General features: G+C 72.0%; 45 protein-coding genes (1 of these 45 only partly in view). 28 read left to right on the top strand and 17 right to left on the bottom strand.

Annotated features, from left to right (window positions below; all coding sequences use genetic code 11):
* From ACWF41_RS03715 to ACWF41_RS03700, 4 genes are all read right to left on the bottom strand, one after another.
* Positions 1-557: the beginning of an MDR family MFS transporter gene (locus ACWF41_RS03715; protein WP_380318878.1), read on the bottom strand. 1,000 nt of this gene lie to the left of the window's left edge; 557 of the gene's 1,557 nt are visible here — the first part of the coding sequence; its start codon is at positions 555-557; its stop codon lies off the left edge, out of view.
* Between the two features lie 345 nt (positions 558-902).
* Positions 903-2,246 carry an MFS transporter gene (locus ACWF41_RS03710; RefSeq protein ID WP_380318875.1) on the bottom strand — a complete coding sequence of 448 codons (1,344 nt, stop codon included), beginning with the start codon at positions 2,244-2,246 and terminating at the stop codon, positions 903-905.
* Between the two features lie 99 nt (positions 2,247-2,345).
* A complete protein-coding gene (locus tag ACWF41_RS03705) occupies positions 2,346-3,437 on the bottom strand; it encodes an inositol-3-phosphate synthase (RefSeq protein ID WP_380318872.1) in 1,092 nt (363 codons plus the stop codon).
* A complete protein-coding gene (locus tag ACWF41_RS03700) occupies positions 3,434-4,105 on the bottom strand; it encodes a PadR family transcriptional regulator (RefSeq protein WP_380318869.1) in 672 nt (223 codons plus the stop codon). The genes ACWF41_RS03705 and ACWF41_RS03700 overlap by 4 nt, the downstream gene beginning before the upstream one ends.
* Before the next feature lie 312 nt (positions 4,106-4,417).
* Between ACWF41_RS03700 and ACWF41_RS03695 the strand changes: the two genes are divergently transcribed.
* The 5 genes from ACWF41_RS03695 (at position 4,418) to rplI (ending at position 8,878) form a co-directional block, all read left to right on the top strand.
* Positions 4,418-6,970: a transglycosylase domain-containing protein gene (locus ACWF41_RS03695; RefSeq protein ID WP_380318866.1), complete on the top strand. Its 2,553-nt coding sequence runs from the start codon at positions 4,418-4,420 to the stop codon at positions 6,968-6,970.
* Between the two features lie 157 nt (positions 6,971-7,127).
* Entirely contained in the window at positions 7,128-7,418 is a 291-nt protein-coding gene (gene rpsF, locus ACWF41_RS03690; protein WP_380318863.1) for a 30S ribosomal protein S6, read from the top strand.
* A 114-nt stretch (positions 7,419-7,532) separates the two neighbouring features.
* Complete coding sequence (locus tag ACWF41_RS03685) at positions 7,533-8,084, top strand: single-stranded DNA-binding protein (protein ID WP_380318860.1); 552 nt, start codon at positions 7,533-7,535, stop codon at positions 8,082-8,084.
* A gap of 88 nt (positions 8,085-8,172) precedes the next feature.
* Positions 8,173-8,409 (top strand): 30S ribosomal protein S18, encoded by a 237-nt coding sequence (gene rpsR / locus ACWF41_RS03680; protein WP_100422261.1) that lies wholly within the window; start codon positions 8,173-8,175, stop codon positions 8,407-8,409.
* Between the two features lie 19 nt (positions 8,410-8,428).
* Positions 8,429-8,878: a 50S ribosomal protein L9 gene (rplI, locus tag ACWF41_RS03675; protein ID WP_380318857.1), complete on the top strand. Its 450-nt coding sequence runs from the start codon at positions 8,429-8,431 to the stop codon at positions 8,876-8,878.
* An 89-nt stretch (positions 8,879-8,967) separates the two neighbouring features.
* On the opposite strand, the gene ACWF41_RS03670 is transcribed toward rplI, so the two are convergent.
* Entirely contained in the window at positions 8,968-9,966 is a 999-nt protein-coding gene (locus ACWF41_RS03670) for a LacI family DNA-binding transcriptional regulator (protein WP_380318854.1), read from the bottom strand.
* A gap of 163 nt (positions 9,967-10,129) precedes the next feature.
* Here ACWF41_RS03670 and ACWF41_RS03665 point away from each other — a divergent pair, with 163 nt between their 5' ends.
* From ACWF41_RS03665 to ACWF41_RS03645, 5 genes are read left to right on the top strand one after another with little or no spacing between them, the layout of a single operon-like run.
* The gene (locus tag ACWF41_RS03665; protein WP_380318851.1) at positions 10,130-11,419 is read left to right on the top strand and encodes an ABC transporter substrate-binding protein; all 1,290 of its coding nucleotides are present in this window, start codon (positions 10,130-10,132) and stop codon (positions 11,417-11,419) included.
* Between the two features lie 32 nt (positions 11,420-11,451).
* Positions 11,452-12,375 (top strand): carbohydrate ABC transporter permease, encoded by a 924-nt coding sequence (locus tag ACWF41_RS03660; RefSeq protein WP_380318848.1) that lies wholly within the window; start codon positions 11,452-11,454, stop codon positions 12,373-12,375.
* A complete protein-coding gene (locus tag ACWF41_RS03655) occupies positions 12,372-13,292 on the top strand; it encodes a carbohydrate ABC transporter permease (protein ID WP_380318845.1) in 921 nt (306 codons plus the stop codon). The genes ACWF41_RS03660 and ACWF41_RS03655 overlap by 4 nt, the downstream gene beginning before the upstream one ends.
* 11 nt (positions 13,293-13,303) lie before the next feature.
* Complete coding sequence (locus tag ACWF41_RS03650) at positions 13,304-15,238, top strand: beta-L-arabinofuranosidase domain-containing protein (RefSeq protein ID WP_380318842.1); 1,935 nt, start codon at positions 13,304-13,306, stop codon at positions 15,236-15,238.
* Positions 15,235-16,239 carry a phosphotransferase family protein gene (locus ACWF41_RS03645; protein WP_380318839.1) on the top strand — a complete coding sequence of 335 codons (1,005 nt, stop codon included), beginning with the start codon at positions 15,235-15,237 and terminating at the stop codon, positions 16,237-16,239. The genes ACWF41_RS03650 and ACWF41_RS03645 overlap by 4 nt, the downstream gene beginning before the upstream one ends.
* A gap of 87 nt (positions 16,240-16,326) precedes the next feature.
* Here the strand turns inward: ACWF41_RS03645 and ACWF41_RS03640 are convergent, their stop codons facing one another.
* A complete protein-coding gene (locus ACWF41_RS03640; RefSeq protein WP_380324557.1) occupies positions 16,327-20,436 on the bottom strand; it encodes a carboxypeptidase regulatory-like domain-containing protein in 4,110 nt (1,369 codons plus the stop codon).
* A gap of 252 nt (positions 20,437-20,688) precedes the next feature.
* On the opposite strand from ACWF41_RS03640, the gene ACWF41_RS03635 reads away from it, so the two are divergent.
* Entirely contained in the window at positions 20,689-21,387 is a 699-nt protein-coding gene (locus tag ACWF41_RS03635) for a winged helix-turn-helix domain-containing protein (protein WP_380324560.1), read from the top strand.
* Between the two features lie 81 nt (positions 21,388-21,468).
* On the opposite strand, the gene ACWF41_RS03630 is transcribed toward ACWF41_RS03635, so the two are convergent.
* Complete coding sequence (locus ACWF41_RS03630) at positions 21,469-22,773, bottom strand: MATE family efflux transporter (RefSeq protein WP_380324566.1); 1,305 nt, start codon at positions 22,771-22,773, stop codon at positions 21,469-21,471.
* Positions 22,774-23,206: 433 nt separating this feature from the next.
* Between ACWF41_RS03630 and ACWF41_RS03625 the strand changes: the two genes are divergently transcribed.
* The 7 genes from ACWF41_RS03625 (at position 23,207) to ACWF41_RS03595 (ending at position 33,051) form a co-directional block, all read left to right on the top strand.
* Positions 23,207-25,564 carry a replicative DNA helicase gene (locus tag ACWF41_RS03625; RefSeq protein ID WP_380324563.1) on the top strand — a complete coding sequence of 786 codons (2,358 nt, stop codon included), beginning with the start codon at positions 23,207-23,209 and terminating at the stop codon, positions 25,562-25,564.
* Between the two features lie 344 nt (positions 25,565-25,908).
* Positions 25,909-29,640 (top strand): YobI family P-loop NTPase, encoded by a 3,732-nt coding sequence (locus ACWF41_RS03620; RefSeq protein ID WP_380346838.1) that lies wholly within the window; start codon positions 25,909-25,911, stop codon positions 29,638-29,640.
* A 563-nt stretch (positions 29,641-30,203) separates the two neighbouring features.
* Positions 30,204-30,656 carry a helix-turn-helix domain-containing protein gene (locus ACWF41_RS03615; RefSeq protein ID WP_380319046.1) on the top strand — a complete coding sequence of 151 codons (453 nt, stop codon included), beginning with the start codon at positions 30,204-30,206 and terminating at the stop codon, positions 30,654-30,656.
* Between the two features lie 3 nt (positions 30,657-30,659).
* Positions 30,660-31,700: a PIN domain-containing protein gene (locus ACWF41_RS03610; protein ID WP_380319049.1), complete on the top strand. Its 1,041-nt coding sequence runs from the start codon at positions 30,660-30,662 to the stop codon at positions 31,698-31,700.
* A gap of 174 nt (positions 31,701-31,874) precedes the next feature.
* On the top strand, positions 31,875-32,084 hold the full coding sequence (locus ACWF41_RS03605) for a hypothetical protein (RefSeq protein ID WP_380319052.1): 210 nt from the start codon (positions 31,875-31,877) through the stop codon (positions 32,082-32,084).
* 46 nt (positions 32,085-32,130) lie between these two features.
* The gene (locus ACWF41_RS03600) at positions 32,131-32,469 is read left to right on the top strand and encodes a hypothetical protein (RefSeq protein WP_380319055.1); all 339 of its coding nucleotides are present in this window, start codon (positions 32,131-32,133) and stop codon (positions 32,467-32,469) included.
* 48 nt (positions 32,470-32,517) lie between these two features.
* Complete coding sequence (locus tag ACWF41_RS03595) at positions 32,518-33,051, top strand: GNAT family N-acetyltransferase (RefSeq protein WP_380319058.1); 534 nt, start codon at positions 32,518-32,520, stop codon at positions 33,049-33,051.
* 40 nt (positions 33,052-33,091) lie between these two features.
* Here ACWF41_RS03595 and ACWF41_RS03590 read toward each other — a convergent pair whose 3' ends face one another.
* Positions 33,092-35,083 carry an FG-GAP-like repeat-containing protein gene (locus ACWF41_RS03590; RefSeq protein WP_380319061.1) on the bottom strand — a complete coding sequence of 664 codons (1,992 nt, stop codon included), beginning with the start codon at positions 35,081-35,083 and terminating at the stop codon, positions 33,092-33,094.
* A gap of 312 nt (positions 35,084-35,395) precedes the next feature.
* On the opposite strand from ACWF41_RS03590, the gene ACWF41_RS03585 reads away from it, so the two are divergent.
* Together ACWF41_RS03585 and ACWF41_RS03580 are read left to right on the top strand one after the other, a co-directional pair.
* Positions 35,396-37,225 (top strand): galactose-binding domain-containing protein, encoded by a 1,830-nt coding sequence (locus ACWF41_RS03585; protein WP_380319064.1) that lies wholly within the window; start codon positions 35,396-35,398, stop codon positions 37,223-37,225.
* A 79-nt stretch (positions 37,226-37,304) separates the two neighbouring features.
* Complete coding sequence (locus tag ACWF41_RS03580) at positions 37,305-38,624, top strand: threonine/serine exporter family protein (protein ID WP_380319067.1); 1,320 nt, start codon at positions 37,305-37,307, stop codon at positions 38,622-38,624.
* Here the strand turns inward: ACWF41_RS03580 and ACWF41_RS03575 are convergent.
* The 5 genes from ACWF41_RS03575 to ACWF41_RS03555 all read right to left on the bottom strand — a co-directional run bounded on the left by ACWF41_RS03575 (position 38,593) and on the right by ACWF41_RS03555 (position 43,561).
* Positions 38,593-39,405 carry a CPBP family intramembrane glutamic endopeptidase gene (locus ACWF41_RS03575; RefSeq protein ID WP_380319070.1) on the bottom strand — a complete coding sequence of 271 codons (813 nt, stop codon included), beginning with the start codon at positions 39,403-39,405 and terminating at the stop codon, positions 38,593-38,595. The two genes, ACWF41_RS03580 and ACWF41_RS03575, sit on opposite strands and share 32 nt — an antisense overlap.
* 82 nt (positions 39,406-39,487) lie before the next feature.
* Positions 39,488-40,228 carry a response regulator gene (locus ACWF41_RS03570; protein WP_380319073.1) on the bottom strand — a complete coding sequence of 247 codons (741 nt, stop codon included), beginning with the start codon at positions 40,226-40,228 and terminating at the stop codon, positions 39,488-39,490.
* Entirely contained in the window at positions 40,221-41,393 is a 1,173-nt protein-coding gene (locus ACWF41_RS03565; protein ID WP_380319076.1) for a sensor histidine kinase, read from the bottom strand. The genes ACWF41_RS03570 and ACWF41_RS03565 overlap by 8 nt, the downstream gene beginning before the upstream one ends.
* A 65-nt stretch (positions 41,394-41,458) precedes the next feature.
* The gene (locus tag ACWF41_RS03560; protein WP_380319079.1) at positions 41,459-42,124 is read right to left on the bottom strand and encodes a Type 1 glutamine amidotransferase-like domain-containing protein; all 666 of its coding nucleotides are present in this window, start codon (positions 42,122-42,124) and stop codon (positions 41,459-41,461) included.
* 72 nt (positions 42,125-42,196) lie between these two features.
* Positions 42,197-43,561, bottom strand: coding sequence for a threonine/serine exporter family protein (locus ACWF41_RS03555; RefSeq protein WP_380319082.1), 1,365 nt, complete (start codon positions 43,559-43,561; stop codon positions 42,197-42,199).
* 172 nt (positions 43,562-43,733) lie between these two features.
* Between ACWF41_RS03555 and ACWF41_RS03550 the strand changes: the two genes are divergently transcribed.
* Entirely contained in the window at positions 43,734-44,135 is a 402-nt protein-coding gene (locus tag ACWF41_RS03550; protein WP_380319085.1) for a hypothetical protein, read from the top strand.
* Here the strand turns inward: ACWF41_RS03550 and ACWF41_RS03545 are convergent.
* Entirely contained in the window at positions 44,110-44,664 is a 555-nt protein-coding gene (locus tag ACWF41_RS03545) for a hypothetical protein (RefSeq protein ID WP_380319088.1), read from the bottom strand. The genes ACWF41_RS03550 and ACWF41_RS03545 overlap by 26 nt on opposite strands.
* Before the next feature lie 192 nt (positions 44,665-44,856).
* Here ACWF41_RS03545 and ACWF41_RS03540 point away from each other — a divergent pair, with 192 nt between their 5' ends.
* Genes ACWF41_RS03540 through ACWF41_RS03525 form a run of 4 tightly spaced genes read left to right on the top strand, consistent with a single transcriptional unit; the run spans position 44,857 to position 50,515 of the window.
* Positions 44,857-46,155, top strand: a complete 1,299-nt coding sequence (locus ACWF41_RS03540; RefSeq protein WP_380319091.1) for an ABC transporter substrate-binding protein — start codon at positions 44,857-44,859, stop codon at positions 46,153-46,155.
* Positions 46,152-47,093: a carbohydrate ABC transporter permease gene (locus ACWF41_RS03535; protein WP_380319094.1), complete on the top strand. Its 942-nt coding sequence runs from the start codon at positions 46,152-46,154 to the stop codon at positions 47,091-47,093. The genes ACWF41_RS03540 and ACWF41_RS03535 overlap by 4 nt, the downstream gene beginning before the upstream one ends.
* The gene (locus ACWF41_RS03530) at positions 47,090-47,983 is read left to right on the top strand and encodes a carbohydrate ABC transporter permease (protein ID WP_380319097.1); all 894 of its coding nucleotides are present in this window, start codon (positions 47,090-47,092) and stop codon (positions 47,981-47,983) included. Before ACWF41_RS03535 ends, ACWF41_RS03530 begins: the two co-directional genes overlap by 4 nt.
* A gap of 54 nt (positions 47,984-48,037) precedes the next feature.
* On the top strand, positions 48,038-50,515 hold the full coding sequence (locus tag ACWF41_RS03525) for a glycoside hydrolase family 31 protein (RefSeq protein WP_380319100.1): 2,478 nt from the start codon (positions 48,038-48,040) through the stop codon (positions 50,513-50,515).
* A gap of 47 nt (positions 50,516-50,562) precedes the next feature.
* On the opposite strand, the gene ACWF41_RS03520 is transcribed toward ACWF41_RS03525, so the two are convergent.
* A complete protein-coding gene (locus ACWF41_RS03520; RefSeq protein ID WP_380319103.1) occupies positions 50,563-51,594 on the bottom strand; it encodes a LacI family DNA-binding transcriptional regulator in 1,032 nt (343 codons plus the stop codon).
* A gap of 54 nt (positions 51,595-51,648) precedes the next feature.
* On the opposite strand from ACWF41_RS03520, the gene ACWF41_RS03515 reads away from it, so the two are divergent.
* Together ACWF41_RS03515 and ACWF41_RS03510 are read left to right on the top strand one after the other, a co-directional pair.
* Positions 51,649-53,541: a glycoside hydrolase family 2 protein gene (locus tag ACWF41_RS03515; RefSeq protein WP_380319106.1), complete on the top strand. Its 1,893-nt coding sequence runs from the start codon at positions 51,649-51,651 to the stop codon at positions 53,539-53,541.
* Entirely contained in the window at positions 53,538-54,704 is a 1,167-nt protein-coding gene (locus ACWF41_RS03510) for a trans-sulfuration enzyme family protein (protein ID WP_380319109.1), read from the top strand. The genes ACWF41_RS03515 and ACWF41_RS03510 overlap by 4 nt, the downstream gene beginning before the upstream one ends.
* Before the next feature lie 11 nt (positions 54,705-54,715).
* On the opposite strand, the gene ACWF41_RS03505 is transcribed toward ACWF41_RS03510, so the two are convergent.
* On the bottom strand, positions 54,716-55,171 hold the full coding sequence (locus tag ACWF41_RS03505; protein ID WP_380319112.1) for a nitroreductase/quinone reductase family protein: 456 nt from the start codon (positions 55,169-55,171) through the stop codon (positions 54,716-54,718).
* 204 nt (positions 55,172-55,375) lie between these two features.
* On the opposite strand from ACWF41_RS03505, the gene ACWF41_RS03500 reads away from it, so the two are divergent.
* A complete protein-coding gene (locus ACWF41_RS03500; RefSeq protein WP_380319114.1) occupies positions 55,376-56,152 on the top strand; it encodes a hypothetical protein in 777 nt (258 codons plus the stop codon).
* 91 nt (positions 56,153-56,243) lie between these two features.
* On the opposite strand, the gene ACWF41_RS03495 is transcribed toward ACWF41_RS03500, so the two are convergent.
* Complete coding sequence (locus tag ACWF41_RS03495) at positions 56,244-57,431, bottom strand: D-alanyl-D-alanine carboxypeptidase family protein (RefSeq protein ID WP_380324660.1); 1,188 nt, start codon at positions 57,429-57,431, stop codon at positions 56,244-56,246.
* Positions 57,432-57,671 lie beyond the last annotated feature (240 nt).

Raw genomic sequence — 57,671 nt, 5'->3', positions numbered from 1 at the left:
GCCATGACGATGGAGATGTTGCCCATCACCTTGCCGCGGATGCCCGGGGGCACCACCGTCATGATCGTGGTCATGAGCAGCGGCATCATGATCGCCGTGCCCGAGGCCTGCACGATGCGGCCGCCCAGCAGCCACCCGAAGCCGGGGGAGAGTGCGGCGAGCAGGGTGCCCGCGCTGAACAGCGACATCGCCAGCAGGTAGGCGCCGCGGGTGCCGAGGCGCTGCAGCAGGAACCCGGTGGCCGGGATGATCACCGACATCGTGAGCATGAAGGCCGTGGTGAGCCACTGCCCGGTGCTGGCGGTGATGCCGAGGTCGGTCATGAGTGGCGCCAGGGCGACGCTCATCGTCGTCTCGTTGAGGATGACGACGAACGCCGAGCCCAGCAGCAGAGCGATGACGGTGAACTGCTGGCGCGTCAGGCGCTGGGGCACGGCCTCGTCGATGACGATGCCGGCCGCGGCGGGGGCGCCGTCGGTGGTGGTGGGGGTCAGGGCGGCCTCCGGGGTGCTGGCGGCGGACGGGACGGTGGTGTCTGTCGGTCGGGGGGCTGGCACGCGGTGCTCCGCTCGCGTCGGTGCCGGGCGAGCCCGGCGGAGGGCAGGTCAGCACCACGCCGGTGGGCGCGGCACGTCGTCGTGGGTCGGTCGTGTCCGGGGGACGGTCACCCTCGGTGCGGTCGCCGGAAGGCGAGACCGTACTGTGTACGACCACGAACCATCCTGCGATATTCCCGCACCCGTGACGACCTGTTTTTCCGACCGAACTCGTCGGTGCCAGGCGGACGGGTCTCCGCGCGGACCACACCCAGCCTGCGGGCGGTCCGGGCCGCGAACAAGGCCGGGAACGGCAACGACCGTGAACCGACGGTTCACGGTCGTGCCGGGCGGTGGACGCCCAGGTCAGGCGCGGGTGGCCGCGTCCTCGGCGCCGCCGGCGTCGCTCGCGCGGCGGAGGCGCGGGGGCAGCTCGGCGGCTGTGCGCGCGCCGCGCGTCGCCATGAGGAGGGCGGCGACGACGTAGGCGACGGCGAGGCCGACGAACACGCCGCGCGACCAGCCGGTGTCGGGCAGGGTGAAGGCCGCCAGGGCGGCGGCGCCGACGAACGCCGCGTTGTAGAGGACGTCGTAGAAGGCGAACGCGCGGCCCCGGAACTCGTCCTCGGCGTCGCGCTGCACGATGGTGTCCACCGCGATCTTGGTGCCCTGCGCGGCCAGGCCGAGGAGGGCGGCGCCGGCGTAGACGACGGCGCGGGCGGGGGTCGTGACGAGCAGGAGCTGGCTGGCCGCGGCCAGGAGCAGCATGATCGCGATCCAGCCCTGGGGGCCGGTGCGGCGCGAGAGCGTGGGCGTCAGCACCATCGCGACGGCACCGCCCGCGCCGGTGAGGCCGATGACGACGGCGAACGTGCCCATCCCGGCGCTCTGACTGCCCGGGTCGAGCAGGTTGCGCGAGATGAGGATCGACGCGATGAAGACGACGCCGTAGAGGAAGCGGTGCACCGCCATGGCGAGGAGCGCCTGGCCGGGGGTGCGGCGCGCGACGAGGTAGCGGGCGCCGTCGGCCAGGCCGCGGGCGACCTTCGCGATCTCGCTGCGCAGGTCGGCCTCCGCGGGGGCCTCCGGCCCGAGCTGGGTGCGGCCGAGCCGGGTCGCCAGCAGCGAGGCGACGGCGAAGACGAGCGCCGCGCACACGAGCGCGGAGGAGTCCTTGACCCGACCCGGCTCGAACATCAGGCCGAGGACGAAGCCGATGCCGCCGCCCACGAACGCCGCACCGGCGCCGAGCGTGGGGGACAGGGAGTTGGCGGTGAGCAGCAGCGGGCCGTCGACCACGCGCGGCAGGCCCGCGGACAGGCCGGCCAGGAGGAAGCGGTTGACCGACAGCGCGGCCAGGCCGACCGCGTAGATCCAGCCGCTCACGCCCCCGGCGAGCATGAGGCCCGCCATGCCGAGCGTGAGCACCACACGCACGGCGTTGCCCCACACCAGCACTTGCCGGCGCTGCCACCGGTCCAGGAGCACGCCGGCGAACGGCCCGACGATGGTGAAGGGCGCGAGCATGACGGCGAACGCGCCGGCGATCGCGGCGGCGGTGCCCTGGGACTCGGGGGAGAAGAACAGGAGCGACGCCAGTCCGACCTGGAACATCCCGTCGCCCGCCTGCGAGACCAGGCGCACGGTGAAGAGCTTGCGGAAGCCCTCCAGTCGCAGCAGCGCGCGCAGCTCGGACCAGGTCTCGCTCATCGCTCCCACGTCCTCACCCTCCCACGGACCGGCGCACGAGAGAGCGAGGTCCTCCCCCCGACAGGACGGGGGAGGACCTCGCTCTCAGGTGGCGTCGGGTCAGCGCTCGACCTCGCCGCGGATGAAGGCCTCGAGCTGGGCGCGGCCGGCGGTGTCCTCCATCTGCACGGGCGGGGACTTCATGAAGTAGGTCGACGCCGACAGGATCGGGCCGCCGATGCCGCGGTCCAGCGCGATCTTCGCGGCGCGGACGGCGTCGATGATGATGCCGGCGGAGTTGGGGGAGTCCCACACCTCGAGCTTGTACTCCAGGTTCAGGGGCACCTCGCCGAACGCGCGGCCCTCGAGGCGGACGTACGCCCACTTGCGGTCGTCGAGCCAGGCGACGTAGTCCGACGGGCCGATGTGGACGTTGCGGTCCTCCTTCTTGCCGCCGAGCGGGCCCTCGAGGTTGGAGGTCACCGCCTGCGTCTTGGAGACCTTCTTCGACTCGAGGCGGTCGCGCTGCAGCATGTTCTTGAAGTCCATGTTGCCGCCGACGTTCAGCTGGTACGTGCGGTCCAGCACGACGCCGCGGTCCTCGAACAGCTTGGCGAGCACGCGGTGCGTGATCGTGGCGCCGACCTGCGACTTGATGTCGTCGCCGACGATCGGCACGCCGGCGTCCTCGAACTTCTTGGCCCACTCGGGGTCGGAGGCGATGAAGACGGGCAGGGCGTTGACGAAGGCGACCTTCGCGTCGATCGCGGCCTGCGCGTAGAACTTGTCCGCCGCCTCGGAGCCGACGGGCAGGTAGGAGACGAGGACGTCGACCTTCGCGTCCTTGAGCGCCTGCACGACGTCGACGGGCTCGGCGTCCGACTCGTCGATCGTCGCGGAGTAGTAGTCCCCGAGGCCGTCGAGCGTGTGGCCGCGCTGGACGACGACGCCGGTGGGCGGGACGTCGGCGAACTTGATGGTGTTGTTCTCCGAGGCGTGGATCGCCTCGGCGAGGTCGAAGCCGACCTTCTTCGCGTCGACGTCGAAAGCCGCCACGAACTCCAGGTCCCGCACGTGGTAGTCGCCGAGCTGCACGTGCATGAGGCCGGGGACGGTGTCGGTGGGGTCGGCGTCACGGTAGAAGTGCACGCCCTGGATCAGGGACGATGCGCAGTTTCCGACACCGACGATGGCAACGCGGACGGAGGTCATCCTCGCTCCTTGTTTCTCTGGGCCGGGGTGTCGTCCACCCCGGCGCTGTGGTCGCGGGCGCGGCCGAGAGCACGGTCGCGTTCCGTGGTGATGAGTCCGTCGAGCCAGCGCACCTCGCGCTCGACCTGTTCGAGCCCGTGGCGCTGCAGCTCGAGGGTGTACTCGTCGAGCCGCTCGCGGGTGCGTGCGGCAGACTCTCGGACCGCTTCCAGCCGCTCGGTGAGCCGGGTGCGCCGGCCCTCGAGGATGCGGATGCGGGTCTCGGCGTCCGTCTGCGCGAAGAACGCGAAGCGGACGTCGAAGTTCTCGTCCTCCCAGGCGGCGGGGCCGGACGACGCGAGGACGGTCTGGAGGTGCTCCTTGCCGTCCGCGGTCAGCCGGTACACGATCTTGCCGCGCCGGCCCGTCAGGGGTGCCTTGCCCGAGGACTTGGCCCCGGCCTGTCGGGCGCCCGTCCGGACCGCGGGCGCCGGGGTCTCTCGCTCGGTGGTCTCGATGAGACCGCGCGCGACGAGGGACTTCAGCGCCGGGTAGAGGGTGCCGTAGGAGAACGCGCGGAACGAGCCGAGCAGCAGGTTGAGCCGCTTGCGCAGCTCGTACCCGTGCAGCGGGGCGGAGTTGAGCAGGCCGAGGATGGCCGTCTCGAGCACCACAGACCTGCTGCGCACGAGGGTTCCCCTTCCGTCCTGTCCCGTTGCTGCTGCCGACCCGTCGTCACGACGTATCGACTCGATACATCGCGAGAATAGGACTCGTCGACATGGTCGTGCAACGGCGGGGGTCCGGACGGCACGCCGGCCCAGTTGTGAAGGTTCCGCGAAGCGGGGGCCAAAGGGGTGGGGACGCTCGGCGCAAACCGTCGCCCGGAGCGCACGGGGCTCCCGTCGGCGGTGCGCCATCGCCTAGTGTTCCCTGTGGTCCGCAGGCCGGCCGAGCACTGTACGAGAGCGCCGCCGGTCCCGCACGACGAAAGGCTTGACGTGGCGAGGAGACGTCGCTTCTGGAACTACCCGCGCCCGCACAAGGGCCCGGTGCGGCGTTGGCTGCCCTCGTGGCGGATCGTCGTCGGCACCGCCCTGACGGGGACGGCGCTGGGCGCCGGCCTGTTCGTGGCCGCGTGGAGCACGACGACGATCCCCGACAACCTCGAGCAGGTGAACAACCAGGCCACGACCGTCTACTGGTCGAACGGCAAGGTCATGGGCACGTTCGGCGAGCAGAAGCGCGAGAAGATCAAGCTCGCCGACCTGCCGCCGTACGTCGGCAACGCCGTCGTCGCGTCCGAGGACAAGACCTTCTGGACCAACAGCGGCGTCGATCTCAAGGGCATCGCGCGCGCCGCCTACACCAACGTCACGACCGGCGGCACGCAGGGTGCGTCCACGCTCACGCAGCAGTACGTCGAGCGGTACTACATGGACACCACGAAGTCGTACGCGGGCAAGGCGCGCGAGGCGATCATCGCGCTCAAGGTGGGGCAGACCCAGCCCAAGGAAGAGGTGCTGGAGAACTACCTCAACACCATCTACTGGGGCCGCAACACCTACGGCATCCAGGCGGCGTCGCAGGAGTACTTCAAGAAGGACGCCAAGGACCTCACGCCGTCCGAGGCCGCGCTGCTGGCCGGCATCATCCCGTCGCCGAACAACTGGGACCCGTCGGTCAACGAGAAGCAGGCGAAGGTCCGCTTCGACCGCGGCATCAAGCGGATGTACGAGCAGGGGTACATCACCGCGGACGAGCGCGCGAAGGCGAAGTTCCCCAAGTTCCAGAAGAAGAAGGAAGCCACCAACACCTGGGGCGGGCAGAAGGGCTACCTGCTCGCCGCGGTGCGCAAGGAGCTCATCCGCACCGACGCCAACCCGGACGGCCCCTTCACGGAGACGGACCTCGACACCCGCGGCCTCAAGATCACGACGACGATCGACCAGAAGCTGCAGAACGCGGCCGTGGACGTCGCCAAGTCGCTGCCCGACGACGCGAACAAGAACGTGCGCATGTCGCTCGTGTCCGTCGACCCGCAGACCGGGGCGGTGAAGGCGCTCTACGGCGGCAAGGACTACGTCAAGCAGTCGCTCAACGTCGCGACGCAGGACACCGTGCAGGGAGGATCGACCTTCAAGCCGTTCACGCTGCTCGGCGCCCTCGAGAAGGGCATCACCCTCGAGGACAAGTTCGACGGCAACTCCCCGGGCCACCCGGTCGACCCCGACACCGGACAGCCGGTGGTCGACGACCCGGCCACCGGGAAGCTGTGGGAGCCCGACAACTTCGGCTACTACGACTACGGGTCGTCGATCAGCCTCGCGGACGCGACGGCCAACTCCGTCAACTCGGCGTACGCGCAGCTCAACATGGACATCGGCCCGAAGACGACCGCGGAGGTCGCGCACCGGGCGGGGATCCGGCAGGCGACCAAGATCGACGCCAACCCGTCGAATGTGCTCGGCACGGCCCCGGTCTACCCCATCGACCTCGCCCGGGCGTACTCGACCATCGCTGCCGGTGGCTACCGCACGACGACGCACGTCGTGGAGAAGGTGCAGACCCTCGACGGGACCGACGTCTACGCCGGGCCCACGGAGCAGAAGAAGGTCTTCGACGCGGACGACATCACGGCCGCGACGTACGCCATGACGCAGGTGGTCGAGAAGGGCTCCGGGAAGACCGCGCAGGAGCTCAACCGGCCGGTGGCCGGCAAGACGGGTACCTCGCAGGAGAACAAGTCCGCGTGGTTCGCCGGCTTCGTGCCGCAGCTGACCACCGTCGTCGGGCTGCGCCAGTACAAGAACGTGGACCTCGAGAAGGGGATCCTGGGCGGCATCGCCCCGATCGACACGTTCGGCGAGTGGAAGCAGCAGGGCCTCGGCATCACGGGTGGTTCGTGGCCGGTGCGCGCGTGGACCGACTTCATGAAGGTCGCGACCGAGGGCATGCCGGAGGAGGACTTCCCGGAGTACGTCCCGGCGCAGCCCACCTTCACGCCGTCGCCGACGCCCACCGAGACCGAGGAGGAGCTGGTCACCGTGCCGAACCTCGCCGGTCAGGACGTGGCGAAGGCGACGCGCGAGCTCGAGAAGCTGGGCCTCGTCGCCCGGCCGCAGGCGCAGAACAGCGACGCGCCCAAGGGCCAGGTCCTGGAGGTCAGGGGAGCGGGCACGCAGGTCCCGCCGAACTCGACCATCACCGTCATCGTCTCGACGGGACAGCCGGACCAGCCGCAGCAGGTCGTGGTGCCGAACGTCGTCGGGCAGCCGCGGACGACGGCGGAGCAGCTCCTCCGGGGCGACGCGCTCGAGGTGCGGGTGCAGGAGGAGTTCAGCGACCAGCCGGTGGGCCAGGTGCTCGGTCAGGATCCCGGCCAGGGCACCAGCCTCGACCCCGGGAGCACCGTGACGATCGTCGTGTCGAAGGGCCCCGACCCCAGCAACGGCAACGGGAACGGGAACAACCCGAAGCCCACGGACTCGACGACCCCGCCGCCCGACGACGGCGGGGGCGGCATCCTCGACGGCGTCGGGCAGAACGACTGAACGATTTCCGGGAGACCCGCACGGGCGGGTATCCTGGTCGACTGGCTGTGCCCACCACCCCGGATCGTTCCGAGGTGGGGCGCGGCCGACGCACGAATGAACCCTCCTGTCACGGAACGACCGTGACCGCTGAGACCAGAGGAGGTGGGTTGAACACATGCGTCAGTACGAGCTGATGGTGATCCTGGACCCGGAGGTCGAGGAGCGCACCGTGGCCCCGTCGCTGGAGAAGTACCTGTCGGTCATCTCGACCGAGGGCGGCTCCGTCGACAAGGTCGACATCTGGGGTCGTCGCCGCATGGCGTACGACATCAACAAGCGTTCCGAGGGCATCTACGCCGTCGTCGACTTCACGTCGACGTCGGACACCGCGAAGGAGCTGGACCGCCAGCTCGGCCTGAACGAGGCCGTGCTGCGCACCAAGATCCTCCGCACCGGCGCCCGCTGAGACCTGAACCGAACTTCTGCCCCTGTCGCGGGCGACGTCCCTGTCGATGACACGGATGTCGGCGCCCCGTGATGGGATTCCCTCACGACTCTCGGACGAACGAAGGAGCTTGGCATGGCTGGTGACACCGTCATCACGGTGATCGGAAACCTGACCGCGGACCCGGAGCTGCGCTTCACCCCGTCAGGTGCTGCCGTCGCCAACTTCACGATCGCGTCCACGCCGCGCCTGTTCGACCGCCAGACCAACGAGTGGAAGGACGGCGACACGCTGTTCCTGCGCTGCTCGATCTGGCGGGACGCGGCCGAGAACGTCGCCGAGTCGCTGACGAAGGGCATGCGCGTCATCGCGCAGGGCCGTCTGACGCAGCGCTCGTACGAGACGCGTGAGGGGGAGAAGCGCACCGTCGTGGAGCTGCAGGTCGACGAGGTCGGCCCGTCGCTGAGGAGTGCCTCGGCGAAGGTCACCCGTGCCCAGCGCTCCGGTGGCGGCGGCGGCTTCGGCGGTGGCGGCGGCAACCAGGGGGGCGGCTACGGCGGCTCCCAGGGTGGCGGCCAGCCCGGCGGAGGCTTCGGTTCTTCCGGCGGCGGTCAGAGCAACGACCCGTGGGCCACGGCCGGCCCCGCCTCCTCCGGAGGCGGGTTCTCGGACGAGCCCCCGTTCTGATCGACGCCAGTCCCCAGATCACCCTGTCCTCCGACGCCGGCCCTTGGCCGGACGGTCGTGAGGACTGCACCTGAGAAGGAGCAACACCATGGCGAAGCCTGTGGTGCGCAAGCCCAAGAAGAAGGCCAACCCGCTCAAGACGGCCAAGATCGAGTCCGTCGACTACAAGGACACCGCGCTGCTGCGCAAGTTCATCTCCGACCGCGGCAAGATCCGCGCGCGTCGCGTGACCGGCGTCTCCGTCCAGGAGCAGCGCCAGATCGCCCGTGCCGTGAAGAACGCCCGTGAGATGGCGCTGCTGCCGTACTCGTCCTCGGCCCGCTGACCGGAAGGATCACTGAATCATGTCGAAGCTGATCCTGACCCACGAGGTCACCGGTCTCGGTGAGCCTGGCGACGTCGTCGAGGTGAAGGACGGGTACGCCCGGAACTTCCTCATCCCGCGCCGCCTGGCCACCCCCTGGACCAAGGGCGCCGAGTCCCAGGTCTCCGCGATCCGCAAGGCCCGCAAGGCCCGCGAGATCGCCACGCTGGACGAGGCCAAGGCGGTGGCCGACTCGCTGGCCGCCAAGACGGTCGTCGTCTCGGCGCACGCCGGCGCGTCCGGCCGCCTGTTCGGTGCTGTCACCACCGGTGACATCGCCGACGCGGTCGTGGCCGCCAACGGCCCGCAGGTCGACAAGCGCAAGATCGAGATCGGCCAGCCGATCAAGACGACCGGTGAGTACACCGTGTCGGTGCGCCTGCACCCCGAGGTCTCGGCGAAGATCTCCGTCAAGGTCGTCGCCGGCTGAACGCCTGACGCCTGACGCGCGAAGGCCCCGGTCCCCTCTCGAGGGGGCCGGGGCCTTCGTCGTCCCCGGAGTGCCCGGGCCGGGCTCGCTCAGGTCGAGAGCCGGGGCACGAGGATGCAGTCGACGAGCTCGACGCCGCCGGGGACGTCCTCCCCGCCGATCTTGCGGACGAGCAGCTCGGCCGCGCGACGGCCCACGGTCCGCAGGTTGAGGTCCACCGAGGTGATGCTGGGCCTGGCCGCCTCGACGATGACGTCCCAGTTGTCGACGCCGACCACGCCCACGGCGTCGGGCGCGGCCACACCGCTCTCGCGCAGGCACTCGAGGACGCCCCGTGCGATCTGGTCGTTGGCGCAGAACACGCCGTCGAAGGTCGTGGTCTCGAGCAGCCGGCGGGCCGCCTCGTAGCCCCACCGCTCGGTCCACTCCCCGTACAGGACCTCGCCCCCGGCCAGCTCGGCGCCGAGCTCGTGGAGCGCGCGGGTCGCGCCGTCGACGCGGTGGTTGCTCGCGGTGTGGCGCCGGGGCCCGACGACGACGGCGATGCGGCGGCGGCCGGTTCCCACGAGGTGCGCGATCGCCCGCGCCGCGCCGCCGGCGTCGTCCGGGACCACCGAGACGTCGTCGGGGTCCTGGGACGGCGAGAGCGCGTACACCGCGGGGATGCCGAGGAGCGACGTGATCGACGTCCGGGCGTCGCTGGTGCGACCGGCGACGATGATGCCGTCGACGTTGCGGCTGCGCAGCGTCTGGACGTAGTGCCGTTCACGGATCGGGTCGCCCCGGCTCTCGGCGAGCAGCATCGAGATCTCGCCGGCCCCGAAGGTGTCCTCCGCGCCGGTGAGGATCGGGATGGTGAACCGGCCGTACGAGTCGGTCGAGAGCACCCCGACGATGAAAGACCGTCCTGAGGCCTGGGCCCGCACGTCCGGGCTCGCCTCGAAGCCGAGCTCCGCGGCGGCGTCGAGCACACGCCGGCGCGTCGCGTCGCTCAGCTGCCCGCGGCCGTTGAGCGCCTTGGACACCGTCCCGATCGAGACGCCGCTGGACTCGGCGACCTGCGCCAGCGTCACACGCCCGTGCCCCATGGCCCGTCCCTCCCTCGCTCTGCCGACGTTGACGACGGCAACGTTTCCGCATCATAGGGCAGGTTCGAACCCATGGGGCGTTGACAGGACGGCAACACGCGGAATAGTTTGCCGCAAACGCGCGGCACAGTTGCCGGGCGTCTCCCGACGAAGGAGATCGACGATGAAGCCCTCCCTCCGGCGACGCAGGCTGGCCCTGCTCGTGGTCACCGCCCTGGCCGCCACCCCCGTGCTCGCCGCGTGCAGCGCGGACGACGGTGCCGGCGACGGCGGGCCCGTCACGCTCGACGTGTGGGCCCGTGACGGGGACAACTCCCTCGACAAGCAGGTGGCCGCGTTCGAGAAGGCCCACCCCGACATCAAGGTCGACGTCACGCTGGTCAACAACGACCAGTACCTGACGAAGTTCGCGAACTCCATCCGCGCCGGCTCGGTGCCGGACCTCATCGACTTCGACATCATCAACGCGCCGCTGCTGGCGACGCAGGGACAGCTCCTCGACATCACGGACAAGGCGCAGGCGCTGCCGAACCTCGCCGACGTCGCAGAGGCGGGGGTCGACATCGGCACGCTCGACGACGCGGTGTACTCCCTGCCGGTGGCGCTCACCGGATCCCAGATGTTCTGGAACAAGAAGCTCTTCACCGAGGCGGGGCTCGACCCCGACACGCCGCCGAAGGGCCTCGCCCAGGTCAAGGCGTACGCCGAGGAGATCCAGGCTCTCGGGGACGACGTCACGGGCTTCTCGACGATCGGCGGCGTCGGGCAGGCGTTCACCGGGTTCCCCAGCGGGTGGGCCGACGGCGGGGACGTCTTCACCGAGGCAGGACCGGACCAGACGAGCACCTTCGACGACCCGGCGATGGTCGACATGGTGTCCTGGTACCAGGACATGTGGGAGTCCGGGCTGATGCAGCCGACCGACGAGCCCAACCAGGACCCGGGCAACGTCGGCAGCCAGAACGCCCTCGCGGGCAAGGTCGGCATCATGTTCACCGGGGCCAACGTGTTCGCCGGCCAGGAGGACGAGTTCGGCTCCGCCGCGGGCATCCCTGGCAGCGACGGCGAGCTCGCGTCGTTCCTGGGCGGCAACCAGGCCGCGATCCCGCGCGGCTCGGAGCACCCGGACGAGGCGTGGACGCTCCTCGAGTGGCTCGTCACCGATCGGGAGGCGGCGACGATCAACGGCGAGGCCGGGTGGATCGCCCCCGACCTGAAGCTCGCCGACGACCTCGCCGAGGACGAGTGGGCGACGAACCGCGTCGGGTCGCTGGCCGTCGGCAAGCTGCCGAAGTCGATCGCCTACTTCGCGACCATCAACGACCCCAACGGGCCGTGGGCGCAGAACTCGCAGGCGGCGATCTTCCAGGGCGCCGACCCGAAGGCGGCGCTCGACAAGGCCACGCAGCAGGCGGACCAGCTCATCGCCGACGCGTACAACCAGGTGGGCTGAGGCGGTCTCCCATGGTCGTCGCACACGCTCCCGTGACGCGCGCGCTCCCGCGGCCCGGCGTCGGACGTCGCCGGGCCGCCGGCCGCAAGGCGGCGCTCGGCCTGCTGCTGGTCTCCCCGGCGCTGCTGCTCTCGCTCGTCTTCTTCGTGGTCCCGCTCGTCCTGCTCGTGGTCATGTCGTTCGCCGACTGGCCCCTGCTGGGCCAGGTCCGCCCCGCCGGTCTCGCCAACTACGCGCGGGCGTTCGGCGACGGCACCTTCGCGCGCGCCCTCGTGTTCTCGGTGCTCTTCACGGTCGTGCTCGTGCCGCTGTCGCTGCTGGTCTCCTACGCGGCGGCGGTCATGGTGCGCGGCGAGGGGCGCGTGGTGTCGTTCGTGCGCACCGCGTTCTTCGTCCCCGTCGTCATCGGCTTCACGGCCGCCGCCTACATGGCGTCGGTGATGCTCATGCCGGGCACCGGGGTGCTCAACGTGCTGTTCCGCTCGCTCGGCCTGTCCGACGGCCGGACCGCCTGGTTCACGGACCCGACGCGCGCGTTCTGGGCCATCGTCGCGCTGACGGTCTGGAAGGGCATGGGCGTCGCGATGATCCTGTTGATGGCCGGCATGCAGGCCGTGCCCTGCGAGGTGTACGACGCCGCGAAGATCGACGGCGCGGGCTGGTGGCGCCGGGAGGTGTCGGTGACGTTCCCGCTCATCCGCCGCCAGTTCGCGCTGTGCCTCATCCTCGCGGTGTCCGGCACCCTGCTCGTGTTCGACCAGTTCTTCGTGCTCACCAAGGGCGGCCCGAGCGGCGCCACCACCACGGCCGTGATGTACACGTACGCGCAGTCGTTCGTGCGGTACAACCTCGGCTACGGGGCGGCGCTGTCGATGATCATCACGGCGATCATCCTCGCGCTCGCCGTGATCCAGCTGCGCGCCCTGCGGGCGGGCGGCGGGGAGGCGCAGTCATGACCACGCTCACCCGGACCACCCCGGGCGCCGCCGCCCCCGCCCGCCGCGGGCGCGAGCCGCGGGCGCGCGCCGGACACCGGTCGCTCTCCTCGGCCGCGTACGTGGTCGGGGGCACCGTCCTGGCGCTCGCGTCCCTCGCGCCCGTCCTGTACATCGCGCTCCGGTCGTTCCTGCCGGCGTCCGCGGACGCCGACGGGATCGGCTGGGGGTCGCTCCTCGACCTCACCGCCGCGAACTACGCGCGGATCTTCGACCCGTCGGTCGGCATCACGACGTACGTGCGCAACTCGTTCGTCGTCGCGATCAGCGTGGCGCTGCTGACCGGGCTCGTGGCCACGCTCGCGGGCTACGCGCTGTCCCGCCTGCGCTTCCCGCTCGCGGCGCTGGTCTTCGTCGTCCTGCTCGGGCCGATGGTCGTGCCGTACCAGGGGCTGCTCACGCCCCTGTCGATCGTGCTCGGCAAGCTCGGCCTGCTCGACTCGCTCACGGGCGTGGTCCTCGTGCTGGTCACGCTCCAGCTGCCGTTCTCCGTATTCGTCATGCGCAACACGCTCGACGGGATCCCCACGGAGCTGGAGGAGGCGGCCCAGCTCGACGGCGCGGGCCTCGGCCGGATGCTGCGGTCCGTCATGGTGCCGCTCGCGTGGCCGGGCGTCGTCACGGTCTGCCTCTTCGGCTTCATGGCGGGCTGGAACGACCTGCTCAGCTCCGTGGTCTTCCTGTCCAGCGAGGACAAGTACACGCTGCCCCTCGCGCTCACGAACATCACGACGTCGTTCAAGATCCCGGGCGTGCAGATCGTCGACCCGGGTCTCCTCACGGCGACCGCCTGCGTCGCCACCGTCCCCGTCGTCATCCTCTTCCTCGCGCTCCAGCGCTACTACACCAAGGGCCTCATCGGGGGCTCGATCAAGTGAAAGGCTCCACCGTGAACACTCCTGCCACGCCGTCGGGCACCACGTCGCGGGCACCCGCCGGGCGCGAGCTGCCCCTCGGCGCGATCACCCCGCGCGGCTGGCTGCGCGACCAGCTCCGCCTCCAGGCCGACGGCCTCACGGGACAGCTCGAGAAGATCTGGCCCGACGTCGGCCCGACCAACGCCTGGCGCGGCGGCGTCGACGGCGAGGACTGGGAGCGCGGCCCGTACTACCTCGACGGCCTGCTGCCCCTCGCGCACGTGCTCGAGGACGAGGGGCTGCTCGCGCAGGTGCAACCCTGGGTCGAGGCGATCCTCGCCTCCCAGCGCGAGGACGGCTTCTTCGGCCCGGCGACCAACGACGACTGGTGGCCGCGCATGGTCGCCCTCAAGGTGCTCACCCAGCACGCGGACGCCACCGGCGACGAGCGGGTCGTGCCGTTCCTCCAGCGGTACTTCCGCCACCAGCTGGAGCACCTGCCGGGCCGCCCGCTGCGCTCGTGGGGACGGGCGCGCGGCGCCGACAACGCCCTGTCGGTGTGGTGGCTGCACCACCGCACCGGGGAGGAGTGGCTCCTCGACCTCGTCGACGTCCTCGACGCGCAGACCATCCGCTGGGACGACTACCTCGGCGGCGACCTCATCACCGGCGCGGCGCGCGTCTTCTCGCACCGCATCCACGGCCCGAACGTCGCGATGGGCCTCAAGAAGGGCGCGGTCGACTGGGTGCGCGACGGCGACGACGCCCACCGGGCCGCCACCGAGCGCTCCTTCGCGAACCTCGACCGCTGGCACGGGCAGGCGCACGGGTGGTTCTCCGGCGACGAGTGGCTCGGCGGCCCGGAGGCGGCGGCCGGCATCGAGACCTGCCAGGTCGTCGAGATGATGTTCACGTGCGGCGTGCTCGCCGCCACGTTCGGCGACGGCGTGCACGGCGACCGGCTGGAGTCGCTGGCCTTCAACCTGCTGCCCGCGTCGTGCGACCCGCGCATGCTGGCGCACCAGTACCACCAGCAGGCCACGCAGCTCGAGGTGTCCGTGGCACGCCGCGACTGGTCGTTCTCCTCCGACGACGCGAACCTGTTCGGCCTCGAGCCGCACTTCGGGTGCTGCACGGCGAACCTCCACCAGGGCTGGCCCAAGTTCGTCCGGAACCTGTGGATGCGGGCTGACGACGGCGGGCTGCGCGCCGTCGCGTACGCGCCCGCCGTGGTGCGCACCGACGTCGGGGGCGATGCGGTGCAGCTGACCGTCCGGACCGCCTACCCGTTCGAGGAGACCATCGCCGTCGACGTCGTCACCGACCGCGCCGACCCCTTCGACCTGCAGCTGCGGGTGCCCGGCTGGGCGACGTCGTTCGAGCTCACCGTGGACGGCGAGGCCGTCGACGCCGAGCCCGTCGGCGGGTACGTCACGCTGCACCGGTCGTGGGCCGGCGGCGCCGAGGTGCGGCTCGTGCTGCCGATGGTCCCGCGCGTCGTGCGCCGGGCGCGCCAGGCGGCCGCCGTCTTCCTCGGCCCGCTGTCGATGGTGCACCCGCTCGGCGAGAACTGGGTCGAGGTGCCGGGCGCGCCCGGCCTCGGGGAGTGGGAGGTCCACCGCCGCACGTCGTGGAACAAGGCGCTCGCGGACGTCGCGCATGCCGCGTCCTGGGAGGTGGAGCGTGCCCCTGTCCGCGAGGTCCCGTGGGGCCTCGCCGGCCCGCGGCCGGGCGAGGGCTCGCCGGTGAAGGTGCACGCGCCCGGTGCCAGGGCCACCGAGTGGCGGGCGCAGGGCGTGGACGCGCCGCCCCCGCCGCCCAGCCCGCTGCTGGAGCGCGGCGCCGGCGACGACGTCACCCTCGTGCCCTACGGCGTCGCGCGCCTGCGGGTGGCGGAGTTCCCCGTCGTCGGGAGCTGGGCCGACCGCGACGACCCGGACGACCCGCAGTACGCCTCCGAGGGATGACGACGACCGGGGCCACGTCCGGCGGCGACGGGCCGCCCCTCGATCCGGTGCTGCGACGGATCCTGGAGGCGGCCGGCCTGCCGGCGACGGGACGGTTCGAGGCCAGGGCCGGCTGGGTGAGCCGCGCGTGGGTCGGCGACGACGTCGTGGTCCGGCTGAACACCGACGCACGGTTCCGCGACGCCTACCGGCACGAGGCGCGGGTGGTCGGCCTGCTCGCCGGCAGCGGGGTCCCGCACGCCCGGCACCTCGGCCACGGCGATGGCCCGGACGGGCCGTGGTACGTCTCCGAGCGGCTGCCCGGCCGGACCCTGTACGACGCATGGCCGACGGCGGACGCGCGCACGCGCCGGTCGATCGTCGAGAGCCTCGGCGCGGCGCTGCGCGCGCTCCACCGCGTCCCCGTCCCCGCCGACCTGCTGCCGCCCTGGTTGGCGGGTGCGCTTGCCGGCGGGCCGTGGCCGGCGTTCCACCCGCCCGTGGTGGGTGCGGCCCTTGAGCAGGTCGAGGCCGCCCGCCGGCGGCCCGAGCACGACCTGCGCCTGCTCGCGGACGCCGAGGCGTGGGTCCGGGAGCGGCTGGTCCTGTTCGCCGCCGACCGGCCCGTCCTCGTCCACGGCGACCTCCACGGCTCGAACCTGATCGTCGAGGGAGGGCGGGTCACCGGCCTGATCGACTTCGCGGAGGCGGTGGCCCAGCCGGCCGACGCCGAGCTCGACACCATCCTCCGCTGGTGCGCGAGGGCGCGAGAGTTCCCGCCCACGCCGGACGACCGCGGGCTCGACGCGGCCGCGCTGGCCGAGGTCCCCGGGTGGCTGCGCGGCGCGTACCCCGAGCTGTTCGAGCGGGAGCACCTGCGCGAGCGGCTGAACTTCTACGACATGTACGGGGAGCTCACGCTGGCCGCGCACCACCCTCGGCCCGGCGACCGTGCGGCGGCGCGGGCGCGCATCGCACGCCTCCTCGCCGGCCACAACCACCTGGACGGGCTCGTCTGGTAGGTGGTCGCCACGCGTGACGAGGCCCCGGCCCCGGGGGGAGCCCCCCGAGGCCGGGGCCGACGTCGTCCTCCTGTCAGGTGGTGGGGGTCAGGGCAGCGGCTTCAGGTCGACGTCGTAGACCGAGGTCTGCCCCGCGACGATGGCGGCCGTGCGGACGACGGGGATGAACCCGTTGGCCGCGGCGACGAGCTGGAGCGGCCCGTTGGACCTGGGCATCCAGTACGCGTACTTCCCGTCGGCGCCCGTGACGAGCGTCTTGTCGTACGCCTTGCCGTTCAGCTGGACGACCGCGCCGTCGAGCGGGTCGCCGTCCCCGGTGACCGTGCCCGCGACCTTGCCCCAGCCGGTGGGCGCCTTGACGGTCATCAGCGCGGCGACCGTGGGTGCCTCGTACGGGGTGTCGCCCTTCGCCGTGATGACGGCCGAGTACGCGCCCGGCTGCTCGACGTCGGCGGTGAGGGTGACCGCGGCCTGCACGTACGCCCCCGGGGCCAGCGTGAGCTCGGGCGGCTGGACGTCCAGCCACTCGATGCCGCCGCCCCCGCCGGCCGTCTCGCCCGACACGTTCATGACGATGTGCATGTCGGGGTAGCCGATCTCGGCGGTGTCGGTCGGCTCGGGGATCGAGCACGACTCGGACCGGAGGTAGGACGGCGCGGTCTGACCCGCGTCGTTCGAGCCGATGAAGAACCAGCCGCCGGCCGGGACGTCGATCTCCACGACCAGCGTGCCGCCCTTCGGCACGCTGCCCTCGACCGGCACGGACACGACGGTGCCGCCCGCGTCGGTGCCGACGGTGGTCTCCGCGCTGCCGACGAGCGTCATGTTCGCGTACGCGAGGGCGCCGTCGAGCGTGTACAGGTTGACCGTCAGCGGCTGCGCCACCCGCGCGGCCTCGACCGCGAAGGACACGTTCTTCACGTCGAACCCGCTGCCGATGCCGAAGTCGCTCAGCGTGAAGGTGCGCAGGTACGCGTTGTCCTGCGTGGTCACCTGGTTGCTGCAGGCCACCGAGTTGTTGGCGACGATGTCCTGCGACGCCGAGTGGGTCAGCGTCGTCTCCGCGAGGGGGACGGCCGCCAGGTCGGGGCTGACGGTCCCGGTCTTCGCGCCGGACGTCGCGAACGAGCCCTTCTTCCCGTCCGCCGTGCCCAGCCCGGAGCCCGCGGTGCCTCGCGCCGGCTTCGCCGGCTCGGGGATCGTCGCGGTGTCGGTGACGTGGTTGATCACCGCGCCCGTCGACCCCGTCGTCCCGAGCATCTCGAAGTCGCCGCCGCTCGCGCCGAGGGAGACGTTCACCGGCTCGGTGCCGGTGTTCGTCACCCGGAACGCGCGGGACGCCGTGCCGCCCATGCCGAGGGCGGCCGAGACGCTCTCCTTGTTCACCGCGAGACGGCCCGCGCCGAGCGCGACGTTGCGCGTCACGACCTGGCCGTCCTCCGTGAGGGCCGCGTTGCGGGTGGCTCCCGCGTACGCGTCCTTCGCGTAGGTGATCCCGTACCGCTCGAGCGGGAGCCGGGCGGTGTAGGTGCCGTCCGCGCCCGTGGTCACGACCGTCTCGTCCCCGTCGTCCTTCGACGTGATCGTGACGGTGGCGTCCTCGAGCGGGGCGCCCGTGTTGCCGTCGGTCACGGTGCCCTTCACGGCGCCCATGCCGGCGACGTCGTACGTCACGGACAGGCCCTCGTGCACGACCGGCGCGTTGTACGAGAACTGGGACGCCGTGGCACCCGTCGCGTCCTCGATGCCGATCGTGGCGGAGTCGCCGCGAGCGGTCGCCGTGTCGGTCACCGCGCCGTAGCCGAGGATGATGCGGCCGTCGGCGAGGAGCGTGGCCGAGAAGTTCACGCGGTCCGTCTCCGGCCGGTACTTGCGGAGGTTGCGCCACTCGACGACGAACCCGTCGACGCCGTCGACGGTCGTGGCGCCGGTGTAGACGCCCGACTCCGCGTCCGCGTACATGTCGTCCCAGAACGGGTAGATCGCGCCGTTCGGGGCGGCCGCGCTCGGCAGGGCGCCGTTCGTCAGGCTGGTGGACGACGTCAGGAAGTTCAGGAACCCGTTGGTCGTCACGAACGCCGAGTCGTACGACTCGCCGTAGAACGGGAAGCTGAACGGCAGGTCGACCGAGGCCGCCTTGTCGTCGCCGGTGAGCTCCAGCAGGGTGTCGCCGGCCGCGACCCCGGCGTCGCCGGTGGTGCAGTAGTAGCCGTAGCCGTCGAGCAGCCGCTTGAGGGTGGCGTTCACCGTCTCGTCGCCGTCGACGACGACCTCGGTGCTGAACGGCGCCGCGCAGGTGCCCGCGGAGACGCTCAGGGTGTACGTGCCCTCGGGCACGCCGGCGAGGGAGTACCTGCCGTCGTCGCCGGTGGTGACGGCGTCGAGCGGCCCCGAGAGCGTGACGACGGCCCCCGCGGTGGGCGAGCCGTCCTTCTCGGTGACCGTGCCGGAGACCGTGTGGGTCGGCGCTTGCTGCAGGGTGATCGGCAGCGTGACGGTCTCGTCCACGGCGACCGTGACGTCCGTCGCCGCCGACGGGAGGTACCCGAAGGCCGTCGCGCTCACGGCGTAGCCGCCCACGGGCAGCTCCGCGGCGAACGCGCCGTCCGCGTCGGTCGACACGGTGCGGTCCCGCGCGCCGTCGAAGGTCACCTCGGCACCGGCGACGGCCGCGCCGTCGGCGTCCGTGACGGTGCCGGAGACGATGCCCGTCTCGCCCACGGGGGCGGCGTCGAGCAGCGCCATGACGTCGAGCTTGCCCTCGCCCCAGACGTTGTTGTCGTCGGCGGTGCCGCCGCAGGTCGTGTCGTCGACGTCGACGGCGGCGCCGTCGAGCAGGGCCTGCGTCTCCTCGACCTGACCGACGAGGCTCGGCGCCGCGCTCCACAGCAGCGCGACGGCACCCGCGAGGTGCGGTGCCGCCATCGACGTGCCGTTGTACGACGCGTAACCGTTGCCGGGGACGGACGAGCGGACGTTGACGCCGGGGGCCGAGATGTTCGGCTTGATCCCGGAGTTCTCACCGGTGCCGCGCGACGAGAACGCCGCGATGCTGCCCGACGAGTCGAACGCTCCCACGGAGTAGGTGGCCTCGTTCGCGCCCGGCGACGACGTGGACCGGCAACCCGGCCCCTCGTTGCCCGCCGACCACGTGCCGAAGATGCCGGCCGCCTCCCAGGCGGCGATCTCGTCGGCCATGAAGTCGTCGATGGCACCCGCCGCGTCCAGGCCCCACGAGTTGTTCACCACCTGGGGACGCTGGGCGGGGTCGGGGTCGCTGCCGTCCACCTTGGTGGGCGCGAGCACCCACTGGCCCGACTCAAGCAGGTCCGCGTCCGAGCAGGACGAGCACCCGTTCGCCGCGATCCAGTCCGCGCCGGGGGCGACGCCGATCTGGTTGCCGGCGCCGTCGTCGCCCACCATGGTGCCCATCGTGTGGCTGCCGTGGCCGTCGGTGTCACAGGGGGAGTCACCGGCGCAGGCGTTCGACGAGTCGAACCAGTTGTAGTCGTTCACGATGCTGCCGTCGGCCTGCAGGCCGCGGTAGTGGGGGGCGAGCGCCGGGTGGTCGCCCTGCACGCCCGAGTCGATGTTGGCCACCGTGATGCCCTGGCCGGTGTAGCCGAGGGCCCAGGCGTCGTCGGCGTTGATCGCCTGCAGGCCCCACTCGACGGACTGCGTGCTGCGGTCCGGCGCCTTGTCCCGCTCGACCGGCTCGACGAGGTCGAAGGTGGTGGGGGCGCTGATCCGGGCGACCTCGGGGGACCGCGCGAGCGAGGTGGCGAGGGCGTCGTCGCCGTCGCGCACCAGGATGCGGTTGGAGATCCAGAAGGTCTCGTAGTCGGTGCCCGCGGAGTCGAGCGCCTTGAGGAGGTCCGCCTGCGACCGGTCGGCCACGGCGGTGAGGGTGTCGTAGACGTACTGCCCGCGCTCGTCCCAGTCGGCGATGTCCTTCGCCGCGCCGAGGTCGGCGGTGTCGGTGAGCTCGAGCCAGAAGTCCGCGGGGCCGGCGTCGAGGTCCTTCTCGACGGCGGTCGCGATCTTGTCCTCGGGGTCGGGCACGGTGCCCGACGGGGCGAGAGGCGGATCGGCGGTGGCGGCGAACGCCGGCGCCACCCCGGCCGCGGACGTGGCGAGGAGGGCGAGGGCCGCGCTCGTCGCGACCCACCCCCTCCTCGTGCGAGTTGATGAGTGCACGCTTCCTCCCGGTGGGGAGTCCCCGGGTACGGGGACGTCGTGACGGGCGCCCGGTCGGGGCCCACCCTCCAGGTCAGCCGTGGATCCTCCGGCGGACAAGGGCGGGCGGCGGCCAGTTCCCGGTCAGTCACGGGGCAGCTCCGGGTCGGCCCCGGGCATCCGTCGGCGGGCGGTGCCGCCTGAACTCTGATAGGCACCTGGGTAAACGGTGTCCACGACCTCATCGGAGCACGTGTCGGACGGAGGACGGCAATGCCCCACGAGAACCCGGTCGAGCCGGTCGGTGGTTACGTCCTGTGCATCGGCCTGCCCCTGCAGCGCGTCGGCGAGGTGGCCCGCCTGCTGCGCGGGAAGGTGGCCGTGATCGCGACCGCCGACACGGACGGCGCGCGGCTGCTCCTCGGGCCGCCCGCCGCCGGGGTGATGCCCGACGACGGGTCGTCGCACGCGCTCGAGGTGCACGCCCGCGCGCCCGCGGTCGAGCCCGACCAGGAGCGTCCGACGTCGCACGTCGTCGCCCTCGCCCCCGAGGCCGGGCAGGGCGACGACGTCCTGGTCCCGGGCGGGCGGGAGCCGGGCCGCACCACCCCGGACGTCGCAGGGCGCCGGTTCGCGCCGCCGTCCACGGCCGAAGACGAGGCCGACCGGGCGCGCCGGATCGTGCTGGGCAAGCTCGCCGTGGACCTGGCGGCACGGGAGGTCACGGCCGGCGGGGTGCCCGTGCACCTGTCGTTGCGAGAGTTCGACCTGCTGGCGGCGCTCGCGTCCGCGCCGGACCGCGTCTGGTCGTTCGCCGAGCTCACCCGCACCGTGTGGCGCACGGGCTACCTGGGCGACCCCGACCCGGTGACGTCGGCCGTCAAGCGTCTCCGCAAGCGGCTGCGGGTGGTCCCCGACCTGCGCGTGATGTCCGTGCGCGGCATCGGCTACCGGCTACGGGTGCAGGGTTGACCGGCCGGATTGACCGGTCGGATTGACCGGTCGGGCTGACAGGCCGCCGTCACACCGCGTTCACACGGCGGTCCGTCGGCGTCACGCGCCCGTGACCATCCACCGGTCCCCGCGGGCCCGCAGCCCGGTGGTGAGGGCGCGGGCCAGCATGAAGACGCCGGCGAAGGCGCCCCACAGCCACGCCAGGCCCACCGCGCCGTCCGGCGCCCAGGCTCGCACCGCGAGGGCGAAGGGCACGTAGACCACGAGCGTGAGCATGCCCGCCCACGCCAGGAACCGGCCGTCGCCGGCGCCGATGAGGACGCCGTCGAGCACGAACACCCAGCCCGCCATCGGCATGAGGACGCCCGTGACGACCAGGCCGGCGGTGATCGCGACCCGCACGTCGTGGTCGGCGGTGAACAGCGGGGCGACCCACCACCCGGAGACGGCGAACACGACGCCGATGACGACGCCCGCGCCGACGCCCCACTGCAGCGAGCGGCGCAGCACGGCGCGCACGCGGCCGACGTCGCCCGAGCCGAGCCCGTGGCCCACCAGGGCCTGGCCGGCGATGGCGAGGGCGTCGAGCGCGAAGGCGGCCAGCCCCCACAGGCTGTTGACGACCTGGTAGCCCGCGAGGGCCGTGGCCCCGAGGCTGGTGGCCACCGCGACCGTGAGGAGGATCGCGAGGCGCAGCGACGCCGTCCGCACGAAGAGCGGCGCGCCCGCGCGGGCGTTCGCCCAGATGCCCGCGTGGTGCGGCCGCAGGGACGCGTGGTGCCGGCGGGCGCCGCGCACCACGACCGCCGTGAGCACGGCGGCCATGGCGAGCTGCGTAGCCGCGGTGCCGATGGCCGAGCCGGCGATCCCCAGGCCCGCGCCGTACACGAGGACGACGGACAGGATCGCGTTGACGGCGGCGCCGGTCGACGCGACCCACAGGGGGGTGCGCGTGTCCTGCAGGCCGCGCAGCACGCCCGTCGACGCCAGGACGACGAGCATCCCGGGCAGCCCGATCACCGACCAGCGCAGGTAGACGGCGGCGTAGCCGGCGATGTCGGCGCCGGCGCCCATCGCGCCGACGGCCCAGTGCGCCCCGACGGCGAGGAGCGCGGCGAGCGCGACGCCGAGGCCGAGGGCGAGCCACATGCCGTCGACGCCCGACTGGAGCGCGTCGCGGGTGCGGCCCGCGCCGACGAGCCGGGCGACGGCGGCGGTGGTGGCGTACGCGAGGAACACGCACAGGCCGACGAGCGTGACGAGGAGCGTGGAGGCGACGGACAGCCCGGCGAGCTGGTCGGTACCGAGGTGGCCGACGACCGCGCTGTCGACGAGGACGAACAGCGGCTCGGCGACGAGGGCGCCCAGCGCGGGCAGCGCGAGGGCGAGGATGTCGCGGTCGATGCGGCGCCGGTCGGCCCTGTGGACAGCGGCGCGGGGCGAGGCGTCCGGCGTGTGACCGTCGGGAGGCGTCGGTGAAGGAGGGGTGGCGCCGGGGTGTCCGGAGTCCGGATCGGGGGTGCGGTGCACGTCACCCAACTTTCTTCTCCTCCACAGCCTGAGGGTAACGACGCCGCAGGTCAGCGGCCCGCCAGAAGTTGTACACAGCCGATATCCCCAGTTGTGCACAGGGCTTTCCACCGCCCGTGCACAGGCTCGACCACCCTGTCCACAGGTCGGTCCACACCTGTGTCCACAACGGCCGTTGCGCAGGGTCGCGGGCGCGCCTAGCGTCGTCCGCGGTGTCAGTGCCCCACGGTAGAACGTGGACCTGACAGCGGGAGTCGATGTCCGGTGACGGACCGGACGCCGGCGACGGCGGGGGAGCGGGGTGGGCATGTCGATCGAGGAGCTCGAGGCGGGATATCAGGGGGCGTCCTCCGGCGCCACCTTCGACCGCACACCTCCTCAGGACGTCGCCGCCGAGATGAGCGTGCTCGGCGGCATGCTGCTCTCCAAGGACGCGATCGCCGACGTCGTCGAGCAGATCCGCGGCAACGACTTCTACCGCCCCGCGCACGAGGCGATCTACGACGCCATCATCGACCTCTACGGTCGCGGCGAGCCCGCCGACGCCATCACGGTCGTCGCCGAGCTCACCAAGCGGGGCGAGCTCACCCGCATCGGCGGCGCCCCGTACATCCACGACCTCATGGCCGGCGTCCCCACCGCGGCCAACGCCGGCTACTACGCGCGCATCGTGCAGGAGCGGGCCGTGCTGCGCCGCCTCGTCGAGGCCGGCACCAAGATCGTGCAGCTCGGGTACGCCACCGACGGCGGCGACGTCGAGGGCATCGTGAACACCGCGCAGGCCGAGATCTACGCCGTCACCGAGCGCAAGACCTCCGAGGACTACCTGCCGCTCGCCGAGATCATCGGCGGCACCATGGACGAGATCGAGGCCGCCGGGAACCGCGGCGAGGGCATGGTGGGCGTGCCCACCGGCTTCGCCGACCTCGACCGCCTCACCAACGGCCTGCATCCCGGGCAGATGATCGTCATCGCCGCTCGACCTGCCATGGGCAAGTCGACGCTGGCCATCGACATCGCGCGGGCGGCGTCGATCAAGCACGGGCAGTCGTCCGTGGTCTTCTCGCTGGAGATGAGCCGCAACGAGATCACGATGCGTCTGCTGTCGGCGGAGGCGCGCGTGCACCTGCAGAAGCTGCGCAACGGCTCCATGGGCGAGGACGACTGGCAGAAGGTCGCCAAGGTGATGGGCCGCGTCTCCGAGGCGCCGATGTTCATCGACGACTCGCCGAACATGTCGCTGACCGAGATCCGCGCCAAGTGCCGGCGGCTCAAGCAGAAGCACGACCTCAAGCTCGTCGTCATCGACTACCTGCAGCTCATGACCTCCGGCAAGAAGGTCGAGTCTCGACAGCAAGAGGTCTCGGAGTTCTCCCGCGCGCTCAAGCTGCTGGCGAAGGAGATCGGCGTCCCCGTCATCGCGCTGTCGCAGTTGAACCGTGGTCCCGAGCAGCGGCAGGACAAGAAGCCTGCGATGTCGGACCTTCGTGAGTCCGGCTGCCTCACGGAGGACACGCGCATCCTCCGCGCAGACACCGGCGCGGAGACGACGATGGGCGAGCTCTTCGCGCTCAACGCCAAGGACGTGCCGGTTTGGGCACTGAACGAGCGGCTGCAGTACGTGCGCCGCCACCTGACCCACGTGTTCCCGACCGGTGTGAAGCCGGTGTACCGGCTGCGGCTGGCCTCGGGCAAGGAGATCGAGGCGACGGCGAACCACCCGTTCCTCACCTACGAGGGCTGGACTCCGCTCGGCGAGCTCGAGGTCGGGTCGCGCCTCGGCGTGCCGCGCCACGTGCCGGGTCCGGAGCGCAACGCGGAGTGGGACGACCGGAAGGTCGTGGCGATGGCGGAGCTCCTCGCTGCTCGCTGCGACGTCGAGACGCGCGTCCCGACGCCCGCGTTCCATCTGCCGAAGAACCAGATCGCACTATTCGTCCGTGAACTTTTCTCGCGTATGGGCAACGTCGTAGTCGCCGACTCGGACGAGGGCACCGGTCGTGTGTCGATGCGGTCGGGTGATCGACGGTTGCTCGACGACGCCGCACGTCTGCTGCTGCGTTTCGGTATCTCCGCCCGCATCCTTGGGACGGGCGCGGCCGGCTGGCGGCTCGACGTCGCGGGGACTGACAGCGTCCGGCGGTTGCTCCAGGAGATCGGCATCGAGGGCCATGACGACTCCGCAGCCGATCTGCTTCGCCGGGTCAGGACTGCCGGCCGGACCAACCTCGCCGAGCCCCGACCCATCTGGGACGAGATTCGCGACGTGCTGGCGACGAGGTCGGCCTCGGGGACCAGCGCAAGCGCCCCGGCCCTGCAGACCATCTCCCGAGTGCTGGACGAGGACGACCTTGAGATCGATGCCGTCAACGACCTGCTCTGGGAGGAGGTCGTCGCTATCGAGCCGCTCGGTGAGAGGCAGGTGTTCGACGCCACCGTGCTCGACACCCACAACTTCATCGCCAACGGCATCGCCGTCCACAACAGCATCGAGCAGGATGCCGACATGGTCATCCTGCTGCACCGCGAGGACGCCTACGAGAAGGAGTCCCCCCGCGCCGGCGAGGCGGACCTGATCGTCGCCAAGCACCGTAACGGCCCCACCGACACCATCACCGTCGCGTTCCAGGGGCACTACTCACGGTTCGTCGACATGCAGTCCTGACGCGTCCTTGTTGACGTGCAGCCTAGATTGCAAAATGCTCCACCTTTGTTACAAGCGCCTGGAGGGAGTTTCGTGGTGGGGGTCCACGCGCTCAACGCCCTCGTGGTCGGGGTAGTGGGGACTGCTGCACGGATAGGTGACACCTGACCTGTGGTGCCTGTGGGTGCAGTGTCTCGACATGCCCCCGTGCACATGTCGTGTCGGACCACCGGAGGCTTCCTTGTCCTGGAGTCGGCACTCGACTTGGCGTGACGCCGGCCCGCGATCTCGTGGCGATTTCGTTTCACCCGAACTCCGTAGCGAGATTCGCGACTGATGTCGGGTGGCTTCCCTACGATCCTGGTGTGCCCGGAAACGTCCTGCCGCTGCCCCCAGGCCCTCGCTTGCGCCCAGGCCAGAACCTTCCCATCCAGACCCTCGCGCCTAGCTTCGATCCGGACCGGCACCGGGTCTACTACGACTTGCTCGAACGGGCGATCGGTGCAGATGGGGTGCGCAACGTCGCCCTGACCGGCGCGTACGGCACGGGCAAGAGCAGCGTGCTCGAACACCTCGATAGCGAGCACGGGGCCCGCGTTGTCAAGCTCTCCTTGTCGACGATCGCCCCGGAGTTGCACGACGACGACTACAACGCGATGGGCGAGGCGTCAACCGGTCGCCATGCGCGCACGAATCAGATCCAGAAGGAGATCGTCAAGCAGTTGCTGTACCGCCTTCCGCCCGAGAAGGTCCCACACTCGCGATTTCGCCGAGTCAGCGTGCCGAGCACGCGGCGTGACCGGTCGATCGCCGTGGGCACCGGAACGGCGGTCTTCGTCGTCTTGTTCGGTCTTGGTCTGCTGCAGCCGATGGTCGAGTCCCTTCTCCCGACGCTCTGGCGCCAGATCGTCGCCTACCTGCTGCTGCTCGGCCTCTCCGTTGCACTCGTCTGGGCTGTTCTGCTGGTCGTCCGCGCCCGGCCGGCTGTCAGCGCCTCGGTCCAGACCGGCCCAGCGACCGTCACCCTGTCCAGGCAGTCCGACTCGTACTTCGACGAGTACCTCGACGAGATCGTCTACTTCTTCCAGGCGAGCCGCCGGGACCTCGTCGTCATCGAAGATATCGACAGGTTCGAGGACGTCCATGTCTTCGACACCTTGCGTGCGCTGAACGGCCTGCTCAACAGTTCCGATCAGATCGGGCGCCGGATCGTCTTCGTCTACGCGATCCGTGACAGCGTCTTCGACCACATCGGCGGGGAATCAGAGGACGGCACTGAGGAAGGCCCGGGTGATCAGAACGACCGGGCGAAGACAACACTCAAGCGCGCGAACCGTACAAAGTTCTTCGATGTCATCATCCCCGTCGTGCCTTTCGTCAGCGCCGATAACGCCCGTGACGTGATGACTGACGTCATGGCCAGCGCCGACTTCGAGATTGACCCCGCCCTCATCCGACTTGCCGCACGCCACGTCGCCGACATGCGCTTGATCCGCAACATCCGCAACGAGTTCGAGATCTATCGCAACCGCCTGGTGGTCCCCGCCGACCACATCCCCGGCATCACCGACGACCTCGTATTTGCTGTCGTCCTGTACAAGAACACCCACCTGACGGATTTCGAGAAGATCCGCTACCGCGAGAGCGCGCTCGACCAGCTGTACTCGATCTGGCGCGACCTCGTCCGCCACAATCTGACCGCCCAGTCGAACGAGCTGGTGCGCTTGCGGCGCGACCGCCGCCTCAGCGCGACGAGGGATGCACGCGCGGCCAGCCTTGGACGGCTCCTTACGGCCTTCTCCGAGACGCTGCACGAGGGTGCTGCCGAGGGCTCCACCTCCGGGTCAGCAGAGCTCGCCGGGCCCGCAACAGACGACAACGTGCAAGAAGTTCAGACGTGGGCGACGATCGCGGACGGAGCCCGCCAGCAGATCATTTTGAAGGCGTACCGCTCCGGATCGGTCACATTGTCATTCAGTCAGGACCAGCTCGCGGGGCTTCTCGGGGTGCCCATCGACCAACACGAGTGGGATACCCGCGATGAGGAGAAACTCACCGCGCAGATCGAGGACGCTGAGGCGAACCTACGCTTCTTGCGCCACCATGTCTGGGAGGGCCTCTGCGCGCGAACAGAATTCCGCCTTGACGCCTCCTCCCTCGAGCTCACCGACTCCTCCGGCCGGGAACTCGACGGAGAGCAGACGTTCGACGCGGTCGTCGACGCGGTCCTTCACTCGGACTTGGCCCGCGAGCTCGTTCGTCACGGATTCCTCACGTCTCACTTCGCGCTGTACGCGTCGAGCTACTACGGCAACCACCTGGGACGCGATGCGCTGGAGTACATCCGCCGCTGTATCGAGCCGGGCGAGCCCGACGCGACCTTCACGCTCAGCTCGATCGATGTTGAGCAGATCCTGCGTGAGCAGGGCGCGGACAAGAGGGACGATGCCGCCCTGTTCAGCGACGCCAGCATCTACAACGTCAGCATCCTCGACTACTTGTTGGCCCAACGCCCGCAGGCCGCGGCACGGGTCGCCCGCCAACTGTCGCGCCGTGGGGACAGCGACGACGACTTCCTCCACACATACATCCAGCAAGGGAGCCACCCCGGAACCTTGTTGGCCCTGATGTCCCCGCACTGGAAGGGCGTCGTCCGCTACGCCGCACTCGACGCGCCCATCGACCCGGACGACCGACCAGCGCTGCTCGACGCGGTGCTGCGGTCCATCCCGAACGACGACTTCGACGTCGATCACCAGCTCGGGCATGTACTCACCGGCATGTACCGCGAGATCGCCGTCATCTGCAGGCCGCAATCTCTAGAGCAGGCGCGCACGGTCCTGAGCCTCGCCCGTGCCAGCGGTGCGCGCCTCGAGTCTCTCGAACCACTGAACGCCGCAGCCCGCGATGTCGCACTTGAGTTCCGGCTGTACCCAGTCACCGAGGAAAACCTCCGGATCCTCGTGCCGGAAGGCAAGATCGCACTCGACATCGTCCAGACGACCAGCACACACGCCTACCAGTACGTACTCGACCGGCTCTCGGACTATCTCCTACTCGTCGACACGGTCGAGCACATCGACGTGATCGCGAGTACCGAGAGATTTGCCGCGGTACTCAACGACATCGCCAAGCAGAACGACACCCAGAACATCCACGCCTTCGTCAGCCGCTGCGAACCCGAGTGCCGCGTACCGAACCTTGGGGATGTCGACCCGGCGGCCTGGCCCGAGCTCTGCTCAAGCCGACGTACTGACCCAACCTGGACCAACACAACCAATTACCTCAAGCACCACGGCATCGACCGCTCGATCTCCGCGCTGCTTACAAAACACAAGAAGATCACCGATGCCGACGGCCAGTCGCTCGACGACCGAATCGAACTCGCCGTCACCGTCCTGAACGCAGGCGAGCTCATCTCTTCGCCGACGACGCGCGTCTCGCTCGCCGCAAGCCTCAAGCCCGGAGCGGTCCCCGCCACAGACCTCGAGCCGGAGGCTAGCGACCTCGTCGCGAAACTCCTGCGCAAGCGCCTCCTAGCCGACGACAGCGCGACCTTCGCCGCCGGCATCCTCACCGACTGGGCAGCGCACGAGGCCGCGATCGCCGCATCGAGGAAGTACGCGACATTCGTTTCTTCCGCGATCCTGCCTCCCGGCGTGCTGCCACGCTTTATCCGCAGCGCCACGATCGATGGGTCCGTCCGACTTGCCGTCGTCCGGCGCCTGCCAGAGTTCCTCGCCGGCGCGAACGGCACACAGGTGCGTGCGATCGCCGATGCCCTCATCGACAAGGGATGGCGCCTCGGCTACCGCAGTCTCGAAGCGCTCAGGGCCGCTGGTGCCAACGCGACCCAACTCCTCCGGCTCATCCAGGCGCGGGGAGCGGATCTGTCGAACGACGACCTCAAGGCGCTGTTGGTGGATCTGGGAGGCGACTACCGCCGGGTGGGCCAGGGTGGCAGCGGGCGGCCTACATTTGCCGTCACGCCCGCCCACCGGTACGTCCTAGACCGCCTCGTCGGCGACACGATCCGGGAGGTCAAGGCGCAGACGTTCAAGACCAAGGGAGCGAAGTTGGTCGTGCTCCTGCGCTAGCCGGATGCCTAGACCAGATCTACCTCGGCGAAGTCGCGCTCGATCTGGGCGCGCGAGTCCAGCAGGAGTGGGAGCAGGGTGGAGGGCAGCCGGTCCGCGAACAGGTCTGCCTGGCGTGCCTACCTCTACGGACTCATGGCCGGCGGCCGCGCCGTGCAGATCCTGTCCGACCAGCTTGCGCGCACCAGGAAGTCATCGACAGCGGCAGCCGCTGACCAGGCATGATGCAACCTATCTTGCGCAAGCCCTGCGACACGCCCGCAGTCGTGCAAGGTAGAGCGGCGTGTCCGTGCAATCTGCGCTGCACGTCGACAGTCCTGCTGTCGTTGTACAGCCCAGATTGCAGATCGGTCCACTTTTGACAAGGCAGCCGAAGACCAGGCCCCCATCGTCGAAGCCGTAGCCGGGCTGACCTATGAGGAATTCGACGCGGACGTCCGTGTCGTCAGCGGTCGACTCGCAGGGCTGTTCGCCTCGTGGTGCTCGCCTCGGACTTGATCCGTGGGGCTGCCGGCGTCCCCCCGAGCCCTCTGCTTTCGTTTTTTTCGAGTTAGGCTGGCGGCATGAGCGTCGTCATAGAGCACACCGTGCTGCCCCCGGCGGCCGGCTCCACACTGTCGGATCTGTCGGCGGTGCTTGAAGAGGCTGGCTCGTCTGCACTCGTGGGTCCGGACGGGTCGCAGATCGAGCTACCCGTCGAGGTGTTCGTGGTGCTGCGCGATGCGGTGCGCGCGATGGCTCACGGCCAGGCTGTCACCCTTGCTCCTCATGACACGGTGATGACGACCCAGGCCGCCGCGGACTTCCTCGGCATCTCGCGGCCGACGCTGGTGCGGCTCCTGGAGGACGGGGATGTTCCGTTTACACGCCCTGGTCGGCACCGCCGAGTGCGACTCTCGGATCTGGTCGAGTATCAACAGCGGTCGAGGCGCGAGCGGCGAGAGGTCTTGGCCGAGCTCTCTCGCGAGGCCACGGCTGACGGAGCCGGCGGCGACGGCTTCGACGCGACTCGTTGACAGATGTCGTTCCCAGTCGTTCTGGACGCATGCGTCCTGGTCCCTCACCCGCTGTTCGACACGCTTCTCCGGCTGGCCGATACGGGCATGTTCCGGCCGCTGTGGACGCTGCAGATCTTGGACGAGGTTGAGCGCACCCTGATCGACAAGCGTGGGCTCGCTCCGGCGAAGGCGCGCCACCGGATCCGGCAGATGAGCCGCGCTTTCCCCGAAGCGCTCATCGAGGGATACGAGGACCTGATCCCCGCCATGACCAACGACCCGAAGGACCGACACGTACTGGCGGCGGCCGTCAGGTCCGGGGCGAGCGTGATCGTGACCGCGAACCTGAAGGACTTTCCGATCGCCTCGATGGAGAGGTACGAGATCGAGGCAGTTCATCCTGACGCCTTCCTGCTCGACCAGCTCGACCTCGACGCGAAGGCGGTGCTCGAGTGCCTGCGTGAGCAGCACAGCGACTACACCGACCCGTCGTTGTCCGTCGCCGAGTTCTTCCAGGCGTTCAGGCCTACGGTCCCGAAGTTCGCGGAGGTGGCGGAGTCGCTGACTCAAGGGTCTCGGGCCGACACGTCTGCGGGACGTTGGCCGGCGTGGCCCCGCGAGCTTCCGTTGCCGCTCGAGGCGCGTACCGCCGCCGAGGCGTTCGCCGCGTTCTTCCCTGAGGGTGAACCCAGCCCGTCAGTGCCACTCGGCGCGGCGTTTCTGTGGTGGAAGGCCCTGCTCGACATCGACCGGTACCGGATGGCGCTCGACAGCCTCACCTTGCACCCGCCGGCATGGGATGACTTCCGTCAGGCCCGCGCCGATCTTGACGGATGGTCGATGGCACAGCGTGTCGACCAGAACGATGAGCACCCCGAGCTGGTTGCTCACGTCCGCTTCATTCCGCCGACGGCAAGCAGCGCGCAGGTGTTCGCGGACGCCGTTCTGCCAGAGGCGCACGTGCTGACGCTCGTCCGGTGTGATGACGGCTGGTGGCGCGCCTGGGGCTTGTCACGCAACCGGTACCCCTCCTACGCCGAGGTCATCGGTTCCAACGCGTAGCCCGCCCGAGCCGGAACCTCCATGTCGCGATCCGGGCGACACGCCCGAGATCACGCAAACCACAGCGGCCGTGTCCGCGCTGCATGTCGACACCTGCAAGCACCATCACGCAGGTGGTCGACCTTCTGTGCAGCAGCTCCCTGAGGGCCTGGCCGGCCGATATATTCCCCGGTCATGACCGACGACCCGTGGAGCCGCATCTTCCTCGCCGTGCACGACGGCGATCCCGGCCCGTGGTGGTGCCCGGTGTGCGACTCCGACGATCCGACGGTGGAGCTAGGCCAGAAGTTCAGGGGCGGCGAGGTGATCCGGACGACCGTGTACTGCCTCAGCTGCACCGCACAGGCGGACGTGCCCGCCTCGCCCCACGGCGTTCGTCCGTGACCGTCGTCGGCCCGACCGCGCCGACGTCGTTCCATCCCGCGACGTGATGAGCGAGGTGTCGCCGACGGGCAGGAGCGTCGCCGGTCGGCCCCGGGTGGTGTGCCTGTGCGGGTCGCTGCGCTTCCGCGACCTGTTCGAGGCGGAGCGGCGCCGGCTGACCGCCCGAGGCGTCATCGTGCTCGCGCCCGAGGCGGTCGACGAGGCGCTGACGCCGGCCCGGCGCGAGGCGCTGGGCGAGCTGCACCTGCGGCGGATCGACCTCGCGGACGAGGTGCGCGTGGTCAGCGCGGGCGGCTACGTCGGGGCGGCGACTCGCCGCGAGGTCGCGTACGCCCGGGCGGCCGGCAAGGTCGTCACCTCGGTGGAGCCCGACCTGGCGGTGTGAGCGTCGCAGCGATCGTCGTTCGTGCTCGGGGCATCCATACTGGCCGGCATGCGGACCATCACGAGCGCACGACTGACCCTGCGCCCCTGGGCGGACCACGACGCGGACTTCCTGCTGGACCTCGAGGCCCGCTGGGAGACGGTGCGGTTCCTCGGTCCGCAGGCGCGGCAGATGACGTCGCGGGACGAGGCGCTCGCGTCGATCGCGCGCCGTCGTGCGCTGGACCATCCCGTGCACGGGATCTGGGCCGTGGCGGACACGGAGACCGGCGCGCTCCTGGGCAACCTGCTGCTCAAGCCGGCCCCCCTCACGCGGGGCGTCACGGGCGACGCCCCGGTGGAGATCGGCTGGCACCTGCACCCGGACGCGCAGGGTCGCGGGTACGCCACCGAGGCGGCGGCCGCAGTCCTTGTGGACGCCGGACGACGCGGCCTGACCTCGGTCATCGCCGTGACCGACCCGCGCAACGAGGCCTCGCAGCGGGTCTGCGTCCGCCTCGGCATGGAGGACCGCGGCCTCACCGAGGACTACTACGACGAGACCAACGTCCTGTTCGTGCGGTCGCTGACCGCGGCGTGGTAGGTACGGAGAGGAAGGAGCGCCTGGCGAAGGCTCGCTCTCGTCAGGACTGGGGCACGACGACCAAGCCGCGGAGGTAGTCGGCGATCACGAGGTCGGGCTTCCCGTCGCCGGTGACGTCGCCGACGGCGATCCCACGGTTGTCGTAGTGCCTCGTCGCGTTGGGGATCCGCGCGGTCTGCGCGCGGCCCAGCAGCCCGTCCGGGCGCTGGAGGAGGACGCTGGCCGTGTTCCAGCCCCCGTGCACGGTGACGAGGTCGCGCCGGCCGTCGCCGTCGACGTCGACGAGCGTGAGCGGCTCGGGCATGTCCACCAGGCCGTGCAGGACGGGAGCGCCGATCGTGCTCGCCCCCGTCTGCGGGTACACCGACGCGCCGGCGTAGGGGCTGTTGGTGGCGCGGGTCGCCGCGATGTCGGCCCGCCCGTCACCCGTGACGTCGCCGACGGCGATCGAGCTCAGGTCGGGCACGTCGGCGATGCGGGTCTCCTCGGAGAAGCCGCCGTCGGCATCCTGGGCGTACACCAGCACGTCGTGGGTGGTGTTGCCGACGACGTCGGTGCGGCCGTCGCCGTTGACGTCGCCGGTGTCGACCAGCCCGCCGACAGTCGGGGAGACGACGACCGGGTCCGTGGCGCCGGACGCGACGTCCAGGTAGGCGACGGTGCGCGGGGTGGCGTCTGTGACCACGAGGTCGCTCCGGCCGTCGCCGTCGAGGTCGGTGGCGACGATGTCGTTCGTCGCCTCGGGGGTGGCGAGCAGGGTCGGTGCACCGAGCGCCCCGCCGTCCTGGAGGTAGATGTCGACGCCGAGGTTCCCGGCGACCGCGACGTCGACGTCGCCGTCCGCGTCGAAGTCACCGGCGGCGGTGCGCATCGTGGCGGCGAAAGTGCCGCCGTGGGACGGCAGCACGGTGGGGACGGCGAGGGTGCCGTCGGGCTGCTGGGCGAAGATCGCGAGCTTGAACCGGGCGTCGTCCTCCTCGCTGGCGTAGCCGCGCGTGGTCAGGAGGACGTCGTCGAGACCGTCTCCGGTGACGTCGGCGACGGCGACGCTGGTCGGGTCGGAGCCGGTGCCGAACGCATGCACCTGGGGCGAACCGAAGTCCACGTCACCCCAGGCGGAGACGACGTCGTGATCGACCGGCGCCGACGCGCTCGCACCGGTGCTCTCCCAGGTGCCGCCGCGGTACTGCGCCCGGAAGACGTGCGGGCCGGCCGTCAGGTCGGTCAGCTGGAACATGGCGTCGTGGTCCCGGTAGTCGATGTCGACGCGCCCCACGTACGCGCCGTCGAGCGTGAACTCGACGGCCCCCTCGAAGAGGACGTCGTCCTGGCCGGGCAGGCTCACGTGGGCGGACAGGACGACGCGCTGACCCTCCTCCGTGACGGCCGGGGACACCGTGAGCTCCGTCGTCGTCGGCGTCCCCGCCGCCACGTACAGCTCGGCCGAGTCGGCGACCGCGATCCCGCGCACGGACCGCACCGTGTAGGTGTACCAGTGCCCCGGCACGATGTCCGCGTCCCTGAAGCTGGAGGCCGTGGTCGTGCCCAGGGAGACCTTCTCCTCGGCACCCGCGGCGCGGAGCACCTCGTAGTGCTCAGCGCCCGCGCCGGGGGTCCAGGTGAGCTCCATGGTCGTGCCCGTGCTGGTCGCTGCCAGGCCGGTCGGGGCGTCGATCGCCTCGGGGGTCGAGGCCACGGCCTCGGCCGAGGGGCGCGAGTACTTGGACCACCCCGACCGGGTCTCCACGACGTAGTAGTAGGTCGTGGCCGGCGTCAGGCCCGAGTCCGTGTAGGTCGTCCTCGCGGCGTCGACCGACGCCACCGTGAGGTACGGGCCGCCGGAGGTGGTCGATCGGGCGAGCCGATACCCGTCGGCCCCCGCGACCGGCGCCCACGCGACCTCCACGGCCGTGGGCTCCAGCGCGTGCGCCTGCACCCCCGCGGGCGGCCCGACGGGCTTCGCCGCCGTGGCGACCGGGGCGACGCCGGCCAGGACGAGGAGGGTGGCGGTGACACCGCAGAGGAACCGCACCAGTCGTGCACCCGGGTGGTGGGAGGGGCGTCGCCCTGACATCTCGCGGACCATGGGGCACCACTCCTCGTCGTCATCGCACCGGGGTCGCCCGTCCCGACGACGTCGGGAGCGAGGCACGACACCGTGCCGCAGCGAGCGGTCGAGAACTTAGCGGACAAAACCCCCGTCGCTCAACGCTTCGGCGGCGCAGCCCGCCGTGGCCCACTCTTGACACTCCATCGGACGGCCGACAGACTCCTTTTGCATAGTTGGCGGCAGAAGTCGCATGGCCGTCGCCGCAGATCGACACCGTCGTCCATCGGAGCACCCATGCAGACCTCATTCGAATCCCCACGCGCGCGTCGCCTCGGCGCCGCACTCACGGGCGGAGCTCTCCTCGCGAGCGCGCTCGCCACGGCCCCGGCGGTCGCCGCACCCGCCACCGTTGCGGCCCTCACGTCGGCCACGACGCCGACCGCGGCAGCGCCGTCGACGTGCGGCGAGGGCGACGGGCTGCCCGACTCCAAGATCTCGATCCAGCTGTACACGCACGTGGGCGAGCTGGGGTATTCCGGGACGCCGTCGGCGGAGACCCTCGACCGGGTGCTCGGGGAGGTGGCGAACGCCGGTTTCACGAACGTCGAGCCGTACAACCACCCGTACTCGATGCCCGTGGACGAGTACCAGGCCATCCTCGACAAGCACGGCCTCGAGGTGTCCAACAGCCACGGCAGCACGGACCGGGACTCGTGGCCGGCGACGGTCGCCAACGCCGTCGCGCTGGGCCAGGACTACATCGGGTCCGGCGGGATGGCGGGCGGCTACGGCACCTACGAGGAGGCCGTCGCGACCGCGCGGTACGCCGACGAGCTCGGCCGCTACGCGCACGAGAACGGCGCGAACAAGCTGGTGCTGCACAACCACCAGAGCGAGTTCACCACGCGGTACCCGGACCCGGAGACGGGCGAGATGGTCAGCGCCTGGCAGGTCATCGAGGAGAACACCGACCCGCGGTACGTCACGTTCGAGCTCGACGTCGGCTGGGCCGCGGACGCCGGCATCGACGTCCCGTCGTGGATCGAGGAGTACGGGGACCGCATCGAGCTCCTGCACGTCAAGGACGCCGTGAACGTGAACGCGGAGGGCGACATGCGCCAGGTCGCGCTCGGTACCGGCGACCTCGATCTCCCGGCGATCATCGCCGCCGCCGAGCCGTACGTGCACTACTACACGTACGAGTGGGACAACGCGCCGTCGTTCGAGACGTCCGCGCAGTCCTACCGGTACCTGCGCTGCTTCCAGTCCGAGGAGCAGGCGGACGAGTGCACCGACGACGGCCAGCAGTCGCTCGCGCTGGGCCGGCCGGTGACGGTGTCCAGCATCGACGACCCGTCGCGCACCGGCGAGATGGCGGTGGACGGCAACGCCGGCACCCGGTGGGGCAGCGGGTGGAGCCAGCCGGAGTGGATCGCCGTGGACCTGGGCGCGTCCTACGACCTGAGCCGCGTCCGGATCGACTGGGAGACGGCGTACGCGTCGGGCTACGAGATCCAGACGTCGCCGGACGGTGAGACCTGGACCACGGTGCGCACCGTGACCGACGGCGACGGCTTCGTCGACGAGCTGGACGTCGCGGGCACGGGCCGGTACGTGCGCCTGCTCGCGACGGAGCGCGCGACGCAGTGGGGTTTCTCGATCTACGAGCTCGAGGTGTTCGGCGCGCCGGCCGGCCAGGCGGCGCCGGAGCCCGTGACCCGCGGGGCTGGCTACTGGTCGTCGGAGTACCGGGAGGTCAAGGACGCGGAGCACACCGCCGACGAGCTGGCCTGCTACCTGTCGACGACGCGCGCGCAGAGCGCCGTGTTCGCCGAGGCGGTCGACCTGGGCACGACGGACGACGCCCTCCAGGTGCTGTGGGCGGCGAACCACGACGCGCAGGTCGACACCCTCGACCGGCAGCTGCTCGCCGCGTGGCTCAACGTCGCCACGGGCGCGCTCGCCCTCGACGACCAGATCGCCCTCGACGACCCGGCCGACGGCGCCGGGACGGTCGGCGACCTGCTGCACGCCACCGAGGCCGCGCGCCTCGCCGAGGGCGCGACGTGGGCCGATCTCGAGGGGTACAAGGACGCGCTGGAGACGGTGAACGCCGCGAGCTGACCGCGACCGGTCGCGGTGACCGGGCCCGGCGAGAAGCCCGGCGAGACACGGGCGCCGCGACCGGGTAGGAATGGCGGTCGTGGGGCGAGGGAGCGGACGCGCGTGGCACGGTGAGAGCCAGGGCACCGGGGGCGCGTACGCCTTCGGGCAGCTGGGTGCGCTGCTGCTGGAGGCGGGCCTGTCGGTCACCGACGTGCGCCTCTCCCTCGAGCGGGCCCAGCGCGAGCAGCCCGACGCGGCGGAGGAACGGCTGCGGTTCGACGTCCTGCCCGACGTCGTCCTCGTCAGCCGGGACGCCACGGGCGAGGTGACCCTCGTGGGGACGCAGGGCGACGACCTGTCGTTCCGGCAGGCCGCGCACGCCGGGCGCCTGGCCCGCGAGGTGGAGTCGGGCGCGGTGCGCGTGGACGGGGCGGCCCACCGCATCGAGGCGATCCGGCGGCTCGCCCGCCCGCACGCGTCGGCCGGGTGGGTGCTCGGCAGCGCGGCCGTCGCGGTGGGGCTCGCCGTCGTCTTCCGGTGCCCCTGGTGGGCGGTCGTGGTCAGCGTGCTCACGGGCGCCCTGGTCGGGATCCTCTCGCTGCTGCTGCGGCGTCTCGACGGCGCCACCGCCGTCGTCCCCTTCCTCGTGGCGCTGGTGTCGACGACGGGGGTGGGCGCGGTGGCGTCGGCGCTCGACCTCGGGCCGGTGCCGCTGTTCGCGGTGTGCGCCCCGGTCGCCGTGCTGGTCCCGGGCGCGCTGGTGACGAACGCGCTGCTGGAGCTCACGGCGTCCGACATCGTGACGGGGGCGGGCCGGCTGGCCTACGGCGTCATCGTGCTCGGCATGATGGCGGTGGGCATCTCCGCGGGCTCCGCGCTCACGGGGCTCACGCTGGACCCGTCGTCGGCCGCGCTGGTCGGGGACGTGCGGTCGACGACGGCGGACGCGGGCGGGTGGCTCGCGATCCCGCCGCAGTGGGCGTCGTGGGCGGGCGTGGTGGTGCTCGCGATCGGCGTCGGCCTCGCGTTCGGGTCGGGGCGCCGCCTCACCGTGCTCAACGTGGGCGTCATGACCTGCACCTTCGCGCTCCTGTCCGTGCTGTCGCCGTGGATCGGGCCGGAGGTCGCGGCGGGCGTGACCGCGGCGCTGCTCTTCGTGACCGCGCGCCTCATCGAGCAGGGGATGGTCGCCCTGCCCAGCGCGGCCACGTTCCAGCCGGCGTTCCTGCTGCTCGTCCCCGGCACGGTGGGCCTCGTCGCGCTGGCGTCCACCGACCTGGGCTCGCTCGAGTCGTCGCTGATGACGTTCGTCAGCCTGTGCCTGGGCGTGAAGATCGGCGCCCTGCTCGCCGACGCGACCGTGCGCGGGCGCCCCGCCGGCGCGGTCACCGACGAGCCCGGCGCAGGAAGCAGGTGATGAGGACGAGGCTGAGGACGACGGGCACGACGGACGCCTCGAGCCCGAAGTCGCCGCCCGTGAGCAGGGCCGGGCCGTGCGGGACGGTGACGAGCAGGCTGGGCGCGACGTGGCCGGACACGGGGATGCCGACGAGCTGCTCGAGGCCGTTCCAGGTGGCGTGCAGCGCGGTGACCAGCCAGAGGCTGCGCCGCCACAGGAACGCGGCGCCCATCAGCCCGCCGGCCTCGACGGCCACGGCCACGGAGCTCCAGACCGTCGCGCCGGGGTTGGCGAGGTGGAGGAGCCCGAAGAGCAGGGCGCTGACGACGAGCGCGGTGCGGGGGCCGCGGAGTGTCTCGACGGCCTGGAGGACCAGCCCCCGGATCATCAGCTCCTCGGTGAGCGCCCCCGCGAGCGCGACGGCGACGAGGCCGGGGAGCGCGCCCAGGCCGGCGGCGCCGTCGAGGGTGAACCGGTAGCCGCCCAGCACCACGATGACCAGGAGCGAGGCGGCGATGAACGCGGCGCCGATGCCGGCCCCGAGACGGACGTCGCGCCACATGCCGCGCAGGGCGATCTCGGGCGTCGGCCGGCGGGCGACGAAGCGCATGACGGCCCAGTAGACGGCGAGCGCGACTCCCGCGCCGAGCAGCGCCGGCACGGGTGGGGCGTCCGCGAGGGCGGACGGGGCGGCGATCGCGAGAAGGCCGACGGCGAGCCAGCCCAGCGGGTGCCGGAGGATGCGGGCGATCCGCGACGAGGACTCCCGGACGGTGCGGTGCGGTGCGGTGGAGGTCATGCCTCGACGCTAGGGACCGGGCGATGCCCGGCGGATCACGGGCGAGAGCGCGATCGGGGTCCCTCGCACGGGGGACGCGGGCTCAGGGGCGGGGCGCCACGAGCCCGCTCCGGTACGCGTGGACGACGGCCTGGACGCGGTCGCGCAGGCCGAGCTTGAGCAGGATGCGCGAGACGTACGTCTTCACGGTCTCGTGGCTGATGACGAGTCGCTCGGCGATCTCGGCGTTGGACAGGCCGTCGGCGATCGCGACCAGCACCTCCCGCTCCCGCGGGGTCAGGGCGGCGACGCCGGGGTCGTCGGTGGCGGCAGGCAGCACGCGCTCGGCGAAGCGCCCCAGCAGCGCCTGCGTGACGGCGGGGGAGAGCAGCGCCTCGCCGGCGGCGACGGTGCGGACCGCGTCGACGAGCTGGGCAGGCCCGGCGTCCTTGAGGAGGAACCCGCTGGCCCCGGCGCGCAGCGCCTCGTAGACCTGCCGGTCCAGGTTGAAGGTGGTCACCACGAGCACCCGCGGCGGGTGCGCGACGCCCGGCCCTCCGACGCCCGGCCCGGCGAGCAGCCGGGTGGCGGCGATGCCGTCGAGCACGGGCATCCGCACGTCCATGACGACCACGTCGGGGTGCAGGCGGGCGGCGAGGTCGACGGCGGTGCGCCCGTCGGCGGCCTCGCCGACCACCTCGATGCCCGGTTGGGCGCCGAGGATCGTGGCGTACCCGATGCGGATGACGGCGTGGTCGTCGACGACGAGGACCCGGATCGGCGCGGTGGGCCCGGGCGCGGCGGGCTCGGGCGCGGGAGGTTCGAGGTCGGTCGGTTCAGGCACGGTCGTCTCCTGCTCGTGGGGCGGGTGGGCGTGCGGGGTCGAGCGGGAGGCTCGCCTCGAGGAGGAAGCCGCCGTCCTCGGCGGGGCCCGCGCGCAGCGTGCCGCCCAGGTGCTCGACCCGCGCGCGCAAGCCGTGGATCCCCCGCCCGGACGACGGGATCCGGGGCAGCACGCCGGGTGTCTGCGCGGCGGACGTGGCCACGGCGAGGCGGGCGTCCGGCCCCGTCCACCGCACCGACACCCAGGCGGCCGCGCCCGGGGCGTGCTTGCGGGCGTTCGTCAGCGCCTCCTGGACGACGCGGTAGGCGGTCAGGCGGAGCTCGTCGGACCCGCGGGGCGTCCCGTGCTCGACCAGCTCGACGTCGAGGCCGGTGCCGCGGGCGGCGTCGGCGAGGTCGGCGATCGACCCGACGGGCGGCCCGGGGGAGGGCTCCTCGGCGCCGAGGACGTCGAGCAGCCGGCGGAGGTCGTCGAGGGCGCGCCGGCCCGCGTCCGCGATCCCCGCCAGCTGAGGGCGGACGGCCCGCTCCTCCGCGGGGAGCAGGAACGCAGCGGCGTCCGCCTGCACCACCATGCCGGTGACGTGATGGCTCACGACGTCGTGGAGCTCGCGGGCCAGCCGGGCGCGCTCCTCGAGGACGGCGGCCCGGGCGGCGAGCTCGGCCCGCGACCGCGCCGACGCCGCGCGGGCCCGCACGAGGTCCCCCACGCCCCACGCCGCGGCCAGGACGAGCCCGAACGTCGCGAGCTCCCACGGCCGTTCCGGCGACCCGAGCGCGGTGAGCACGACGGCGAGGGCGACGAAGGCGACGGCGGCGGCCACCGCGACGGCGACGCGGCCCCGCCGCAGGTATGCCCCGGCCGAGTAGAGCGCGAACAGCAGCCCGAGCCCTGCCGGCGACGGCGCGTACGCCAGGACCTGGGAGAGCGCGAACGTCGTCCCGACCACCGCCAGGCACGCCCCCGGCAGGCGACGCCGGACGGCCAGGGGGAGCGTCTGAGCGAGGACGAGGACGACCCGCCACGCGTCGTCGTCGCGCGTCGGGAGGTCGCCCATCACCATGCCGTACGGGCCGAGCGCGGGGACCAGCGAGACCGCCGCGAAGGCCACCGCGGCGGCGGTGTCCCGGACCCCGGCCGACGCCGGCCTCGCGTGCGACCACACGCGGGCCAGCCTAGAAGGCGCGCGACCGGTGGAGGTCGACCCGTCCGCGCACCGGCCCACGAGAGTCAGGCGAGGCGCTCCCAGTGCCCTTCGGAGACGACCTCGACCTCGCCGTCGACGACGGTGATGGCGGTGTCGTCGTCGACGGCGTAGGCGGCGTTGCCGAGCCCGGCCGCCCACCTGCGGGCTGCGGCGAGGGTGTTGTCCGGCAGCATCGGGTGGTCGAGGTGCGGGAAGATCGAGAAGTCGACGAGGCCGAGCGTGGCGTCGTCCCGCGACGGCGGGATCCACTCGACGAAGTACTCCCCGATGCGCGGCGTCGTCACCATGCTGCCGGCGCTCATCCCCACGTAGACGGTGTCCGTCAGCTGCGGCACGAGGTCCGCGAACCCGGACTCCCGCATCCAGTGGTGCAGGTAGAGGGCGTCGCCGCCCGCCACGAGCAGGACGTCGGCGTCCCGGACGCGGGGCACCCACAGGTCGGCGTCGATGGAGGGCAGGGCGGTCAGCTCGAGCACGCCCACGGACCGCCACCCCAGCCCGGTCATGTCATCGGTGGTGCCGGAGACGAAGCCCCGCACGTGGGGGCCCGGGCCGACGGCGGGGTGCCCGTACAGGGCGGTCGGGATGCACATCGCGGTGCAGTCGGCGACCGGCCGGCCCAGGAGCCGCAGCAGCGCGTCGTGGATGGTCGCGTTCCGTACGCCGGCGGAGGTGAGGAGGAGCCGCACGATGCCTCCCGGGGAGTGTCGGGGTGGACGGACGGTAGACGTCGCAAGGTCGGCGGACTCATCGCCGCGGCCTCAGGTGGGGCGCAGCCGCCACCGGGCGGGAGCCACCGTGTAGATCTGCCGGTACAGCGCGGTGCCGACGAGGACACCCAGCGCGATGGCGACGATCGACCCCGCGATGGTGGTCAGGCTCGTCGTCGCGACGGGGGCGCCGCTCGCGGACTGGGTGAGCCCGATCAGCCCGCTGGCTCCGGGCACGAGCAGCCAGAACGCGGGCAGGAAGCACACGACGGCGGGAGGTGCTCCCTTGACGGTCTGGACGAGGTACGCGCAGAGGGTCAGCGCCGCGGCGCCGAGGAAGGCGCTGAACACGCCGTTCGCCACGGCGGCGCCGGCCACCTGGCCGCCGTAGGCCACGAGCAGCACCAGGGTGAGGAAGGGGAACGAGCGCGGCGGACCGCAGTGGTACAGGAAGATGCCGACCGAGAAGAGCAGCACGCCGATCCACGGCTGGAACGCCCCGAGCGTGGTCGGGGAGGAGGCCAGCGCGGCCGAGCTGGGCACGGCGGTGATCGCCAGCGCCCCCAGGATGCCGAACGCGAGGAACAGCAGCTGGGCCATCCCGGACACGAGTCGGCTGGCGCCGGCCACCATGTCGCCCGCGGCGAGCTCCTGCACCCCCGTGGTGAGGGCGGCCCCGGGCAGCAGGGTGACCAGGGGCGGCACCAGCACCTGGAGCGGTTCGCTCACGACGGCCGTCGACGCGAGCCCGAACACGAGCAGGGCCAGCACGAACGCGGTGACCACGGGCAGCAGCGTGGCCGCGTACGTCCCCGGGCGCACGACCAGCTTCACGGCGCCCACGAGCGCGCCCAGCACCAGCGCGTACAGCACGCTGACGGGGTTGCCGCCGAGGAGCACGAGGCCGAGCCCCGCGGCGGCCAGGCCGTGCCCCGCCGTGCGGACCCACGTCGGGAAGCGCGGCCGCGCGTCCTTGACCGCCCGGAGCCGGTCGACGCCCTCGGACGCGTCGATCCGGCCGGCGACGGCGTCGTCGACGACGGCGTAGAGCTGCGCGGCGCGGTCGAAGCGGACCTCGCCGCCGGCCGACTCCGCGACGTCGAACCGGGTCTCGGTGTCGCCCGGCATCCGGATGAGGATGAGCGTGGGGAACACGAAGAGTGCGGTCTGCGGCGAGCCCAGCGCGACGGCGACGCGCTTGAGCGTGTGCTGGATGTCGGTGGCCGCGGTCCCGACCGTGAGCAGTGCGCCCCCGAGGGCGACGAGGAACTCCTGCAGCCGCTCGGACGCGGCGTCCACCACGGGCTCCGTCTCGAGGGACCGGCGCCGCAGGGAGAACCGCCCGAGGTGGAGGCGGGGGAACCGGTGCGCGGCTGCCCCGCTCGTCTCCGGGGCCTCCTCGTCGTGACCGGTCACCGCGCCTCGCCCTCTCCCGGGTGCCACCTGGATCGCGCTCGCCACACTAGGGCCGGCGCGCGGGTGCGACCACCGGACCGGGCCGCGCCGGATGTCGTCGTGGACCAGGGGCACGGTCCCGGCCCCGGCTACCGTGTTCCTCGGGATCCGTACGACGAGGGGCGGGGACGGCGTGGACGCACGACGGGTGGCCTGGGCGGGGCGCTGGGCGGCGTGCGTCGTGGTGCCGGTGGCCCTGGTGCTGGCGTCGCTGCTCGCCGAGGACTCCTGGCTGACCGCCGGGGCGACCCTGGTCGCGGTGCCCCTCGGGCTGCTCCTCGCCGTGCCCGTCGCGCTGCGCTCCGCCGTGGCCCGGCGTCGCGCGGAGCCGCCGGCGACCGCGCCGTTCGCGGGCGCGACCTTCGCCGTGTGGGCGGGCGGCGCCGCGTTCCTCCTGGCGTTCGCGGTCGGGCGCTCGACGTCCTGGGCGGCTGTGACCGGCCTGGCGCTCCTCGCCCTGGCCTGGGTGGCGCAGCTCGTCACCGCGTGGTCCCGCGCGGCGCCCGAGGTCAGCGTGCCGCGTCGTACGCCGTGATGGTCGCGTCGACGTTCCGGGCCACGCCGAGGACGACGTCGGCGCTCGGCGGCTCGTCGTCGTCGCGGTAGCGGGCGGTCACGCGCACCCACCGGTCGTCGAACAGGAAGGCGGCGTACGTCTCGCCGCTGTCGTCGACGTCCCGGCACACGTACCCGGCGGGCGAGTCGACGGCCGCGCAGTGCTCCGAGCCCTCGGCCGCCTCGGCGAACTCGGACCGCATCTCGTCGCGCTCGGCGTCGTGGGACACGTCCATCGCGAAGACGGTGAGGAGCTGCTCGCTGCCGTTGCTGATCGTGCAGTCGACGCCGTTGCCCTGCCGCCGGACGGGGTCGAGCGCGACCTCGCGGCCGGCCTCGTCCGAGGCCGCGCCGAACGCCGTGGTGGTGAGGTCGCCGGTGACGGTCCGCACCACGTCCTCGTCGAGCAGCCCGCACACCGGCATCGCCTCGTCGGGGGAGCACGCCGTCAGCGGCACGACGGCGGCCGCCGCGACGAGCGTCGCCACGAGCCGGCCTCGACGTCCCATCGGCGTCCCCTCACGTGTCGGTGGGCGGCCCGCACCCGCCGCGCCGCCGGGCCACGATATCCCGCCGCGGGAGCCGCGCCCAGGCGGCGGCGCGGTCTCGCCGGGACGTTTGACGCCGAAATTTACAGCGCTGTATGTTCAGGGCGGCCCGTCGCCGAGACGGGGTGTGATCGTGGTCGAAGGAGACGTCACGTGGGATCGAAGACGACTGCCGGCCCTCCGAGGAGGGTGAGCCGGCGCTCGTTCCTGGCGGGAGCCGCGGGCATGCTCGCGGCCGTCCCGCTGGCGGCGTGCGCCGCACCGGGCGGTGCAGGGAAGCGCACGGAGATCACCTTCTACGAGCAGAAGCAGGAGGTCATCGCCTACTTCGACGACCTGCTGCGGCGCTTCGAGAAGGAGCAGCCGGGGATCCGGGTCGTGCACGACTCGACCACCGCCATCGCGCCGCAGTTCGTGCGCGGCGAGCCGGGCGACGTCGGGTGCTTCAACGACAACCTGGAGCTCGCGCGGTACATCTCGCGCGGCCAGATGAGCGACCTGTCCGGCCTGCCGTCCGCGTCGACGGTGCGGACCGACATCAGCGGGCTCACCGACCAGTACGCGACGTACGCGGGGCGCACCAGCGTGCTGCCGTACTCCCTCGCGGCCGCCGGCGTCATCTACAACAAGGCGATCTTCGCCGAGCACGACCTGCCCGTGCCGACCACGTGGACCCAGTTCGTGGACGTCTGCACGGAGCTGCAGAAGGCCGGCATCACGCCGATCTACGCGACCGACCGCGACACCTGGACGCTCTGGCAGGGCCTGTTCGACTACTCCGTCGGCAGCCTCGTCGACACGGGCGAGTTCTTCGGCCGGATGAAGGAGCTCGGTACGGACGTCGGGCCCGACTCCGACGTGTCGTTCGCGAAGACGCTCGCCGTCCCGATGGAGCGCGCCAAGACGATCTCGTCGTTCTTCAACCCGGACCACGCGGTGCGCGGCTACGCCGACGGCAACCTCGCGTTCGGCCGGGGCAAGGCCGCCATGTACCTCCAGGGGCCGTGGGCGCTGAGCCAGATCGCGATGGTGGACGAGAACCTCGACGTCGGCACGTTCGCGCTGCCGGTGAGCGACAACCCCGACGAGCGGCAGGCCCGGGTCAACATCGACCTCTGCCTCTACATCCCCGTCGGCACCCCGCACCGCGACGAGGCCGTGGAGCTCGTCGAGTTCCTCATGCGGCCCGAGATCCTCAACGGCTACAACGCCGACAACCTCGCGTACTCCACCCTGAAGGACGGCCCGCCGCTGCAGGACGAGCGGCTCGCCGGGCTGCAGGGGTACGTCGACTCGGCCGCCTTCTACCAGGGTGCCGGCACCTTCGTCCCCACCTCGATCCCGCTGGGCAACTACCTCCAGGAAGCGATCCGGTCGGGCAACTTCGACGCGATGCTCGACCAGCTCGACGCCGACTGGCGCCGTCTCGCGGGCCGGGAGGCCACGGTATGACCACCACGACGACCCCCACGACGCCCACGGGCGCGCCGACCCCGGCGCGGCCCGTCGCGACCGCCCGCCGCCGGCGCCACGGCCGCCCGGAAGCCATCGCGTACCTGTTCCTCGTCCCCGCGCTGCTGGTGTTCACCGTCTTCGTGGTGGGCCCGGCGCTGGTCGGCATCTTCTACAGCTTCACCGACTACGTCGGGTTCGGTGACTGGTCGTTCCTCGGCGTGCGCAACTACGTGGCGCTGCTCGGCGACCCCGGCATCCGCAGCGCCTACGGCTTCACCCTGGGCTTCGCGCTCGTGACGGTGGTCGTGGCGCAGGTGATCGCCCTGGTCCTCGCCATCGGCCTGTCCAAGCGCATCCGTTTCGCGGCGGGGCTGCGCGCGATCTTCGTGATCCCGATGGTGGTCTCCGGGATCGTCGTCGCCTACGTCTTCAACTACCTGTTCTCGAACACCCTGCCGGCGTTCGCCACGGCGGTCGGCCTCGACCCGCTGTCCCAGAGCATCCTCGGCAACCCCGACCTGGCGTGGCTCGCCATCGTCGTCGTGTCCGCGTGGCAGACGATCCCGGGTGCCCTGCTCGTGTACACGGCCGGGCTGACGTCGATCCCCGGCGACCTGTACGAGGCGAGCTCGCTGGACGGCGCCGGGCCCTGGCGCCAGTTCCGGTCCATCACCCTCCCGCTGATCGCCGGCTTCGTGCTCATCAACACGATCCTGGGGATCAAGGGGTACCTCGGCGTCTACGACATCATCGTCGGCCTCACCGGCGGCGGGCCCGGCAACGCGACGAGCAGCGTCGCGATGACGATCTTCGGCGGCTTCACGGGCGGCGACTACGCCTACCAGATGGCCAACGCGACGGTCTTCTTCGTGATCACGGTGCTCATCTCGGTGCTCCAGCTCGTCGTCTCCCGTGGAAGGAACATCCGCCTGTGACCGCCACCGCCCCCGCCCTCGCCGGGCGCGCCCCGGCCGCGGGCCGCGACCGTCGCCGGACGCCGCGCGCCGGCCGCCCGAGCTGGCCGCTCACCGTCGCGCTCGCGCTGTGCTCCCTCACGGTGCTCGCCCCGCTGTACGTCACCGTCACGATGGCGTTCAAGACCAGCGGCCAGTCCGTCGACGGGAACGCCTTCGCCCTGCCGGCGCCGTTCAACCCGCAGAGCTTCGTCGAGGCGTGGCAGCTGACCCGCTTCCCCGTGTCGTTCGGGATCTCGGTGGGCGTCGCCGCGCTGACCGTCGCCCTGACGCTGCTCCTGAGCTCGCTCGCCTCGTACGCGATCGTGCGGTACTGGTCGCACCGGTTCTTCCGCTGGTCGTTCGTGTACCTGCTCGCGTCGATGTTCCTGCCGTTCCCCGTGATCGCGCTGACGGAGATCAAGCTCACCGCGCTGACGGGCCTCGACAACCCGCTGGGCGTCGCCATCCTGCACGCCATGTTCCAGCTCGCGTTCAGCGTGCTGCTGTTCTCGGCGTACCTGCGCTCGATCCCGGTCGAGCTGGAGGAGAGCGCCCGGATCGACGGCGCGACGACGTGGCAGGTCTTCTGGCGCATCGTCCTGCCGCTGCTGGGCCCGATGATCGCCACGGTCGGCATCTTCGCGTTCCTCGCGTCGTGGAACGACTTCATGCTGCCGTCGATGATCGTGTCCGACCCGACGCTCCAGGTGCTGCCCGTGGTGCAGAACATCTTCCAGAGCCAGTTCGGCACCAACTACAACGTGGCGTTCGCGTCGTACCTCATGGCGATGGCGCCGACGATCATCGTGTACCTCATCGCCCAGCGGTGGGTCATCAGCGGCATCACCCAGGGCGCCGTGAAGAGCTGACCGGACCGGCACGATCCCCCGAACGCACCACCGCACCACCCGAGGAGCTCCACCGTGACCGACAGCGTGACCGACAGCCTGACCGACAGCCTGACCGACAGTGTGACCGACAGTGTGACCGACAGCGTCGACGGCGTCGGGACGACGCCGGCCCTGCCCACCGTCCGGCCGCTGCCCGGGTCCGCCCCGCGGGCCCGGGCCGGGCAGGAGGTGCGCGGCGCCGGCTGGCGCGTCACCGTCCTGTCCGACAGCCTGTTCCGCGTCGAGTGGTCGCCCGACGGCGTCGTCGAGGACCGGGCGTCGACGTTCGCCGTCCGGCGGGACCTGGGCGAGGCGGAGTTCTCCGCCCGCCCGTTCGGCGACGGCGTCGAGATCACGACCGCGCGTGCCTGGTTGCGGTACGACGGCCGGGAGCCGTCCGCGCACGGCCTCGTCGTGGAGCTGCGCGGCACGGACTCGGGCCGGTGGCGCTACGGCGAGCCGACCCACGACCTGGGCGGCACAGCGCGGACGCTGGACGACGCGGACGGCCGCCTCCCGCTCGAGCCGGGCGTCGTGTCGCCCAACGGCATCGGCGTCGTCGACGACTCGGCGTCGTTCCTGTTCACCGAGGACGGCTGGATCGGCACGCGGGCCGAGGGCGGGCGCGACCTCTACGTCTTCGCCCACGGCCGCGACTACGCCCGCGCCGTGCGCGAGCTGTACGCCGTGTCCGGCGCGCCCACGCGCCTGCCGCGCTGGGCGCTGGGCAACTGGTGGAGCCGGTACCACGCGTACTCGGCGGAGTCGTACCTGGAGCTGATGGACCGGTTCGACGACGAGGACGTCCCGTTCTCCGTCGCCGTCATCGACATGGACTGGCACCGCGTGGGGTCGGTGCCGGAGCGGTTCGGCAACGGCTGGACCGGGTACTCGTGGGAGCCCACGCTCTTCCCCGACCCCGAGGCGTTCCTCGGCGCGCTGCACGCGCGCGGCATGCGCACGACGCTCAACCTGCACCCCGCCGACGGCGTGCGGGCCTTCGAGGACGCGTACCCCGCGGTGGCCGAGGCGATGGGGATCGACCCGGCCTCCGAGGTGCCCGTGTCGTTCGACCTCACCGACCCGGCGTTCCTGCGCGCCTACTTCGACCTGCTGCACCGCCCGCTCGAGGAGCAGGGCGTGGACTTCTGGTGGATCGACTGGCAGCAGGGCGGCACGTCGTCCCTGCCCGGCGTCGACCCGCTGTGGCTGCTCAACCACTTCCACCACCTCGACGCCGCGCGCGACGGCGGCCCGGGCATGACGTTCTCGCGGTACGCGGGGCCGGGCAGCCACCGGTACGCCGTCGGGTTCTCCGGCGACGCCGTCGTGTCCTGGGAGTCGCTCGCGTTCCAGCCGGAGTTCACCGCGACCGCGTCGAACATCGGGTACTGCTGGTGGAGCCACGACATCGGCGGGCACACGCGCGGCGTGCGCGACGACGAGCTCGCGACGCGATGGGTGCAGTACGGCGTGTTCTCGCCGATCATGCGCCTGCACTCCGCGAACAACCCGTTCATCCGCAAGGAGCCGTGGGCGTTCCCCGCCGAGCACCGGCAGGCGATGGGCGACGCGCTGCGCCTGCGCCACCGCCTGGTGCCCTACCTGCACACCATGAACCACGCGGCCGCCGCCGGGACTCCCCTCGTGCGGCCGATGTACCACCTCGAGCCGCGCCGGCACGAGGCGTACGGGGTGCCGAACGAGTACGCCTTCGGCTCCGAGCTGCTGGTCGCGCCAGTCGTGACGCCGCGCAGCCGGGAGTCGCTGCTCGCCCGGACCCGGGCCTGGCTGCCGGCCGGCCGCTGGACGGACGTCTTCACGGGCGCCGTCTACGGGGGAGACCGGCACGTCGACCTGCACCGGCCGATCGAGTCCGTGCCGGTGCTGCTGCGCGACGGCGGGATCCTGCCGCTGGCGGCGCCGTCCGAGCGGGACGCGACCCGCAACCCGGCGGCCCTCGAGGTGCTCGTCGCGCCCGGCGCGTCCGGGCACCTGGACCTGGCCGAGGACGCCGAGGACGACGCCGTGGAGCCGGGCGAGGGCTCCGCGCCCGCCGCCCGGACGGCCCTGACCTGGGACCTCGACCGCCGCGAGCTGACCGTCGGTGCCGTCGCCGGCCGCGCCGACGTGGTGCCCGCCGAGCGCGAGTGGACGGTCACGTTCCTCGCCCTCCTGCCCGCCGGGGAGGTGACGGTGGACGGCGCGGCCGTGCCCGTCGTCGGCACCGACGGCCGGTGGAGCGTCACGTTCACCGCGGCGTCCGCCGCGGGCGCCGTCGTCCGGGTGGGCTCGCCGCTGCGGGTGGGGGTCGACCCCGCCGACGCGGTGCTTGCGGTGCTGGAGCGGGCGCAGGCCGGCAACCCGGAGAAGCTCGCGGCGTGGGAGGTCGTGACCAGCGGCCGGCCGACGGTCGAGCGGCTGGCCGAGCTCGAGGGCGTGGGCCTGCCCGACGACGTCCGCGCCGCCGTCGTCGAGCTCCTCGCGACGGTGACCGACGCCGCCGTGTGACGGAACGCCGGTGACCTGACTGCCCGGTCCTCGCGGAGGGGTACGCCTCAGCGAGGGCCGGGTGCCGCGCCGACGGGCGCGGGCGCGCTCTCCCGCACCACCAGGCTGTGCCCGACGGTGACGAGCCGGCCGGGGGCGTCGGTGCCGTCGACCCGCTCCAGGAGGAGGTCGAGCGTCCGCGCGACGAGCGCCGTCGTGTCCGGGGCGATGCTGGTGATGCTCGGGGTGGTGCTCGCGGTGAGGATCGTGGCGTCCCAGCCGACGATGGCGACGTCGCCGGGGACGTCGAGGCCGTGCAGGCGCAGAGCGCGCAGCGCGCCGATGGCGGCGTGGTCGTCGCGGCACAGCAGGGCGTCCACCCGCAGGCCGCGGTCGAGCGCGGCGCTCAGGCCCTCCTCGGCGCCGAGCGCGTCGCCCGTGCGGCGCGGCACGAGGAGCGCCTCGTCCACCGGGAGCCCGGCCTGCTCGAGCCCCCGGCGGTAGCCCTCCAGCCGCAGGCGGGACGTGTGCGACAGCTCGTCGGTCTCGTGGCCGAGGAAGCCGATGCGTCGCCCCGAGCGGACGAGGTGGGCGACGGCCTCGCCGGCGGCCGCGACGTTGTCCATGGTCACCTGGTCGACGCCGGGGGCCTGGGGTGCCTCGCCGAGCAGAACCATGGGCGTGCCCTGGCCGTGCTCGGCCAGCTCGGCGACGGAGAGCGCCTGCGGGTGCAGGACGATGCCGTCGACGATGCCGGCGTCCCGGTCGCGCAGCACGGCGAGCTCGCCCTCGCGGGTGCCGCCGGTCTCCTCGAGCAGCAGCCGGTAGCCCCGCTGGGCGCAGGCGCGCGCGAACAGGTGCGCGAGCTCGGCGAAGTACGGCCAGCGCAGGTCGGGGAAGGCGAGGGCGAGCATGCTCGACCGCCCGGTCGCGAGGCTCCGCCCGCGGACGTCGGGCCGGTAGCCGAGCTCGTCGATGGCGGCGCGGACCCGCTCGCGCATCGCCGGGCTGACGTGCTGGTAGTCGCGCACGACGTTGGAGACGGTCTTCATCGACACGCCCGCGTGCGTCGCGACGTCCTGGAGCGTCACTCTCTTCACGGGGTTCACCGTAGCGTCGGCCCGACTTCTTTACAGCGCTGTATAGTCGCGGTCGTGACGACGACGACCACGACGACGGCGACCCGCGCCGGCCACGCGCCCGACCAGGCTTCCGGCCAGGCACCCGACCACCTCCCGCTCGCCTCCCGCCAGGACGGCACGTACCCGCGGCCGCAGCTGATGCGGGCCGCGTGGGCGTCGCTCGACGGCACGTGGGAGTTCCGCCACGACGACGCCGACGCCGGCCTCGCCGCGGGCTGGGCCGCGGGCCTGGGGGAGAGCCGCGACATCACCGTGCCGTTCCCGCCGGAGTCGGTCGCGTCGGGCGTCGCCGAGCCCGGCTTCCACCCCGTCGTCTGGTACGCGCGCACGATCCGGCCCGCCGACCTCGAGGCCGCCGGAAGGTCCTCCGCCGCGCCGCGCGTGCTGCTGCACCTCGGCGCCGTCGACCACCGCGCGTCCGTGTGGGTCGACGGCGCGCTCGTCGGCGAGCACGAGGGCGGCCACACCCCGTTCACCCTCGACGTCACCGCCCACGTCGCCGACGACGCCGAGCACCTGCTCGTGGTGCGCGCCGAGGACGACCCGCACGACCTCACCCAGCCCCGCGGCAAGCAGGACTGGCACGAGGAGGCGCACGCCATCTGGTACCGCCGCACCACCGGCATCTGGCAGACCGTGTGGCTCGAGGCCGTGCCCGTCACGAGCGTCGAGCACCTGCGCTGGCTGCCCGTCGGCCCGGCCGCCGTCGACCTCACCGTCCGCCTGCGCGGCCCCGTGCCTGCCGGGACGCGTGTGCGCGTCGCGCTCCGGTTCGACGAGCGGGACGAGGACCTCGGCACCGTCGAGGTCACGACCGTCCGCACGACGTCCGCCGTGGACGTCAGCGTGCCGCTCGCCCGCCAGCGCAACGGCCAGGCCGAGGACGAGCTGACCTGGTCGCCCGAGAAGCCCCGCCTGGTCGACGCCGTCGTGTCCGTGCTCGACGCCGACGGCGCCATGCTCGACGCGGTCTCGTCCTACCTGGGCGTGCGGAGCCTCGGGGTGGGCGACGGCGCGTTCCTGCTCAACGGCTACCCCTACGACGTGCGCTCCGTGCTCAACCAGGGCTACTGGCCCGAGAGCCACCTCGCCGCGCCGTCGGCCGACGCCCTGCGCCGCGAGGCCGAGCTGATCAAGGAGCTCGGGTTCAACGCGTGCCGCATCCACCAGAAGATCGAGGACCCGCGCTTCCTGTACTGGGCGGACCGCCTCGGCATCCTCGTGTGGGGCGAGACCCCCGGCGCGTACGAGTTCTCGCCCGTCGCCGTGCAGCGCCTGACCCGCGAGTGGATGGAGGCCGTCGACCGCGACGTCTCGCACCCGTCGATCGTCACCTGGGTGCCGTTCAACGAGTCGTGGGGCATCCAGCACGTCGTCGACGACCCGGCCCAGCAGGCGTACTCGCGCGCGCTCACCGACCTCACGCGCGCGCTCGACCCGTCGCGGCCGGTGATCTCCAACGACGGCTGGGAGCAGCAGAACACCGACATCATCACGGTGCACGACTACGAGGGGGACGGCGCCGTCCTCGCTCGGCGGTACGCCGACGCCGCGGCCCGGGAGCGCGTCGTGGGCGGTATCGCGCCGTCGGGGCGCAGCCAGATGGTGGGCGGCTGGGCGGACGCCGGGCAGCCCGTCATGCTCACCGAGTTCGGCGGGGTCAACTACCAGCCCGGGGACCAGCGCGCCGACGGCTGGGGGTACACGGCCGCGCAGGACGGCGACGACTGGGTCGCGCGGGTCACGGCGCTGTACGACGCCGTGCGCGCGAGCGGCTTCCTCGCCGGCTCCTGCTGGACGCAGCTCACCGACACCATGCAGGAGACCAACGGCCTGCTCACCGCGGCCCGCGAGCCCAAGGTGCCGGTCGAGCGGATCCGCCGCGCAGTGACGGGCGAACGATGACGGTCGGCCAGCTCGACCGGGAGATCTGCGCCGGGCCGTGGGTGGGCCCGGGCGCCGAGACCGGCGCCGTCGCGCCGCCGGTCTTCCAGACGAGCCTGTTCACCAAGCCCACGTTCGCGGAGTTCGCGCGCCAGCAGGCGGCCGAGCACGAGAACTTCGTCTACAGCCGGGGCACCAACCCCACGGTCGCGTTCCTCGAGCGGCAGCTCGCCCTCCTGGAGCGCGGCGAGGCGGCCAAGTGCTTCGGCTCGGGCATGGGCGCGATCGGTGCCGTGCTGGGCGGGCTGCTGCGCGCCGGCGACCACGTGCTGTTCGTCAACAACGTCTACGGCCCCACGCTCGAGCTCGCCCGACACCTGGAGCGGTTCGGCGTCGAGCACACGGTCGTGACGGACCCGGCCGCCGACCTCGAGGAGCACCTCCGGGACAACACCGCCCTGGTCTACGTGGAGAGCCCGGGCACGATGCTCATGCGGGTCGTGGACCTGCGCGCCCTGACCGCCCTCGCCCGCCGCCGCGGAATCCGCACCGCGATCGACAACACCTGGGCCACGCCGCTGTTCCAGAAGCCGCTCGAGCTGGGCGTCGACCTCGTGATCCACTCGCTCACCAAGTACGTGGGCGGGCACAGCGACGTGACCGGCGGGGCGGTGATCGGCTCGGCCGAGCTGCTCCGCGAGGTCTTCTACCGCGGGCACCAGCTCTTCGGCGCCGTGATGTCGGCGATGGAGGCGTCGCTCGTGCTGCGCGGGCTGCGCACGCTGCCCGTGCGGATGGAGCAGCACCAGGCCAACGCGCTGCGCGTCGTCGAGCACCTGCAGCGGCACGCGGCGGTGGCCGCCGTCCACCACCCCTCCGCCGACCCCGGGCCCGACGACGCCGTCGTGCGCGCCCAGCTCACGGGCTTCTCCGGGCTGCTCAGCCTCGAGCTGCGGGACGGGACGTTCGCCTCCGTGGAGCGCTTCGTCGACGCGCTGCGGGTGTTCCGCATCGGCGTGAGCTGGGGCGGCTACGAGAGCCTCGTCAGCTCGCCCGTGCGGGCGGACAACGCCGACCGGCTGCGGGCCGACGGGCTCTCGACCGGCCTGGTCCGGCTGTCCGTCGGGCTCGAGGGCGCCGACGTCCAGCTCGACGACCTCGACCGGGCGCTCGCGGTGGTCTGAGGCGCCCGGCGTCACCGTCGCGTGAGGTGGACGACGGGCAGCTCGCGGTCCGTCTTGTCCGCGTAGCCCGCGAACCCGGGCGCCGTCGTGACGACCAGCTTCCACGCGGCCGCGCGCTCCTCGCCGTGCAGCTCGGCGGCCGACACGGCGACCTTCTCGCCGCCGGTCTCGACGGTCACGTCGTCGGGGTGGGCCGCCAGGTTGAGGTACCAGGCGGGGTTGTTCGCCGCGCCCGCCGCCGACGCCACGACGTACCAGCCGCCGTCGGGGCTGGGGAACGACGCGACGGGCACGGGCCGCTCCTGGCCGCTCTTGCGACCGATCGTGGTCAGCACGATCGTGTCCCCGCCCGCCGCGCTGCCGCCTTTGCGACGGATCCGGCTCGCCATCCGCCTGTTGATGAAGGCGAGGAGCGGGCCGCGCGGCTGGCGCGCGCCGTGGGTGCCCTGCGGGTGGGTGAACGTCATGGGTTCCTCCGTCGTCGCGCACGTGGGGATCGTCGCGACGACGGTAGACGCGGCGAACCGTCGGCGCCCGGGACACGCCGGAGCGCCGCCCCGCGCGAGCCGGGAGCGGGTGAAATTTCGGGCCACGGACAGTTTCGGCGGGCACGGGTCGGTCTCGCCCGAATACGATCCGCGCGGCTCGTCTCTCCCCTCGAAAGGGTCCCCATGCGCCTTCTGTCCAAGCTCGCGGTCACCACGGTGGCGGCGGCCTCGCTGCTGCTCGGCACCGCCGTCGCGCCCGCGACCGCCGCGACCGCCCCGGCGATCGACGTGACCTCCGTCAAGGTGACGCCGTCCAACGGCACCTACGCGATCAACTACAAGACCAAGGGCTACAACGTCCGCACGACCGTGAAGGTCGGCGACGTCAGCTCCTGGGGCGAGTACTGGTGGGCGGACGTCTACGCCGACGTCTACAAGGGTTCGCAGCGCGTCGCCTCGAAGGTGAAGCTCGGCGTCGTGGCGTCGCAGAACTACAAGAGCCTGAACGGCTACATCACGGCGAAGAACTGGTGGGGCCGGGGCGACTTCAAGGTCAAGAACGTCCGCCTGGTGGTCGACACCGACTACGACGCCCCGAAGGCGGACCACTGGTTCAAGGACGCGTCGTACTCCGGCGGCACCTTCAAGATGCGCTCGGCCATCGACGGCAAGCTCAAGTACGGCAACGTCATCCGGGTGACGTCCAGCGGCAGCCACAAGACCGTCAAGGTCGGCCTGAAGAAGTTCACGCCGTCCGGCTGGCACGCGTACTCGTACGCCAAGGTGAAGGTCCAGTACAAGAACGCCACCGGCTGGCACACCCGCAAGACGCTCACGTTGGACAAGTACGGGCTCCGCACCTACAAGTTCACCAGCGGGACGAAGTACAAGTACCGCATCTCGGTCGCGCCGACCACGAAGATCGTCGGGGGCACCACCACCGCGACCCCGAAGATCTGACGCGTCGCACCGCATGCGAAGGGCCTCCGGCCCGGGGACTTCCCCGGGCCGGAGGCCCTTCGCGCATCCTCAGCGGCTCGTCCGCGAGGGCTCAGCCCATCCGCGCGACGGCGTCCGTGAACTCCCAGTGCCACGGCTCGTACTTGGATCCGCCGGGCCGCGCCCAGTCCGGGTTGTCCCACCCGAAGGCGGGGGCGTTCGCGGCCAGCCACGCCCAGCGGGAGCCCGCGTAGGTCTCGGGGCAGATGTCGACGGCGAGGCCCCAGCCGTGGTTCGACGTGCCGGGGGGCGCCGCGAGATACCCCTTCGCGGCCTTGGTCGCGACCTGCTGGGAGTAGCTGCGGAAGCCGTCGGTGATGCACATCGGCTCGCCCCACACCGCCCGGTAGGCCTCGTTGAGCTCGGCGAGCGCGACGGCCGCGTCCGCACGGATGCGGGTGTGCCCGTCCCACAGCGTGCAGAGCTCGCTCGACGCGATCAGGCCGTTGCTCCCGAGCCCGGTCGCCTCGCCCGAGCACCCGGGCAGGACCGGCGGTGCCGCCTCGATCTCGCCGCCGTCGAGCGTCTCGACCGACATCGTCGCCTGGTCCGACACGCGGATCTGCGCGGCGCCCCCCGCGGTCGTCCTGACGGTGCTGGCCTTCGCGGCCGCCTTGGCCCCCGCCTTGGCGTCCGAGCGGGCTCCGCTGCGGGAAGCCGCACCGTCCCGGTCGCCGACGGCGGCCTGCGCCGCGGCGGTGATCGACTCCAGCGCGCCGGTCGTCGGCTGGTCGTCGCCCTCGGGCGCCACGGCCTGCGGCGCGATGGCGGTGAGCGTCGTCGTGGTGGCGACCGCGACCGTGAGGCCGACGCCGAGGCTCGTCCAGCGGTTCGGCCCCTTGCGCGGCTTGCGGGCCGACACGCGGCTGGGCACGTGCGCCGGGGTTCGCCCGGGCGCCGCGACGTGCGTCGGGCCGAAGACGTGGGCGTGCGGGAACGCGCGCGGCGGCTCCGGGGCCGGCTCGGTCGTGCGGACGGGCGCGGCGGCCTGTGCGGGTGCGGCGGGTTGCGCGGGGTACGGGATGCGGGCCTCGCGGACGGGTGCGGCCTGTGCGGGTGCCGTGGGCCGCGGGATGCGGGCCTCGCGGACGGGCGCGGCGACGCGGACTGGCTCGACGACGAGGGGGGCTGGGGTGTGCGGCCGCTCGGTGGCGACGGGGCGGGGGCGGCCGCCGCGGCCGGGGTCGCGCCGGCTGGGGTACGTCCGCGCGGTGGCGGGGGCGGGCTGCGTGGTCGTCATCGCGCCGACCGTGCGACGGTGCAGGTGGAGCCGGGGGCGCCGCGCCGTGCGGTGTCCCGAAGAACGTGGGGTGTCATGCGACCTCTCTCAGTGCCTGGACCGCCGGGCAGAAGGTATCGCACCGAACGGCCATAAGTCACGAAACGATCACGGCAGGGGGGCTGCCGCCGGGGCGACCGCGGGGGGGGGGGTGACACCCGGGCGCTAACCCGCCTCTGCGTTCGCCGGGGACCCATAAGG

The sequence above is a fragment of the Isoptericola sp. NPDC055063 genome (assembly GCF_053608125.1).
Note: the sequence above shows the minus strand (reverse complement) of the source record. Positions and strands in the feature narration are given on the sequence as shown.

What these genes read in the sequence shown, in the direction of transcription:
- ACWF41_RS03605 (WP_380319052.1), top strand. Translation starts at nt 31,875, where the DNA reads ATGACCGACGACCCGTGGAGCCGCATCTTCCTCGCCGTGCACGACGGC.
- ACWF41_RS03500 (WP_380319114.1), top strand. Translation starts at nt 55,376, where the DNA reads ATGCGCCTTCTGTCCAAGCTCGCGGTCACCACGGTGGCGGCGGCCTCG.
- ACWF41_RS03665 (WP_380318851.1), top strand. Translation starts at nt 10,130, where the DNA reads ATGAAGCCCTCCCTCCGGCGACGCAGGCTGGCCCTGCTCGTGGTCACC.
- ACWF41_RS03535 (WP_380319094.1), top strand. Translation starts at nt 46,152, where the DNA reads ATGACCACCACGACGACCCCCACGACGCCCACGGGCGCGCCGACCCCG.
- ACWF41_RS03505 (WP_380319112.1), bottom strand. Translation starts at nt 55,171, where the DNA reads ATGACGTTCACCCACCCGCAGGGCACCCACGGCGCGCGCCAGCCGCGC.
- ACWF41_RS03585 (WP_380319064.1), top strand. Translation starts at nt 35,396, where the DNA reads ATGCAGACCTCATTCGAATCCCCACGCGCGCGTCGCCTCGGCGCCGCA.
- ACWF41_RS03610 (WP_380319049.1), top strand. Translation starts at nt 30,660, where the DNA reads ATGTCGTTCCCAGTCGTTCTGGACGCATGCGTCCTGGTCCCTCACCCG.
- ACWF41_RS03575 (WP_380319070.1), bottom strand. Translation starts at nt 39,405, where the DNA reads ATGACCTCCACCGCACCGCACCGCACCGTCCGGGAGTCCTCGTCGCGG.
- rpsF (WP_380318863.1), top strand. Translation starts at nt 7,128, where the DNA reads ATGCGTCAGTACGAGCTGATGGTGATCCTGGACCCGGAGGTCGAGGAG.
- ACWF41_RS03595 (WP_380319058.1), top strand. Translation starts at nt 32,518, where the DNA reads ATGCGGACCATCACGAGCGCACGACTGACCCTGCGCCCCTGGGCGGAC.
- rpsR (WP_100422261.1), top strand. Translation starts at nt 8,173, where the DNA reads ATGGCGAAGCCTGTGGTGCGCAAGCCCAAGAAGAAGGCCAACCCGCTC.
- ACWF41_RS03670 (WP_380318854.1), bottom strand. Translation starts at nt 9,966, where the DNA reads ATGGGGCACGGGCGTGTGACGCTGGCGCAGGTCGCCGAGTCCAGCGGC.
- ACWF41_RS03510 (WP_380319109.1), top strand. Translation starts at nt 53,538, where the DNA reads ATGACGGTCGGCCAGCTCGACCGGGAGATCTGCGCCGGGCCGTGGGTG.
- ACWF41_RS03600 (WP_380319055.1), top strand. Translation starts at nt 32,131, where the DNA reads ATGAGCGAGGTGTCGCCGACGGGCAGGAGCGTCGCCGGTCGGCCCCGG.
- ACWF41_RS03495 (WP_380324660.1), bottom strand. Translation starts at nt 57,431, where the DNA reads ATGACGACCACGCAGCCCGCCCCCGCCACCGCGCGGACGTACCCCAGC.
- ACWF41_RS03685 (WP_380318860.1), top strand. Translation starts at nt 7,533, where the DNA reads ATGGCTGGTGACACCGTCATCACGGTGATCGGAAACCTGACCGCGGAC.
- ACWF41_RS03645 (WP_380318839.1), top strand. Translation starts at nt 15,235, where the DNA reads ATGACGACGACCGGGGCCACGTCCGGCGGCGACGGGCCGCCCCTCGAT.
- ACWF41_RS03625 (WP_380324563.1), top strand. Translation starts at nt 23,207, where the DNA reads ATGTCGATCGAGGAGCTCGAGGCGGGATATCAGGGGGCGTCCTCCGGC.
- ACWF41_RS03545 (WP_380319088.1), bottom strand. Translation starts at nt 44,664, where the DNA reads ATGGGACGTCGAGGCCGGCTCGTGGCGACGCTCGTCGCGGCGGCCGCC.
- ACWF41_RS03655 (WP_380318845.1), top strand. Translation starts at nt 12,372, where the DNA reads ATGACCACGCTCACCCGGACCACCCCGGGCGCCGCCGCCCCCGCCCGC.
- ACWF41_RS03635 (WP_380324560.1), top strand. Translation starts at nt 20,689, where the DNA reads ATGCCCCACGAGAACCCGGTCGAGCCGGTCGGTGGTTACGTCCTGTGC.
- ACWF41_RS03710 (WP_380318875.1), bottom strand. Translation starts at nt 2,246, where the DNA reads ATGAGCGAGACCTGGTCCGAGCTGCGCGCGCTGCTGCGACTGGAGGGC.
- ACWF41_RS03615 (WP_380319046.1), top strand. Translation starts at nt 30,204, where the DNA reads ATGAGCGTCGTCATAGAGCACACCGTGCTGCCCCCGGCGGCCGGCTCC.
- rplI (WP_380318857.1), top strand. Translation starts at nt 8,429, where the DNA reads ATGTCGAAGCTGATCCTGACCCACGAGGTCACCGGTCTCGGTGAGCCT.
- ACWF41_RS03705 (WP_380318872.1), bottom strand. Translation starts at nt 3,437, where the DNA reads ATGACCTCCGTCCGCGTTGCCATCGTCGGTGTCGGAAACTGCGCATCG.